Raw genomic sequence first — 56,463 nt, 5'->3', positions numbered from 1 at the left:
ACGGCCCGGGGACCGATAGCGCGGGCGCGCGCACCTTTGCGGGGCACGGGCCGCGCAAGGCGCGCTTTTCGGCGCAAAATCAAGTATACGTTGTGTTGCGGATGGTGCCGGGTATCGGGCGGCTCGCGGCCGACTGCCGGGTGCATGCGTTTGCCGTGGTTCGATCGCGACGGATGAGGCCGTCGGTCGCGAAGGAGCCATGACCGGCCTGTCGACGGGATCGCATCGGTCCGACGGGCCGGGACACCCTGGCCGGGCTCCGGTCTTGGTCACAGCCGGTGCATCGGCCGTCAGGAGGCCTCGCCATGATTCTCGGTCTGTCGCTCTCGGCATTCACGACCCTTCACGTCGCCCTCAGCCTGGTCGGGATCGCGGCGGGACTGCTCGTCCTGGCCGATCTGGTCGCCGGACGGTTTCGTGCCGGCTGGACGCTGCTGTTTCTGGCCGCCACGGACGCGACCAGCATCACCGGCTTCCTGTTTCCCTTCGACGTCTTCCTGCCCTCCCATTGGGTCGGGGTGCTGTCGCTGCTGGCGCTGACCGCCGCCATCGTGGCGCTCTACGTCAAAGCCCTGTCGGGCCCCTGGCGGGCCGTCTATGTCGTGACGGCGGTGCTGTCGCTCTATCTCAACGTCTTCGTCGGCGTCGTGCAGGCCTTCCAGAAGATCGGGCCGCTGCGGGCGCTCGCCCCGACGCAGTCCGAGCCGCCCTTCGCGATCGCCCAGGGGCTGGTCCTCGTCCTCTTCGTCGCCCTCGGCTTCCTTGCGGTCCGCCGGTTCCGGCCACCGGGCTTCGGGGGTCGATAGGGCTTCGGGGGGCGATAGGGCTTCGGGGTGAGAGGGCTTCGGGCGGCGGCTCGGACGCCGCGTGCGGATCGACGCCGGCGTCCGAATCGGGGCCGGCGCCGGGAGCCCCCTGCCTGATCCGCATGGGGGCAGCCTGCCGGAATTCAAGATCTTGAACCGACCGTCCGCGGGGACCACGTCGATGACGGTGCCGGCACTCCAGCCCTCGAGGATGGCGGGCCGGCGCGACGCCGAGCAGGATTCTGCAAGCCGGACGGGGCGGTCCGGGCCTTGCCGAATCCTGCCGGCCAGCAAGGAGTCGACATGATGCACTGCAATACGACCTATGACGCCGCACAGACGGGCCGCCCCGGCTTCACGCCGTTGACGGTCGGTCTAACGATCCTGGGCTTCCTGATCGCCTGGCCGCTCGGCGTGGCCGCGCTCGCCTATGCGTTCTTCGGCCACCGCATCCGCGGCTTCGCCGAGGGCCTGCGCGCGGGCTTCCGCGACAAGACCGGCTTCGGCGGCTGGCGTGACGCCGCCGAGACCGTCCGCCGCTCGGGCGCCTTCTCGGAGCGCACCGGCAACGCGGCCTTCGACGAATACCGCCGCCGCGAGATGGAACGCCTCGACGCCGAACGCCGCCGCCTCGACCAGGAGCGGCGCGAATTCGAGACCTATGTCCGCGACCTGCAGCGCGCCCGCGACCAGCAGGAGTTCGACCGCTTCATGGAAGAACGCCGCCGCCGCCAGGACGGCCCGACCACGGCCTGACCGCGGCCGCCACACTACCGAGCCGCCGGCGCCTCACGGGGCGCCGGCGGTCCTGCCGCGCACCCGGACCGATCCTCTCATCAGAGAATCAGTCGACCGTCGACAGAGCGAAATCGAACTGCGGTGGCGATTGTTCGGCGGTGACCGTCAGTCTCTTGCCGGCCTTCAATCTTTCAAGCGCTTCCGCGCCAAGCCACCAGCCTTGAATCCGGGAAAAGCCCTCCCGCCTCAGGGCGGATTGGAACCGCTTCATCAACTGCTGGGCGGTTGGATTTGCGTGAAGCGTTGAAATGTTTCCTGGCAGTAAAGTGCCCGTTTTCCAAAGCCCCGCAATTGTCAAGATCACCGTATCTTCGTTGTCGGAATTTTGCAGACTCCAACGCTTCTCACCGTTTCTGTCAATAAACGTATTTATTGAATTCTTTGTATCTCTGAGTGAAACCAAGTAAGCACGCGACATGAATCCGGTTTCATGTGTTGCAATCCCTGGATTGGGAATCTCAGATGAAGTCAGGTAGATCGGTCGATTGGGTGTTGTCGTAACGCCCATTTCCACGAATTTCAGCGGCGCGGCGGCTTCGAACCGCGCCAGCACCGGGACGATGTCGATCGGGGTTGCAAAGAAGAATATCCGCTTCATGGATGAAATGTCCGCATCGAGTGAATTGTTGTTCATGAAAGCGAAGCGCATCGGTCCTATGACGCGGTTTGAATCGCGGTTTCCCCTTTTGAAATGGCACCGGATCGGACTTCTGCGACGACGTGGCGAGGCTGGGTCGGACGTCTCCTGGGAGTGCCGAGATTGCCGGGCGGACGAGCCTTGGGCTGGAAGCATTCCGGCATTGGATCCACGCTGATTTCGGAGATGCAATCGGCGCATGATTTGACCGTCCCATCAATATCGAAGGTCGTTCTCGACCACTATCCGCATTGTGTGCGCCGACACACGAACCGCTATGGCTCTCCCCGCCCTTCCCAGCGCCGTCCCGGTCCCGCATCATGGGACGGGGCATCGCACGACTTGCCGAAACGACGTTCTTGTTCGCCTTCACCCGCTCGCCGCCGGTCGCGCGACATGGGCTGCCGGTGCGGCCGACTTGTGCGGTCACTTGCCGAGGCGTGGGCACGGCGGCGGGCGGTCTGTCCTTTCTTGGGGCGCGGTCATTCTGGCGCGGTGCGGCGTGAGCGGCTATTGGGGGTCCCGCGGCCGCGCCTCGGCGCGAAGGGCGCCTGCCGTCCGCTCCCGGCGCTGCGGTCCGTGGTCCGCGAGGGCTTTGCGGTTGTCGCCGGCCCATCCGGTCCGCCCCACCCGCTCCCGGCGCTTCCGGGATGGCGGCCGTGCCTCGTGGCACCGTATCGGAGGGACAAGGCAAGCGATGATCGACCATGCCGCGCGCGCCATCTATGTTCACATCCAGAAGACGGGTGGCACTTCAACGCGGGCTGCCTTCAATTGGGGGGTGTCTGACCCCCACAAGCATTTCCGCGCGGACCAGCTCAAACCGATCTATGGCGATCAGTGCTGGAACGAATATTTCAAATTTGCCTTCGTCAGGAACCCGTGGGACCGTCTGGTGTCATGGTGGTCGCAGTTCGAATTTCTGCGGTCGCGCCTCCAATCCGGCGCGCCCGTCAGCCAGTTCGCCGTCTATGTTCTGCAGCGCGCCACGACGTTCGATGAATTCCTGCGCAACGCGACCGATGAGATCGCCGACATCGACGGCGAGAAGTGGATATTCCGCAATCAGATCGACTACCTGAGCGACCGGAATGGCAATGTCATGGTCGATTTCATCGGCCGCTTCGAGAGCCTTTCGGAGGATATTTCCAAGGTATCGCAGAGAGTGTTGGGGAGATCGGTGGAGTTTCCGCACCTGAATGCATCGGGTCGATCCGATTATCGTTCCTATTACACGGATGAGCTCGCCGACCTCGTCGCGCGCCGCTATGCAAGAGATATCCAGACCTTCGGCTACAGCTTCGATTGAACGGCTGTTCGATGGCGCCTCCCGCCCTTCCCCGCGCCGTTCCGGTCCCGCATCATGGGGCGGGGCTCTGCACGATTCGCCGAAACGATGTCCTTGTTCGCCTTCACCCGTTCGCCGCCGGCGCCGCGCGCCGTGCCGAGCCATGTCGATCTCGACCTGCCCGACGGGCCGGTCCGGGTCGCCGTGAAGGTGGAGCCGCGCGCGCGGCGCTATTCGCTGCGGCTGCCGACCGGGTCGGACGAGCCGGTGCTGACCCTGCCGAAATCCGGGCGGATCGGCGAAGCGGTCGCGTTCCTGGAGCGGCATCGCGGCTGGCTGGCCGAGCGGCTGGCGCGGCGGCCCGGCAAGGTCGCCTTCGCGCATGGCGCCGTCGTGCCGCTGCGCGGGCTCGATCATCGCATCTTCCACCGGCCCGACCGGCGCGGCACCGTCTGGATCGACGAGATCGGCGGCAGCCCGCATCTCTGCGTCGCCGGCGCGGAGGAGCATCTCGCCCGCCGGCTGACGGATTTCCTCCGGCGCGAGGCGCGGCGCGACATCGAGCCGGCGGTGGCGCTGCATGCCGGCCGCCTCGGCGTGCGCGCCAGCGCGGTCAGGCTGAAGGATACGGTCAGCCGCTGGGGTTCGTGCACGGCGGCGGGCGAACTGTCCTTCTCCTGGCGGGTGATCCTGGCACCGCCCTTCGTGCTCGACTATCTGGTCGCCCACGAGGTCGCACATCTGCGCGAGATGAACCATTCCGCCCGCTTCTGGCGCTGCGTCGCGGAGACCTGCCCGGACATGGAGCGCGGCCGCCTCTGGCTGAAGCGCCACGGCGCCGGCCTGCACGCCTACGGCTGATCGCCCGGCGGCCCGACCGTCCGACCCGGCCGCTTCTTTTCGACGAGACGATTTCGCCGGGGCGGAACATGCGGTAGAACCGCCTCGCATTCGAAGCCTGAGGACCCCATGCGCAAGGCGACCGTCGCGCGGAAAACCCGCGAGACCGACATCACCGTTTCGGTCGATCTGGACGGCTCCGGCCGGTCCGACATCCGGACCGGCGTCGGCTTCTTCGACCACATGCTGGATCAGGTCGCCCGCCACGGGCTGATCGATCTCGACATCCGCGCCGAGGGCGACCTGCATATCGACTTCCACCATACCGTCGAGGATGTCGGCATCGCGCTCGGCCAGGCGATCCGGCAGGCGCTCGGCGACATGCGCGGCATCACCCGCTATGCCGACGTGCATCTGCCGATGGACGAGGCGCTGACGCGCTGCGCGATCGACATTTCCGGCCGGCCCTTCCTGGTCTTCCAGGCGGAGTTCCCGCGCCCGAAGATCGGCGAGTTCGACACCGAGCTGGTCGAGGAATGGTTCCGCGCCTTCGCGATGAATGCCGGCATCACGCTTCATGTCGCCAATCTCTACGGGTCGAACAGCCACCATATCGCGGAGAGCTGTTTCAAGGCTCTGGCGCGCGCCTTGAGAACCGCCGTCGCGATCGATCCGCGCCGCGCGGACGCGATCCCCTCCACCAAGGGAAGCCTCGGGGGCTGACATGGCAATCTGGACGGTGCATGCCCCCCCCGACGGCGACAGCCGGCTCGACGATGCCGAGCGCGCGGTGTTCATTCGCGAGCGCATCAGCTGGATGGCGCTCCTGTTCGGCCCGCTCTGGATCCTGCGCCATCGGCTGTGGCGCGTGCTCATCGGCTGGTTGCTGGCGGTCGCCGCGATCGTGACGCTCGGCGTGCAGGTCAACGCCATCGCCGGGTCGGTGCTGTTCTGGCTGTTCTGGCTGTGGTTCGCGATCGTCGCCAACGATGCCCGCCGGCGCACGCTGGAGCGGCGCGGCTGGGACCTAGTCGGGCTGATCCATGCCGGCGGCCATGACGAGGCCGAGCGGCTCTATTTCAACAAGGTGCACGAGAAGGCCGCGCCGGCCTGGGCGCGCGTGCCGGAAGCCCGCGCCGCCGGAAACGTGCCGGCCGGCCCCGCACCCGCTGGAGCGGCCGATCCGGCCGCGGCGCGGCCGGTCGTGCCCGGCGGCGGCGCGCTGCCGCCGATCGTCGGCTTCACGGAGACGCGGCCGTGACGGTGGCGCTGATCGACTACGGCGCCGGCAACCTGCGCTCGGCCGAGAAGGGCCTGGAGCGGGTCGCGCGCGAGATCGGCTATGGCCACGACATCGTGCTGACACGCGACGCCGAAGTGGTGCGCAAGGCCGAGCGGGTCGTGCTGCCCGGCGACGGCGCCTTCCCGTTCTGCCGGCGCGGCCTCGCCGCATTGCCCGGCATGGACGAGGCGCTGCGCGAATTCGTCGAGCATCGCGGCCGCCCGTTCCTCGGCATCTGCGTCGGCATGCAGCTGCTCGCGACGCGCGGCGTGGAGCACGAGGAGATCGACGGTTTCGGCTGGATCGAGGGCGTCGTCGAGCCGATCGAGCCGTCGGATGCGTCCTTCAAGGTGCCGCATATGGGCTGGAACACCATGGACGCGGTCAATCCGCACCCGGTCATGGACGGCATCCGGCTCGGCCCCGACGGGCTGCATGCCTATTTCCTGCATTCCTACGCCTTCTCGACGAAGCACCACCGCGACCTGGTCGCGACCGCCGACTATGACGGCCCGCGCACCGCGATCGTGGCGCGCGACAACATCTTCGGCACCCAGTTCCACCCCGAGAAGAGCCAGACCCTCGGCCTGCGCCTGCTCGCCAACTTCCTGAAATGGTCGCCCTGACGGGCGGCCCGGATCCCGCGCGATGATTCTCTTTCCCGCCATCGACCTGAAGGACGGCGTCTGCGTCCGCCTGAAGCTCGGCGACATGGATGCAGCCACCGTCTACAACGACGATCCGGCCGCCCAGGCGCGCGCCTTCGCGGCGATGGGCTTCCCCTGGCTGCATGTGGTCGACCTCAACGGCGCCTTCGCGGGCCGCGCGGTCAACCGCGCCGCCGTCGAGGCGATCCGCGCCGCCGTCTCGATGCGGATGCAGCTCGGCGGCGGCATCCGCGACATGGCCGGCATCGAGACCTGGCTGGAGGCCGGCATCGACCGCGTCATCCTCGGCACCGTGGCGGTGCGCGACCCGGCGCTGGTCAAGGCCGCCTCGGCGCGCTTCCCGGGCCGGATCGTGGTCGGCATCGACGCGCGCGGCGGCCGGGTCGCGGTCGAGGGCTGGGCCGAGGCGTCCGAACTGGAGGCCGTCGATCTCGCCCGCCGCTTCGAGGATGCCGGCGTGGCGGCGATCGTCTATACCGACATCGACCGCGACGGCGTGCTCAAGGGCATCAATTTCGAGGCCACGCTGGCGCTGGCCGCCGCCGTCTCGATCCCGGTGATCGCCTCCGGCGGCCTCGCCTCGATGGCCGATATCGAACGGCTCTGCGCCCCCGATTGCCGCCTCCTCGAAGGTGCCATCTCCGGCCGCGCCCTCTATGACGGCCGCATCGACCCGGTCGCCGCCCTGGCCCGGCTCGCCGCGGCGGCGTGACGGTGGCCGGGCGGGCCTATCGCCTCTCGGCCTTCGCGGACGAAATCGTGGCCGTCCGACCGGTCCGTGGTGTTCTTGCTGTTCGCCCGCTGAAGGCTGCGAGCCATCCGGCAATCGGACCATCGGAGAACCGTCCCTGGAGACGGGATGTGCAATTGTGCGGCAAGACGACTATTCGAATTGAAATAAAATCCGAGAATTGGCTTCGTAATCCTCTCCGGAATCTCTGAAGGGACTAAAATAATTGTGTCCGTGATATTCCCTTAACTGAAGAAACGTTGCGGCGATCAGAAATCGAATCCCGCTGCTTTCAATCGTCCAGACTTTACAGGTTTCGTGCAGAGTTCTGTCGATCAGCTTCGCGACAGTCTCGACTTCGGATTGTGAAGCTCGTGCAATGGAAATGTCCCCGAAATGGCGGGGAATTGACACGTACTCAACCGCATAGGCAACAATGTCGAGCGTATTGTTCGTCTCTGCCGTCGCGGGGCTTCGGATCAGGAGGGACCCGTGACTGACGGTGTACTCCCAGAACTGGAACATGCGGCCGCGAAATATATCGTGCATATCAAGTTCTCCCACAAAACTGGGGCGTGACGGCAGAGCAACGGCCGCCGGAAACATAGTCTCAAATGCAGCCTGCGCCTAATGTCTCCCCGGTCCTCAAGCCCATGACGAGACTTGAGTGGTGGCTCAGATAGCGTCGTCGAATGACCGGGCCTGTCGTCCAAAGGCCAAATATTGAAATCCAGTCTGTGAGGTCAAATCGATCAGACATCCGCCGGGCGCCGATGCCTGATTGTTTCGCCCCTACGAAGCCGCCTTGACGTCGCGCTTGCCGTCGAAGGAGCGCATCAGGCGTTCGCGGATGGCCTTCTCCCGCACCCGGGTCTCGACCTTCTGGCCGAACAGGTCGGTGACGTAGAACACGTCGACCGCCCGCTCGCCGAAGGTGGCGATATGGGCCGAGGCGATGTTGAGGCTGAGGTCCGAGATGGCGCGGGTCAGGTCGTAGAGCAGGCCCGGCCGGTCGAGGCCGGAGACCTCGATCACGGTGAAGCGGTCCGACCAGGAATTGTTGACGATCACGTCGGTCGGCAGCTGGAAGGCCTTCACGCGCGGCTTGGCCAGCGCCTTGCGCTCGATCTGTTCGGGCAGGCGCTCGCCGCCGGCCAGCGCCTTTTCGATCAGGCCGGAGACGCGCGAGCCGCGCCGCTGCTCGTCGCCGTCGTCGGCGAATTCGCGGCTGACGAAGATGGTGTCGAGGGCGAGACCGTCGGTGGTCGTGTAGATCTGCGCGTCGACGATGTTGGCGCCGGCCACCGCGCAGGCCCCGGCGATGGTCGAGAGCAGGCGCGGATGGTCGCTGGCCAGCACGGTGATCTCGGTGACGCCCTCGAAGGCGCGCGGGGTCACGTTGGTGGCGAGCTTGCGCCCGCTGCGCACGGCGGCGCGGATGAACTGGGCATGCTCGATCTTGCGCGGCAGGTCGACGCGCAGCCAGTAGGGCGCATAGTGGCGCTCGACATAGTCCTCGCGCTCTTCGGGATCCCAGCCGTCCAGCTTCTCGACCAGTTCGCGCTTGGCCGCCGCGACGCGCTGGTCGCGGGTGATCTGGCTGTGGCCGCCGGCCAGATAGGGTTCGGTCTCGTAGTAGAGCGTGCGCAAGAGCTGGCCCTTCCAGCCGTTGAACACGCCCGGACCGACCGCGCGGATGTCGGCGACGGTCAGGATCAGGAGCAGCTTCAGCCGCTCCGGGCTCTGCGCCACGGCGGCGAAATCGCGGATCGTCTTGCGGTCGTTGAGATCGCGGCTGGTCGCCACCATGCTCATGACCAGGTGCTTCTCGATCAGCCAGACCAGCGTGTCGGTCTCCGCCGGCGTCAGCCCGAAGCGCGGCCCGAGCTTGGCGGCGATGCGCGCGCCGACGACGGAATGGTCCTCCGGCCGGCCCTTGCCGATATCGTGCAGGAACAGCGCGACATAGAGCAGGCGCCGGTTCTGCACGCCCGGCAGGATCGCCGAGGCGAGCGGCAGTTCGGTCTTGCGCGTGCCCTTCTCGATCTCCGACAGCTCGCCGATCGAGCGCAGCAGATGCTCGTCGACCGTGTAGTGGTGATACATGTTGAACTGCATCATCGCGACCACGCGGCCGAATTCCGGAACGAAACGGCCGAGGACGCCGGTCTCGTTCATCCGGCGCAGCACCGTCTCCGGATCGTTCTTCGACGTCAGGACATCGAGGAAGAGGGAATTGGCCTCCGGATTGTTCCTGAGATCGTCGTCGATCAAGCTGAGCGAGCGCGTGATCAGCTTCATGGCATCCGGATGGAACGCCAGGTTTTCCTTGTCGGCGAGCTGGAAGATGCGGATCAGGCGGATCGGGTCCTGCTTGAACACGTCCGGGCCGGTGACGTTGATCCGGTCGTTCTCGACCATGAAGGCGCCGCTGCCGAGCGTCTTGGGATGGCGCTTGGTCAGCCGCTTGATGAAGCGGTTGAGCACCGGCGCGATCTTGACGTGCTGCTCCTCGAGCGCGGCGCAGAAGATCAGGGTCAGGTCGCCGACATCCTTGGCGACCAGGAAATAGTGCTTCATGAAGCGCTCGACGGCACGCATGCCGGCGCGCTCGACATAGCCGAGCCGCTGGGCGATCTCGCGCTGCAGGTCGAAGGACAGGCGCTCCTCCGACCGGTTGGTCGCGAAATGCATGTTGCAGCGCACCGCCCAGAGAAAATCCTCGCAGCGCTTGAAGCGGACATACTCGGCCCGCGACAGCACGCCGGCCGCAATCAGCTCCTCCGGCCTGCGGACGCGATAGAAGTATTTGGCGATCCAAAACAGGGTCTGCAGGTCGCGCAGGCCGCCCTTGCCTTCCTTGATGTTCGGCTCGACCAGGTAGCGCGACGTGCCCTGGCGCTTCAGCCGGTCGTCGCGCTCGGCGAGCTTGGCGGCGATATATTCCGGGCCGGTATTGCGGACGACCTCCTCGTCGAAACGGCGCGCCAGATCGCGGAACAGCGGCTCGTCGCCCCACAGGAAGCGGGCTTCGAGCAGCGCCGTCCGGATGGTCATGTCGGACCGGGACAGCCGCAGGCATTCGTCGACATTGCGCGTGGCGTGGCCGACCTTCAGCCCCAGGTCCCACAGCATGTAGAGGATATATTCGATGACGCTCTCGCCCCAGGGCGTCTGCTTGTAGGGCAGCAGGAACAGGAGATCGATGTCGGATCCCGGCGCCAGCGTCGAACGCCCGTAGCCGCCGACCGCCGTGACGGCGATGCGCTCGGCCGCGGACGGGTTCTTGACGCGATAGACGTGGTGGATCGCGAAATCGTAGATGACGCGGATGATCTCGTCCTGGACGTGGCTCAGGCGTTCGGCGCAGAGCGAGCCGCGCCGGTCCTTGAGCATCATGGCCTCGATCTCGGCCCGGGTCTGCGACCGGATCTCCTTGAGGATCGCCAGGACCTGGGCGCGGATCGCCGGATTGCCACCATCCGCCCCACCGTCGACCAGAGCGGTCAGCCGCCGCCGCAGGGCTGCGGCGTCGATCAGGGTTTCGAACCCTTTCTTCATCGGCATGTCGTGCGAAATCCTTGTCCCGCCCCGGCACCTGTCCCGCCGGGACGCCATTGTCCCGGCGATGCGAACCTTGTGCTGATCTCGTCGGGCCGGATCCCGTGTGAACCATCCATCGGGAACGCACCGGACACCGAACCTGAAGTCCGACGTTAAAGCGGGCGCGATCCGATTTCCATCATCGCGCGGCCGGCGACCGAAAAAGTCACGCTCAGGCCGGCGGGTCCTCCGGCGCCAGTGCCGGCGCCGGTTTCGGACTGAAGGACCGGATCAGGGCGGCGAGATCGGGTTCGTCGACCAGCATCGCGGCGGCATTCGGGGCCAGCCAGTTCATGCTGCGTTGCCCCTGTTCGGGGAACTCGGTGCGCATCTCCCGGGCTTCGAGCGCGAAGACGTCGACGGTCAGGAAGATGAACCGCGTGTCGAGCCGCTTCCAATAGCGGTACTGCCCGATCGGCTTCTTCGCCACCTTGCCGAGAATGCCGGCCTCCTCATAGGCCTCGATGGCGGCCGACTTGTGGTCGGCATGCTCGCGCATCGGCCAGCCCTTCGGGATCACGGCGCGGCCGGTCTCGCGGGAGGTCATCAGAAGGATGCTGATCGAGCCGTCGAGCTCGCGGCGCCAGACGAGGGCGGCGACCTGCCGGCGGCCGTCCTTGCCCTTGTCCTTCGCGCCTGCCTGCTTGCCCACCATGAGGTCTCCCGCCTCCCGCCGTCTCGTCGGTTCAGGCCGCGAGCCTGGTCAGCCAGTAGGTTCCGGCCGCGATCGCGGCCGCGGCCGGCAGGGTCAACACCCAGGCGATGACGATGTCGCCCGCGATGCTCCAGCGGACAGCGGAAACGCGCCGCGCCGCGCCGACGCCGATGATCGCGCCCGTGATGGTATGGGTGGTCGAGACCGGAATGCCCAGATAGGTCGCCATGAACAGCGTGATCGCGCCGCCGGTCTCCGCGCAGAAGCCCTGCATCGGGTTGAGCCTCGTGATCTTGCTGCCCATCGTGCGCACGATGCGCCAGCCGCCGAACAGCGTGCCCAGCCCCATCGCCGCCTGACAGGAGATGACCACCCAGAAGGGCACATGGAACTGGCCGCCCAGATGGCCTTGCGAATAAAGCAGCACGGCGATGATGCCCATGGTCTTCTGCGCATCGTTGCCGCCATGGCCGAGGGAATAGAGCGAGGCGGAGACGAATTGCAGGCTGCGGAAGACGCGATCGACCGCGAAGGGCGTCTGGCGGACGAAAAGCCAGGTGACCAGAAGCACCAGCACGAGCGCCAGGAGGAAGCCGACCATCGGCGACAGCACGATCGCGGCGGCCGTCTTGCCGAGGCCGGTCCAGACGATCGCCCCCGTGCCGACCTTGGCGAGGCCGGCGCCGACCATGCCGCCGACCAGCGCATGCGAGCTGCTCGACGGAATGCCGAGGATCCAGGTCACCACGTTCCACACGATGGCGCCGGATAGCGCCGCAAAGATGACCGCGGGATCGACGATCGCCGGATCGATGATGCCCTTGCCGAGCGTCTCGGCGACATGCAGCCCGAAGAACAGAAAGGCGATGAAATTGAAGAAGGCGGCCCAGGCGACCGCATAGTGCGGGCGGAGGACCCGGGTCGACACGATGGTGGCGATCGAGTTCGCGGCATCGTGGAGCCCGTTCAGGAAATCGAACAGCAGCGCGATGGCGATCAGGGCGGCCAAGAGCGGGAAGGCGAGACTGGCATCCATCCCGGTCGACCTAGACGTTCTCGATCAGAATGCCGCTGATCTCGTTGGCGACATCCTCGAAGCTGTCGACCACGCGCTCGAGCTCGCCGTAGATCTCGCTGCCGATGACGAAGGCCATGGCGTTGCCGTCGCGATGGCGCCGGTAGAGCTCGCGCAGGCCCTGGTCGTGCATCTCGTCGGACCGGCCCTCCACCCGCAGCACCTCCTCGATGATCTCCGACAGACGCGCGGCATTGGGGCCAGGACGCTCCAGCAGGCGCACCGCCTCGGCGACCAGGCCGGCCGCCTCGACGATGGCGCCGCCCATCTGGCGCATCAGCGGGTCGAACTCGCGCTGCTCGAACAGGGTGACGGTCTTGACCGTCTTGTGCATGCGGTCGATGGCATCGTCCAGGGACTGGATCAGATCCTTGATGTCGCCGCGGTCGAAGGGGGTGACGAAGCTCTTGCGGACGGCCTGCATGACCTCGGCCGTAATGGCGTCGGCCTCGGTCTCGAGCCGCACGATCTCACGGCAATGCTGCTCGACCTCGCTGCCGCCGGCGAGCATGCGGTCCAGTGCCGCCGCGCCGGCCACGACCGTCGCCGCATGGCGCGAGAACAGGTCGAAGAAGCGATCCTCGCGCGGCAGCAGTTTCCGGAACCAACCGAGCATCGCGTCACCTGTCTCCCATCCGAGGCGCCAGGGGCCCCGGCGGGGCACACCGGTATGCCGATTTCCCCGCCGGACGCAAGGATTTCCGCATCATCCATAAGCCGGCTATTGGTCTCGTGTGCCGCGCCCTGGGACATTGCGCCGGCGTCGCATCGCATCGCCCGGCCGTTCGGACCGAAGCGGCGCGGCGGATCAGTCGACAAAGGCGGTTTCGGTCGCGTCGCCCGGGCGTCCGTACCAGGCGATGTCGCGCAGGGGGTCGAGATCGACCCCATAGGCGCGCACGCAGTTGCGCCCCGCCTCCTTGGCCGCATAGAGCGCCCGGTCGGCCTCCAGGCGCGCCTTCTCCAGGCTCCCGGCGAGCGCGATCTCCTGCACGCCGAAGCTGGCGGTGACGACGATCGTGACGCTCTCGTACTGGATCGGCGTGGTGGCGACGATCATGCGCAGGCGTTCCGCCGTCTCCCAGGCGCGTTCGAGCGGGGTGCCGCGCAGCAGGATCATGAACTCCTCGCCGCCCATGCGGCCGAGCACGTCGCCCGCGCGGATGTTCTGCGCCAGCACGCCGCCGATGGTGCGCAACACCACGTCGCCGCCGGCATGGCCGAACTGGTCGTTGACATATTTGAACCGGTCGATGTCGACCACCACCACCGTGGCGGCCTCCCGCCGCTCCAGGATCTCCTTGACCTTCAGCCCGACCACCTCGTCGAAGCCGCGCCGGTTGAGGACGCCGGTCAGTTCGTCCGTCGACGAGATTCGGCGGAGATTGGATTCGAGCAGTTCCCGCTGCGCGATCTCGTTCTTCAGCTCGGACAGCAGACGCTGGGCGTTCAGCTTTTCCCGTTCGACCTCGATCAGCGCATTCTGCAATGTCGACACGTCGGTCAGCACCATGATGAAGCCGTCGCCGAGCGGTGCGATCTTGACGTTGAGCCAGCGGCCGGCCGGCGTGGCATAGTAGGAGAAGTCGTCGGAGACCCGTTCGATCATCGTCTTCCGGTACCGCTCCCAGGCGCCGGATTGGATGATGCCGGGAAACAGGACGAGCAGCCGCTTGTTGACCATGTCCTGCGCGTCGCGGCCGAGGAAGCTCTCGCAGGCCCGATTGACCGTGGTGATGGTGGCGTCGACGATCTCGCCGTCGTCGGCGTGGATCGCCTGGAAGGCGGCGATGCCGACCGGACTTGCGTCCATCACGGCATTGAGCAGGTCGCGCACCATGGCCCGCGGGCGGGCGACGACCAGCAGGCGCAGGCCGCCGTCCGCGCTCAGCACGGGCAGGACCAGCCGTTCCCAGAGATGGACCTCGAGCGCATAGCTGGCGCGATGGATGGCGAGCGCCGGCTGCCGGGAGCGGACGACCGAGGCATAGAGGCTGTTCAACACGCCGCGGACATCGGGTTCCAGGTCGCGCGTGGTCTTGCCGAGCATGTCGACCTTGAAGGCGTCGGCGACGCCGTGGCCGAAGAATTCGTAGGCGAACTCTTCCTCGCCCACGGGCCGCAGCAGGATCCAGTAGGCCGCCTGATCTTCGGTCACCGACGCCCAGACGTCGGACGCCTTCGGCAACTGGTCGCCGACCTTCCATTCAGCCCAGCGGCTGAAGGCCGTGCGTGCATCGCCACTCATATCCTTGGCGAGGAGGTCGCTTGTGAAGGTCTCGCAATACATGGTGCGCAACTGCCTGGAACTGAGGCATGATCGGCGAAGAAGCTTAAATCCCGGTAAGCGGGCGGCCGATTGCCGGCACAATTGTAAAGCCGTTCCGGGACGTTCGCCGGGGCCTGCATTGGAAATGCGTTCGAACCCGGATGCGGTGCCGCGAATTCTGCGACTTGCGGCCCATTTGCCGGCCACCTATATACCCGTCGAACGGCACGGATCGGGTCTGATCCGGTCGCCGCACCGCATCAAATCCGATCGTCAAAGGTCTGTCGGGGACCGTTCGGGGCTTAGAGCCCCCGCGAGGACGCCTTCGGGGTCCGGACGGTCTGCCGGAAGGAGAGGGACCCATGGGTAAAGTCATCGGCATCGATCTCGGCACGACGAACTCTTGCGTCGCTGTCATGGACGGCAAGAACACCAAGGTCATCGAGAATTCCGAGGGCGCGCGCACGACGCCCTCCATCGTCGCCATCGCGGATGACGGCGAGCGTCTGGTCGGCGTGGCCGCCAAGCGTCAGGCCGTGACCAATCCGGAGCGCACCTTCTTCGCGGTCAAGCGCCTGATCGGCCGGCGCTACGAAGACCCGATGGTGGAGAAGGACAAGAAGCTCGTCCCCTACAAGATCTCGCGCGCCGGCAATGGCGACGCCTGGGTCGAGGCGGACGGCAAGCCCTATTCGCCGTCCCAGATCTCGGCCTTCGTGCTCGGCAAGATGAAGGAGACCGCCGAGGCCTTCCTCGGCCAGCCGGTGACCCAGGCGGTCATCACGGTGCCGGCCTACTTCAACGACGCCCAGCGCCAGGCGACCAAGGATGCCGGCAAGATCGCCGGCCTCGAGGTGCTGCGCATCATCAACGAGCCGACCGCGGCCGCGCTCGCCTACGGTCTCGACAAGAAGGCGACCGGCACGATCGCGGTCTACGACCTCGGCGGCGGCACCTTCGACGTGTCCGTGCTGGAGATCGGCGACGGCGTCTTTGAGGTGAAGTCGACCAACGGCGACACCTTCCTGGGCGGCGAGGACTTCGACATGCGGCTCGTGGGCTATCTGGCCGACGAGTTCAAGAAGGAGCAGGGCATCGACCTGCGCAACGACAAGCTCGCCCTGCAGCGCCTCAAGGAGGCCGCCGAGAAGGCCAAGATCGAGCTGTCGAGCGCGACGCAGACCGAGATCAACCTGCCCTTCATCACCATGGACCAGACCGGTCCGAAGCACCTGACCATGAAGCTGACCCGCGCCAAGTTCGAGGCGCTGGTCGACGACCTGGTCCAGAAGACGATCGAGCCGTGCCGCGCCGCCCTCAAGGATGCGGGCCTGACGGCGGGCCAGATCGACGAGGTGGTTCTGGTCGGCGGCATGACCCGCATGCCGAAGATCCAGGAGGTGGTGAAGTCCTTCTTCGGGCGCGAGCCCCACAAGGGCGTCAACCCGGACGAGGTCGTGGCGATCGGCGCCGCCATCCAGGCCGGCGTGCTGCAGGGCGACGTGAAGGACGTTCTGCTGCTCGACGTGACCCCGCTGTCGCTCGGCATCGAGACGCTCGGCGGCGTGTTCACGCGCCTGATCGACCGCAACACCACCATCCCGACCAAGAAGTCGCAGACCTTCTCGACCGCCGAGGACGGGCAGACCGCGGTTACCATCCGGGTCTTCCAGGGCGAGCGCGAGATGGCGGCCGACAACAAGCTGCTCGGCCAGTTCGATCTGGTCGGCATCCCGCCGGCGCCGCGCGGCGTGCCGCAGGTCGAGGTGACCTTCGACATCGACGCCAACGGCCTCGTCAACGTCTCGGCGAAGGACAAGGGCACCGGCAAGGAGCAGCAGATCCGCATCCAGGCTTCGGGCGGTCTGTCCGATGCCGACATCGAGAAGATGGTCAAGGACGCCGAGGCCAACGCCGCCTCCGACAAGAAGCGGCGCGAACTGGTCGAGGCGCGCAACCAGGCCGAAGGTCTGGTGCATTCGGCCGAGAAGGCGCTCAAGGACTACGGCGACAAGGTCTCGACGGCCGACAAGTCGGTGATCGAGGCGGCCATCGCCGAAACCCGCGAGAAGCTCGCCGGCGAGGATGTCGAGGCCATCACGGCGGCCGCCAACAAGCTGGCGGAAGCGCAGATGAAGCTTGGCGAAGCGATGTATCGCGACACCCAGGCGACGGGCGGCGCCGCCCCCGGTGCCGGCGCGGCCGGTCCGAAGGACGACGTGGTCGACGCCGACTTCGAGGAAGTCAAGGACGACAAGAAGAAATCGGCTTGATCCGGGCCCGAAGTCCGTTCAAAGACTGAAGACTGCCCGGCGTGGTGAAATCCGCGTCGGGCAGTCTCGCATGAGACGAGCCGCCGAAATCTTTCGGCCGCCTTCATTTCGTCTTCCGTTGCCAGGACTGGCTTGTGCCCGTCCGATGGTCCGGCCGGCCGCGCAAGACGGCTTGGGGACTGGCGCTGCGGCGGGAGCGGGATGGCCGGTCGGATGGGGCGGCTTTGCGTGACGACGTCCCGCTGGGGAAGTGATGCCGACCATGTCCAAGCGTGACTATTACGAGGTCCTCGGGGTCTCGAAGACGGCCGACGAGAAGGACCTGAAGAGCGCCTTCCGCAAGCTCGCCATGCAGTTTCACCCGGACCGCAATCCGGGGAATGCCGAGGCGGAGGCCAAGTTCAAGGAAATCAACGAAGCCTACGACGTGCTCAAGGACGGCCAGAAGCGGGCCGCCTACGACCGCTTCGGCCATGCCGCCTTCGAGAATGGCGGCGGCGGACCCGGCGGGCCGGGCTTCAACGGCGATTTCGCCCAGACCATGTCGGACATCTTCGAGAGCTTCTTCGGCGGCGAGTTCGGCGGCGCCGAGCGGCGCGGCCGCGGCGGCCGGGAGCGTGGCGCCGATCTGCGCTACAACATGGAGATCACGCTCGAGGAGGCCTACGAGGGCAAGCAGGTCGAGATCAGCGTGCCGACCTCGATCGTCTGCGAGACCTGTTCGGGCACCGGCGCCAAGCCGGGCACGTCGCCGCAGACCTGCAAAACCTGCGGCGGCCAGGGCCGCGTGCGGGCCGCGCAGGGCTTCTTCACCATCGAGCGCACCTGCCCGACCTGCCAGGGCCGCGGCCAGGTGATCGCGGAAGCCTGCGCGAAGTGCGGCGGTACGGGCCGGACCACCACCGAAAAGACCCTGACGGTCAGCATCCCGGCCGGCATCGAGGACGGCACCCGCATCCGCCTCTCCGGCGAGGGCGAGGCGGGCGCGCGCGGCGGCCCGGCGGGCGATCTCTACATCTTCATCGGCATCAAGCCGCATGCCTTCTTCCAGCGCGACGGCGCCGACATCTTCTGCCGGGTGCCGGTCTCCATGACCACGGCGGCCCTCGGCGGCCAGTTCGACGTGCCGACGCTCAGCGGCGAGAAGACCAAGGTCAAGGTTCCGGACGGAACCCAGACCGGCAAGCAGTTCCGGCTGCGCGGCAAGGGCATGCCGGTGATGCGCTCGGCCCAGCAGGGCGACATGTATATCCAGGTGATCGTCGAAACCCCGCGTAACCTCAACCGCCGCCAGCGCGAACTGCTGGAGGAGTTCGAGCGCGCCTCCTCGGGCGACACCCATCCCGAATCGGCCGGCTTCTTCGCAAAAGTGAAGGATTTTTTCGACAATCTCGGCGGCTGAAGCAGGGCAGGTCATTTCGCATTGCGGCATTCCGCATCTGGCCGTTCTGGAATTTCGCCTATAGTGTCGGACGGTAACGTCATCACGGTTCCCGCCCCGGGAGACCGATCAGGAGTCCTCATGGGACAGCCGAACAAGCGAGCCCTCCCGGACGGGATCCGGCACAAGGTGTTGGATGAGGTTCGCTTCCTGAAGAGTTGGCTCGACAAGCCGCTTCAGGTCGGTGCCGTCGCCCCGTCGGGTCCCGCGCTGGCGAAGGCGATGGCCCGTTTCGTCGATCCCGCCCTGGCCGGATCCGTGGTCGAACTCGGGCCTGGGACCGGGGTGGTCACCAAGGCCCTGGTCGAACGCGGCGTGACCCCGGATCGCATCGTCTCGATCGAGTATGACGGCGAATTCTGCAAGCTGCTGCGCAACCGCTTCCCCGGCATCCAGTTCATCCACGGCGACGCCTATCAGATGCGCCAGGCCGTGGAGGGACTGGCCGAGACGCCGCTCTCGGCGGTCGTCTCGAGCCTGCCGCTGTTCACCCGGCCCTTGCCGCAGCGTCTGAAACTGCTCGACGACTGCCTGTCGCTGCTCGCGCCCGGCGCTCCCTTCATCCAGTTCTCCTACGCCCTGGTGCCGCCGGTGCCGCCGGGCGCGGGGAATTTCGTCATCGAGCGGACCAACTGGGTGGTCATGAACCTGCCCCCCGCGCGCGTCTGGGTCTACCGCCGGCCGGCCTGAGCGGCCTTGCGGTCTCGTGACCGGGCCTGACCAGCTGCATCCACCGCCGCGTCGCCCGTCCCGCCAGCCTGACGGCCGGCCGGGCCCGGCGCGGCAGCGCTGCGGCCCTGCGATGCGGCTTCCCGGCCCGGCCGCTTGCCCCATATGGTGAGGGCATACAGGAGGTTCGGATGGCCAATCCCCGCATTCTCGTTTTCGCCGGCTCGCATCGTGCCGGCTCGATCAACACCCGGCTGGCCGGCATCGTGGTCAAGGAACTGGCCATGATGGATGTGCCGGTGACCCAGATCTCGCTCGCCGACTATCCGATGCCGCTCTATGACGGCGATCTCGAAGCCGCCTCCGGTCAGCCGGAGACCGCCAAGGCGCTGCATCGGCTGATCACCGAGCATCAGGGCGTGTTCATCGCCTCGCCAGAATACAATGCCGGCATGACCGGGCTCCTCAAGAACACGATCGACTGGGTCAGCCGGATCAAGACCCAGCCGTCGCCCTGGAAGGGACGCGCCTACGCGATCGGTGCGGCGTCGGGCGGCAATCTCGGCGGCTATCGCGGCCTGCTCCAACTGCGCCAGACGCTGGGTCTCGGCCTCGGCGCCACGGTGATCCCCGAAATGACCGTGGTGATGCGCGCCGGCGATGCCTTCGCGGAGCATGGCGGCTTCAAGGACGAGGCCATGACCAACACCATGCGCACCATGCTGACCCGCCTGGTCGACGAGGCCGCCCGCTACGTCCGTTGACCGCGCGGCGGCGGCAGGGGCTCACGGCGCCCAGCGGATCGTCCCGGTGACGGCGGTGTCGTAGCCGCTCATCTCGGCGGCGCGGGCGCGGAAGCGGTCGCCCGCCAGGACGCCGAGCAGGGCCTGGACCGGCGGCCGGAAATAGTCGCGCTGGCGGACGACGAGGTCGAAATCCTCGAAGGTCAGCGGCACGAAGTCGAGCCCGGCCAGGACCGCCACCGCGCGGGTGGCGATGCCGCAATCGGCCCGGCCGGATCGGACGGCGGCGGCCAGATCCGGACCGGTCGGGCAGGGCGGTCCGGCCACCGTCAGATCGTCGAAACCGTGGCCGGCCGCGGCGAGCAGCTTCAGGAGCAGGAGCGTCGCACCCGCGCCGGGCTGGCGCAGCGCCATGCCGGCCTTCCGCGCCACGACGCCGGACAGGTCGGCGAGGCCGAGCGGATTGCCGGGGGCGACCAGCAGGCCCTGTTCGCGCCGGACCAGCCCGACCAGCACCGAATCGGCATGGGCCGGGTCCGCCGCCATGGTGGCCGCGTTGGCGTCCGTGGTGCCGGCGGCATGGAGATGGATCGCGGCGGCCAGCACCTCGCCGCGGGCGAAGCGTGCCAGGCCGGCCTCGCTGCCCTCGGCCAGGCCGGCGAGACCGGCGCCGGACTCGCGCACCGCCCATTCGATCAGCGGATCGTGGCTGCCGCCGAGGATCGGCGGCGGCTCGGCGCGCGCCATGCCGGCGGGGCGATGCAGCCCAGCGGCGACCCAGCGGTCGAGCTCGGCGCGCGGAAACAGCCACTTGCCCGTGACCTTGGTGCACGGCACGGCGCCCTCGGCGACCAGTTCGTAGATCTTGCGTTCCTTGAGCCGGAGATAGTCGGCCGCCTCGGCGGTGGTCAGCAGTTCCGGCTGGCGAGAACCGTCCATGTCGTTCCGTCGGTTGACTTTGCGGGTTGCGAGGCGAGATCCTGGCATGGATCGAAGGGACGAGGAAAGGGCATCATGCGGACCGACCGTCGCCGATTCACGGCCGGGTTCCTCGCGGCGGTCGCCGGTCCGTTCGGGCCGATGCCGGGGCTTTCCCTCTCGTCGCCGGCCTTGGCCGGCGAGACCTTCCGGGATTCGGCCGGCCGGTCGGTGCGACAGCCTGCGACCGCGACGCGGATCTTTCCCGCCGGCCCGCCGGCCGCGATCCTGACCTATGCGTTGGCGCCCGAGGCGCTCATCGGCTGGCCGCGGGCGAACCGGCCGGAGGAGCGCGAATTCCTGCTCCCCGGCATCGGCGACCGGCCGGAACTCGGGCGCCTGACCGGACGCGGCAACACCACCAATCTGGAGCGCCTCATCGAACTGAAGCCCGACCTGATCGTCGACATGGGCGCCGTGACGCCGACCTATGTCGCGCTGGCCGACCGGGTGCAGGAGCAGACCGGCATCCCCTATGCGCTGATCGACGGCCGCTTCGAGGCCCTGCCGGCCGCCTTCCGTCTGCTCGGCGGCGTGATGGGGGCCGCCGCGCGCGGCGAGACGCTCGCCCGCTACGCCGAGGCGACCATGGCGGAAATGCTCGGCCGGATCGCCCCGATCCCGCGCGAGCGTCGGCCGCGGGTCTATTATGCGCGCGGCCCGGCCGGGCTCGAGACCGGGCTCGGCGGCTCGATCAATGTGGAGACGATCGAATTTCTCGGTGCCGTCAACGTCGCCGGCGGCACGCGCGGCGGGCTCGCCACCGTCTCGATCGAGCAGGTCCTGGCCTGGGACCCGGAGGTGATCGTCACCATCGACCGGGATTTCGCCGCCACGGTCGCCACCGACCCGGCCTGGCGCGGCATCCAGGCGGTGCGCGACCGGCGCATCCATCTGTCGCCGAAGCTGCCCTTCGGCTGGGTCGACTTTCCGCCCTCGGTCAACCGGCTGATCGGCCTGCCCTGGCTCGCCGGCATCCTCTATCCGCAGCAGTTTCCCGAGCCGATCCGGGACCGGGCGCGGGACTTCCACGCGCTCTTCTACGGCGTCACGCCGAGCGAGGCGCAGCTCGACCGGATCCTGGCGGGCCGGACGTGACGGGTTCGGGCCTTTCCGCGCGGGCGGGCTTCTGGATCGCGCTCCTGCTGCTCGTCGCCGCGCTGGTCGCGGCCTTCGGCATCGGGCGCCTGCCGGTCGGGCTCGGCGAGGCGCTGCGCGTGATCGTCGCGCGCCTGACCGGCGGCACGGCGGATGTCGCCCCGACGGTCGAGACGGTCGTGCTCGCCATCCGCGGCCCGCGCATCCTGGCGGCGGTGCTGATCGGGGCGGCGCTCTCGGTCGCCGGCACCGCCTTTCAGGGCCTGTTCCGCAATCCGCTGGTCTCGCCGGACCTGCTCGGCGCCTCCTCGGGCGCGGCGCTCGGGGCGGTCGTCGGCATCTATGCCAATCTCGGCGTGATCGGCATCCAGGCGGCGGCCTTCACGGGCGGCCTGGCGGCGGTCGCGGCGGTCTATGCCATCGGCAGCCGGCTCGGCCGGCACGATCCGATGCTGGTGCTGATCCTGACCGGGGTGGTGATCGGCTCGCTGCTCGGTGCCGGCGTCGGGCTGATGAAATATCTCGCCGATCCCTACGACCAGCTTCCGGCCATGACCTTCTGGCTGCTCGGCAGCCTCGCCGCCGCGCACCGGCTCGATCTCGCCGCGCTCGGCATCCCGGTCGGTGCCGGCACGCTTGCGCTCGTGCTGCTGCGCCACCGCATGAACGTGCTGTCGCTGCCCGACGAGGAGGCGCGCGCCCTCGGCCTGCCGACCGGGCCGCTGCGGCTCGCCGTCATCGTGGCGGCGACGCTGGTGACCAGCGCGGCCGTGGCGGCGGCCGGCGTGATCGGCTGGGTCGGCCTCGTCGTGCCGCATGTCGCGCGGTTTCTAGTCGGCCCGGATTTCGGCCGTCTGGTTCCGGTCGCCGCCCTGCTCGGCGCCGGCTACCTGCTCCTGGTCGACACCGTCGCGCGGTCGGCGGCGAGCGTGGAGATCCCGCTCGGCATCCTGACGGCGGTGATCGGCACGCCGGTCTTCATCTGGCTGCTCGCCGGCGCGCACCGGAGCTGGTCGTGATGCTGGCGGCCGAGGAGCTCAGCTTCGGCTATCGCGGCCGGCCGGTCGGCACCGGCCTGTCGCTGGCGCTGCGGCCCGGCGAGGTGGTCGCGCTGCTCGGGCCCAATGGCGGCGGCAAGACCACGCTCCTGAAGACGCTGATCGGTCTCCTGCCGCCGATCGCCGGCGGCATCACCCTCGACGGCACGGCCATCGAGCGCCTGGCGCCGCGCGAGCGCGCCCGGGCGATCGGCTATGTCCCGCAGGCCCACGGCGGCAGCTTCGCCTTCTCGGTGCTGGACGCCGTCCTGATGGGGCGCACTGCCCATCAGGGCCTGTTCGCGGCCCCCTCGCGGCGCGACCGGGCGGCCGCCGGCGCGGCGCTCGACCGGCTCGGCCTCGGTGCCCTGGCGGCGCGGCCGGTCACCGAGATTTCCGGCGGCGAGCGGCAACTCGCCATGATCGCCCGCGCGCTCGCCCAGGAGCCGCGCCTCGTCGTGCTCGACGAGCCGACCGCGAGCCTCGATTTCGGCAATCAGGGCCGGGTCATGGCCGAGATCCGCGCGCTGGGCGCCGCCGGCCTCGGCGTCCTGTTCACCACCCACGATCCGAACCAGGCCCGCCGCTTCGCCGACCGGGCCGTGCTGATCCGCGCCGGGCGCGAGGTCGGGGCCGGGCCGGTCGATCGCGTGCTGACCCGCGCGAGCCTCGAAGCGCTCTATGGCGCGCCGGTCGAGATCGTCGGCGGCGGGGCGAGCGAACCGACCGCCTTTCTGCCCGGCACGCCGGCGCCGTCACGTTCGTGACATCCGCCGGCCCGCCGCCATGCTCTCCTGCGGTCGGACGCGGCTGGGGACGCACGAGATGGCGGAGATCGGATCGAACCGGGGCATACCGATCGGGGACCTGATCGCGGGTTTCCCATCCGTTTCGCCGTCGCCGCCGCAGGTCGCGCCGACCCCGCCCGAGGGGACCGAGATGCCGGATCTGGCCGTGGAACGGCCGAGCCCGCTGCAGCCCGGCGATCTCGACGGCGGCCCGGTCTCCGGCTACGGCCCGGCGTCCGGCCGTCTGAACCGGCTGCTGGCCCAGCTCGACGAGACCTGCGGTCCCTCGGCCGAGGGCGAACCCGTCACGCCCTTCGAGCAGGGCCTCGCCCTCAAGCGGCGCATCGACAGCCTCGAGGCGCGCACCGCGGAACTGCTGCAGACCATCGGCCGGCACGAGGCCGCGCTCGTCGAATGCCGCGCCCGGATCGATCGCCTGACCGCCGAGCGCGAGATGCTCGGCGGCGATCTCGTCGCGGCCCGGCGCAATCTCGCCGCCGTGCTGACGACCATCGAACGGGGCGGCCCGGAGGCCGAGCGCCGGCTCGCCGACGAACGCCAGGCCCTGACCGGGCAGATCGCCCGGCTCGAAGGCGAGATCGGGCATCTCGACCTCGACATCAGCGCCCATATCGCGACCGCCGCGATCATCGAGGCCGATCTCTTCGACAGCCAGGAGGAGCTGCGCAAGAGCCGGGCGGCCCTGCTCCGGCAGCGCGACCGGCTCGACGAGGCGGTCGAGTCCCTGAACAACATCCTCGACATGATCCGCGCGGCCCTGGCGGAGATGAAACGCGAGGGTCACGAATTCCGCTTGGCTCTGATCGAGGCATTGCGTCTGCTGCGCGCCGAGGCCCATGACGACAAGACGGCCGCCTGGCTCAAGAAGCAGTTCGACGAGGGCATGCTCGATGCCGAGACGGCAGCGGCCCTCCTGCTCGCCCTGCCGCAGGCGCTGGCCGACGCCCTGCGCCAGATCGGCGCCACGGGGCCGACGGATCGGTCCAACGGACCGACGGATAGTTCCGGCGGCATTGCAGGCCGGTCCGGCCCGCCGTCCGAACCGCCGCCGCCCGAGGAGGCGCCGCGCGTTCAGACGTCGTCGCGCCTGCGCCTCGGCCTCTGAACCGGCCCCGGGGTCAGGAGCGCAAGGCCTCGACCACCGGCTGGCGGGTCGCCGCCAGGGCGGGCAGGATCGCGAACAGGCTGCCGAGCCCGGCCATGGCGGCCGCGAAGCCGATTTCGCCGGCGCCGATCGTCGCCGACAGGGCGAGCCCGGTGCGCGCGGCGATCGCCCAGGAGAGCGCCGTCGCGGCGAACCAGCCGAGCCCCAGGCCGAGCAGCGAGCCGGCCGTGGTCAGCGCCGCCGCGCCGAGCCAGACCACCGCGGCCACATAGACCCGCCCGGCGCCCAGCGCGCGCAGCACCGCATAGCGCCGCCGGCGCGCCCCGACCAGGGTGACGGTCAGGAGCAGGATGGCGAGAAACACGACCGCATCGTCGAGCGCGGCGACCAGGACCAGGATGTCGCGTAGGTCTCCGACCGTGCCGTAGAGCGAGACCAGCACCTCGGCCGGGAACACCGCCATGGTGCCGCCCTGCCGATATTCGCTGCGCAGCCGGTAGGCATCGAACACCGCCTTCGGCTTGACCACCACGATCGGCACGCCCGGCACCGCAGCGGCATCCCAGGGCGGGCCGATCCGTGCCGCCTTCGTGCCGTCCGCGGCGGCGGCATGGCCGTCGCCGAGGCCGTGGGTCGCCCAGACCGTCTCGACCGGCACCAGGATGGCGCGATCCCAGGGCGAGCCAAGGCGGGGCAGCCGTCCGACCACGGTCAGCCGGACCGCCTCGTGGCGATGGCTGGCCTCCTCGGCGTCGCTCTCGCCGGGAACGTGATTGTGGCCCGCCGTGGCATGGGCCGGCGTCAGGCTGCTGCCGAGGCCGAAGCGCACGTCGGCGCCGACGACCGCCTCGCCGGCGGCGGCGAAGACGCGGCCTTCCGTCGGCGCGATCCGGCCGAACCGGGTGGCGAAGGCGGCGCTGGTGCCGACCACCGGATAGCCGGAGACGATGTCCCCATAGGCGAGCGGGGCCGCGCCGGCGACACGGGGATCGGCCGCGAGCCGGGCCATCACGGCGCCGTCGATCAGCGGCAGGGCCTCGGCCTGCAGGTAGACGCCGGTCAGAACCATCTGCGTTGGGCTGCCGGGGGCGCCGACGAGCAGGGGAAAGTCGTCCGCCGCGCGTGCCGAGGCCTTGCGCAGGGCGCGTTCCTGGGCGCCGACCGCGATCCCGATGGCGACCGCCAGCCCGACCAGCAGCACCGCCACGACGCCGCCGAACCGCAGGGCGCGCAGGTCGGCGAGCACCATCGGCAGCGGGTTCACGCGGCGGCTCCCGGAGCCGGGACGGCGGCGGCCTCGGCGCGGTTCACGACGGCCGGATCGACCAGATGCCCGGCCTCCAGACGCAGGATCCGGTCGGCGCGGGCGGTCAGGAGCGGGTCGTGGCTGGCCATCAGCAGCGTTGCGCCGCGCGCGCGGGCCGCCGCGAGGATCAGATCCGCGATCGCCGCGCCGGTGGCCGGGTCGAGGCTGGCGGTCGGCTCGTCGGCGATCAGCAGCGGCGGGTCGGCGAGCAGGGCGCGCGCCACCGCGACGCGCTGCTGCTCGCCGCGCGACAGGAGGCCGGCGCGCCGGCGCGGGTCCGGCAGGCCGGCGGCGGCGATCAGGTCCGCGGCCCGGCAGCGGACCGCGGCGGGCACGCGAAATCCGGCAAAGCTCTGCGGCAGCAGGACATTGTCGAGAATGGAAAGCTCGCCGACCAGGTGGAAGTCCTGGAACACGAAGCCGACGGTCAGCCGCCGCCAGGCCTCCCGCGCCGCCTCGCCGAAGGCCGAGACCTCGCTCTCGCCCCACAGGACCCGCCCGGCATCGGGGCGCCGCAGGCCGGAGACCAGCTCCAGGAACGTCGACTTGCCGGCGCCGGACGGCCCGGTCAGCGCCACCGCCTCGCCGGGCGCCACGACCAGCCTGTCGACGGCCAGGCCGAGCGAGCGCGCGCCGCCGGCATCGCGATGTTCGACGCGAATGCCTTCGAGCCGCAGGAAGGCCGGTCCCATGGCCGAACCCGTGGCCGGTCCCGGGGGCGGCGCCGGAGACGGCCGGTCAGGCGCGCCGGTAGCGGGCATCGCGTATCCTCAACTGACTGACGAAGCCGGAGTCCGGGTCGGTCCAGGATCCGAGCTCCAGGCGGCCGGTCACCAGGACGCGCGCGCCTGCGGTGACCAGCGGCGAGGCCTCGGCCAGATAGACGACCACGATATCGACCGGCCAGTCGGCATCCGACTGGCAGAAGGGGCAGATGGCCAGCGGCTCGCGGGTCAGGACGAAGAAGTCGCTTTCCGCCTTCAGCGGCGGCGCCATGTAGCCGGCGATCTGCACCGGCCGGCCGGTCAGCGCGACGATCGGATCGGCGAACTGGTAGCCGAGCACGCCGAAGCTCTTGTAGAGCCCCTCGAAGGTGATGGCGACGGGATCGCCCGCCGCCGCCAGGGCCGCCGGCGACGCAACGGCCCAGGCGAGTGCCGGCCCGATCCCGAACGCGAGGCCGCCCGCCCGACCGAGGCGGGCGAGACAGGCGCGGCGGTCGATGCGGGCAACGGTCACCATCGCGCACTCCGGACGGATGCGCCGTTTCGCGGCCGCGTCCTCACTCCCGGCCGAGGCCGAGGGCGGTGACGATGGTACGGAACACCCGGGTATTGTCGAGACGGCCGCGGAAGGCTTCGGCGCCCGGCCCGAGGGCGGTCAGCAGCACGTCGTCGGCGGCATGGACGCCGCTATTGGCGGTCGCCGGCAGGTTGCCGGTGACCCGCACCGCGCCCGGCTGGCAATATTTGTCGTTGGCGACGAAGGTGCCCTTCTCGGCCCCGGCCACGGCGGGCACGAATTCGGCGTCGAGATGCGGCTTGGCGTCGAAGCAATGGTCCGGATAGGACCCGAAGCTGTAGCCGAGGCGCAGCGGCAGGTCGACCGTTTCCGGATAGCCGTCGGCATCGGGCTTGTACTGCGGGAACTTCGACTTCTCGTAGACGCCGAGCTTCTCGCGCGGGGTCTGGCCCGGCAGGCTGTCGTCGTAGGTGCCGATGATGCCGACCATGTGGGCATGGTCGGGAACGACGATGATCAGCGTGTCGTTGTTGCGGGCGGCGAAATCCTTGGCCACCTTGACGGCGTTGTCGAGCATGATGGTGTCGTACACGCCGCGCTCCCAGTCGAGCGAATGCTTGTACTTGTCGATGCGGGCCGATTCGACCATCAGGAAGAAGCCCTTGTCGCTCTTGGCGAGTGCATCGATGGCGAGCCGGGTCTGCTCGGCGAGGTCGGGCTGGTCGGGGAACCGGGCCGTCGTGCCCTTCTTGAACTTGCGGTCGTAGGCGCCGTCGACATTGCTGGTGTTGAAGAGGCCGAGCACCTTGCTGCGTCCCTCCGCGAAGGCGGCGCGCATCTCGGTCGCGGTCGACACGAAGGCATAGCCGTCGGCCTTGAACTTCTCGACGAAGTTCTCCTCGTCGGTCCGCTTGGAGCCCGGCACCGCCTTCGGCAGGAAGTTCGGCGAGCCGCCGCCCATCACGATGTCCGGCTTCACGTCGTAGAACATCTTGACGATGTCGTTGTAGTCGGAGCGGCGCCGGGTGTGGGAGACCACGCCGGCCGGCGTCGCGTCTTCGATCTCCGAATTGGTGACCACGCCGAGCGCCATGCCGGCCTTGCGCTTGACCAGTTCGCCGATGGTCTCGACCTTGGGGTGATCGAGCGTGCCCTTGGCGAGCGAGCAATAGACGCCCATGGCGTTGACGCAGGTCTTGTGACCGGTCGTATAGGCGCTCATCGAGTTGGCGCTGTCGGTGACCACCGAATCCGTGCCCGAGGTCGAGATCAGCGCCATGGCGGGCATGTCGTCCATGGCCAGTTCGCCGCCGTAGCGACCCTCGACCAGGCCCTTGGACAGGATGCGGGCGGCGGTGCGGTCGGTGACCGACATGCCGTCGCCGACGAACAGGATGACGTTGCGGGCCGTGCGCGCCGGCGTGCCGAACACCTCCCAGGCGACCGTCCGGGTCTTGTCGCCGGCCTTGGCGACCACCTCGTAGCGGCCCGGCTTGGCCACCGTGGCGCCCCGGATGATCAGCGCGGAATGGTCGAGGCCGTCCTCCTTCTGGACGAAGCTCGCGGCCGCTCCGAGCACCTTGGCCGGGTCCTCGCCGTTGACGGTGACCGAGACCGCATCGGAGGCCGGGGCGCCGGGGAATTCGACCTTGAAGTCGAACAGGCTGCCGGCGAGGATCTCCGCCCGGTCGAGCGGATAGATGGTCTGCGCGCCGGCGGGAAGGGCGGAACTGAGAGCCGCGAGGACGGCGATCGGGAGGGTGCGGCGCATCGGATGCTCCTGCGGTGAGGAAGGTCGGCTCATCCATGAGCGCATGTTGTGACAGGTCTGTGAAGCCTGTCGGCTTATGCCACGGGCCATGCCCGGGCCCGGCTTTTCCGGAAGGTTCGTTTCAGTGGCTGGTCCCGCCGCGGGCGATGCGCGGCGCGGCGGCAAGCTGTGCCGGCATGTCCAACTGGGCCAGCGCCGCCAGGATCGGTTTCGGCTTGCCGAGCAGATAGCCCTGGCCCTCGGTGCAGCCGAGGCGGCGGACCAGATCGAGCTGTTCCTTGGTCTCGATGCCTTCCGCCGTGGTTGCCATGCCGAGACGCTGGGCGAGTTCGACCACGGAGGTCACGATGGCGGCGCAGTCCGAGCGGGTCGTGGCCTCGCGGACGAACAGCTTGTCGATCTTGATCTTGTGGAACGGGAAGCGGCGCAGGTAGCTCAGCGACGAATAGCCGGTGCCGAAATCGTCGAGCACGATGCGCACGCCCAGATCCCGCAGCCTGTGCAGGTGGGCGATGATCCGCGGATCATCGCCGAGCAGGGCGGATTCGGTGATCTCCAGTTCGAGCCGCGACGGCGCCAGGCCGGCTTCGCCGAGCGCGTCGATGATGATCGAGACGGTCGAATCGTTCTTCAGCTGGACCGGCGACAGATTGACGGCGACCATCACGTCGGCCGGCAGGCCGACGATGTCGGTCGATGCGCGATTGATCGCCCAGGCGCCGATTTCGTTGATCAGTCCGGTCTCCTCGGCGATCGGCACGAAGTCGGCCGGTGAGATGACCCCGCGCTCAGGGTGGTTCCAGCGCAGCAGCGCCTCGAAGCCGAGCACCCGGCCGGTCGCCAGTTCGAACAGCGGCTGGTAGGCGAGCGAGAACTGCTCCTCGCGCAGGGCCCGGCCCATTTCCTCCTCGATGGCCATCCGCTGCAGCAGGCGGGCTTCCATCCGGGGTTCGAACTGCGCGTAGGTGCCTCGCCCGCTGCCTTTGGCCTCGTAGAGGGCCAGGTCGGCATTCTTGAGCAGGCCGTCGACATCGGCGGCCCGCTCCTTGGCCAGGGCGGCGCCGATGCTGACCCCGATCGTCACCATGCGGTCGCCGAGCGTGAAGGGTGCGCCGATGGCGGCAATGATCCGGTCGGCGACGGCGCGCGCCTTGACGCCGGCATTGCGGCTGCGCAGCGCCACCGCGAACTCGTCGCCGCCCAGCCGGGCGACCAGATCGGAACGGCGCAGGCTGGCGCGCAGGCGGGCGGCCACGCCGGCCAGGAGCAGGTCGCCGGCCGGATGGCCGAGCGTGTCGTTCACGTCCTTGAACTTGTCGAGGTCGAGACAGAGCAGGGCGACCTGTTCGCCGCGTTCCTCGGTCTCCGCCAGCATGGCTTCGAGCCGGGTGCGGAACAGGATCCGGTTCGGCAGGCCGGTGACCGGATCGTGGTGGGCCAGGAAGCGGATGCGCTGCTCGGCGCGCTCCTTCTCGGTCACGTCCTCGTAGATGGCGACGAAGCCGCCTTCCGACATCGGCCGCTGGGTGACCGACAGGGCGAAGCCGTTCTTGCCGGAGGCGACGAAAGTTCCCGACTGACGTTGGGCCGCCATGTCCAACTGACGCCGGCTCATCTCGCCGAGGACGCTCGGGTCGATCATGCCGCCGCTGCTGCCCGTGACGAACAGCGCCTCGATCTTCATGCCCTGGCGGATCGGACTGTCGTGACCCAGCATGGTTCTGAAGCGTTCGTTGCAGACGATGACGGCACCGTCGGAATCGGCCATCAGCAGGCCGTGGGGCATGTTGTTCAAGGCGGCGTCGAACAGGATGTTCTGGGTGCGCAGGGCCCGGTCGCGCTCCAGCAGGACCTTGTTCTGGGCCTGCACCACCGCCATGGTCTCGTTGATGCGGTCATGGGCGGTGCCGAGTTCCTCCTGCGCCTGCTTGATCGCGGTGATCTCGGTCCGGATGCCGACCACGCCGCCGCTGGCGGTGCGCCGCTCGGTCACCAGAATCCAGCGACCGTCGGGCAGAAGCCGCTCGATGGTTTCGTTCGCCTCGCGGTGCGAGGCGACGGCCCGGCGGACGAACTTCTCCAGATCGTCGCCGGCCTGGGGATACTGGCCGGCCAGCGCGCCGCCGCGGATGATGTCCTCGAACAGGGCGCCGGGCTTGATGAAGGGCTTGCTCGCCGCGTAGAGGTCGCGAAACCGTTCGTTGCAGACGATCAGGCGGTCGTCGGCATCCCACATCACGAAGCCGTCCGACATCGACTGGATCGCGTCTTCGAGCTGCAGCTGGGCGCGCTGGCGTTCGCCCTCCAGCCGGGCCTGCCGCTTCAGGGCGGTCGAGAGGCTGGCCCCGAAGGCGACGATCAGTAGGCCCGCCAGCGTGGTGATCGCGATGATGCGGTTGCGGTCGCGCAGCCAGTCGGCAAGGGCGACGTCGGTTTGGAGCGACGCCTCGATCTGGATGCCGTCATAGAGCGTGACGCGCGAACTCGACAGCGTGGCGCGGCGATCCTCGGAGGCCGCCGCCTTCGGTGGAGCCCCGGGCGCCGTGGCGGGGGAGGGCTCGGCGACGGATGCCGCCATGGCCAGTTCGTCCTGCGGCACCATGGCCAGCAGGCGGCCGTCCTGGCGCTCCAGCCGCAGGCGGATGCCCGGGACGGTGATGAGGGACGACAACGATGTCGTGATCCCGTCGATCGCGATCTCTGCGATCGCGATCATCCGGCCCTGGCCGGGAACGATCACCGAGCGCGCCAGATAGGCGACCCAGTCGCCGAACATCGGATCCTTCTCGGGGCCGAGCAGGATGCTCGATCCGATCTGCAGCCGGCTCGCCTGCATCCACAACGGCGTCGAGGGCAGACGCGGGCGCTGTTGCGCGGAGGCCCATGCGGTGCCGTCGGGCGACAGCAGGATCAGGTCGCGAAAGGCAAAATTCTGGTCGTTCAGGCTGCGCAGGATCGCCTCGGTGGCCTTCTTGCGCACGGCACCGTCTTCGCCGGCCACCACCTCTCCCAGCATGACCGGCAGACTGACCAGCGCGCTGTCGACCTGCAGCATGTGCCGATTGAACAGGCTCTGAGCGACCTTCGTCGAGCGGTCCAGTTCCAGCTCGGCGGCATTCAGGGCCGTCCGGCGGGTATGTTCGAGCACGATGGCGACGCCGCCGATCAGAAACGCGAGAACCAGCAGCACGCCGGCGGCCAGGGCCGCATGGAACGGGCGGCGGGCGCCGTGAAGGCGGGTCCATTCCGCGCCGGTCTCCGGTCTGTCGAGGTCGCTCGTCATGGCGGGCTCACCGTATCGGCGCCGGTACGGGGACAGCCCGTACGGGGCCGCCGTCCTGAGGCTCGACCACGGCGATTCCGGTCGGTTCGGCCAGGATCTCGTTCCAGGTTCGGGCACAATTCGCGCCGCAGCGTGCGATCCAGCGCGGCAGGACCGTGTCGACCAGCAACCGCCGGCGCAGGGCCTCGTCCTCGGGCGCGGCCGGGACCAGCCTCATCTGTCCGCGCCGACCCGTGGTGCAGGTCGGCTGGCCGAGATTGCATGCCATGCCGGCGCGGGTTTCGGCTTCGGCGGAGTCCCAGATCCGGTGTTCCAAATCCGCGATGCCCGCGCGCAGCACCGCCTGAAGGTCGTCCGGGATCGCATGCCAAAAGGCCGCGTGGGCGGCGAAGACGGAGACGCCCCAGGTGATCGCCATGCCGTGAATGTGGCTCGTCACGTCGTGCAGTCCGATCTGGTTGCCGCTCAGGGTGCCGGTCACGGCGCAATCGGCCAGTCCCTTGACGATCACCGGCACGGTTTCGCTGAAGGCGGTCTGGACCGGGATCGCCCCGATGGCGCTGAACAGTTCAGACTGCCCGATGGCAGAGGTACGGATGCGGCGTCCGGATAGATCGCTCAACTGGTGGAACGGTTTCTTGCAGAAGACCACCTGTGCCGGGTAAATGTAGATGGAGAGCAGCTCAAGGCCGTACTTTTCGGCCAGAAGGGTCGCGATCCGCGGCCGAAGGGCGTTGGCGGTCCGGCGCAGGCTCGCAAAGTCGGGATTCAAGCCGGCCAGATCGAGCGCGTTCAACTCGGGCTCTTCGCCGGCCAGCGAGACCAGGATCGTCCCCAGGGGAACCACGCCGGTCTGCATCAGATGCAGCATTTCCTGCGCGCGCAATCCGGCCTGATCGAACGCGTGGATCCGCGCCGTCAGTCGCCCCCGGCTCAGGGTGGCGATTTCCCGCGTCCAGAAAGGCTCCTCGAAACGGGTGTACTGGCTGACATTGCCGAGGCCACCGATCACGTTCAGTTGTACCGGCTCGGCGTTCGCCGCGCCCGCCCAAGCGATCGTCGCCGCCATGATTGCGCGGCGGAGCCCGTTCAGCCAGCCCATTCCTCGGCACCTCGACATGCCCGCTCCAGAGCGCGCGCCAGCACCGGCAAGGAATACGCGCCAATCCTTAAAGCTTCGGAACGTTTATGGAGCGGTGTGGAGCGTTCCGGTTGTTGCACGGTGTATCGCCCGACAACGCGAAAGGCCCCGGCCGCCTTGCGGCGGCCGGGGCCCCTATCCCAGCCTTCGGGGATATCAGTGGCTGGTGGCGGCGCGGCCGACCACGTAGCCGGTGCCGGCGCCGACGGCGATCGCCTGCACGGCGGTCGGGTGCCAGCCGAAGATGTGCAGGTGCTTCTGGCCGATCCAGCCCGGATGGGCATGCAGGGCGCCGCCGGCAATGCCGCCGACGATGATGCTGCCGGCGACGATGGCGTAGCGCACGTCGGAGATCGGCGCGCCGTTGGCCTTGTAGTAGCCGCAGTTGACGAAGTCCTGCGGCACGGTGCTGGCGCAGGTCTGGGCGACCAGCTTGGCGCGGGCGGCCGGGGTGTTCAGCGTCGCATTGTAGTCGTCGATCCAGCCGGCCGAAGCGGAAGCGGTCATGGCGATCGAGACGACGGCAGCGGCGGCGACACTCGCAAGCTTCATGGAAATACTCCGGACTCTGTACAGTGGAGATGCAGGAGCGGATGCTCCGGCACCTTTGCGTCTATGGGAAACCGGCGCCGAAATCAACGATTGCCTGGGCCGTGCGGGGGGGCGATTGCTGGTGTGGTGAAATCGATCTGCGCCGCGAGGCTAAATTTGAATCGAATGCATTAAGCTCCGTCGCCGCACGGACGGCCGTTTTGGTGCCCGATGGCCGCGAGGGCCTCCTCGGCGGCCCGCCGGCCCGACAGGTAGGCGCCGTGCGCGGTCGAATAGGCGCTGGTATGGGTCGCTTCGCCGGCGAAGAACAGGCGGCCGTCGACCGGGGCGGCCAGGCGTGACCGGTCGCCGGCATGGCCCGGCAGCGCGATCGAATAGGAACCGCCGGAGAACGGATCCTGCGCCCAGGCGGTGACGGCGACCGGCTTCAAGACCTTGCGGATGTCCGCGCCGAACAGGCCGGCCAACTCGTCGAGCGCGAAGGCCGCCGCGGCGTCCGGACCCGCGCGCTCCAGGTCGCGCGCGAAGGGGCCGCCGAAATAGGCCTCGACCATCGGCCAGTCGAAGCGGCGCAGGTGATAGCTGCCGGTTCCGGCGCGATCCTTGGCGCCGAAGACATGGCCGGCCGGCAGGGCGTCGGGCTCGAGGATGGACAGGAAGACCTTGTCGGCGACGCCGAGCGGCAGGCCGGCCGCGGCATCCCGGTGGTCGGCCAAGGCCGGGAAGAAGGCGAGATGCCCGGAGGCCAGCACGGGCGTCGGCACGGTGACGATCGCGGTCCGGCAGCGCACGATGCCCCGCGGCGTCTCCAGCCGGATGCGCGGGCCGGAATGGTCGACGCGCGCGACCGGGCAGCCGGTGACGATCGGCAGGCCTTCCGCATGCGCGGCGACCAGCGTGCCGTAGCCGGCCGGCAGGCGCCAGTTCTCCTCGGTATCCTCGTAGGCGTCGAAGTCGCGGATCGAGGTGTCGGCGAGCGAGGTCCCGTTGATGTAGCTGTTGATGGCCTCGATCAGCGGCGTCCAGCGGGCGGCCGGATCGACCAGATCGCTCGCCGGACGGTCGGGCCCGGGCGCGGCCGCGGCCTCCGCCAGCCGGGCGAAGAAGCCGTCGAGATCGGCCCGATAGGCCTCGATCTCGCCGGGCGCGAACAGGGTGCCGCCGGCCTGCGTGCCCCAGGCCGGATCGGACCGGTCGATGGCGAAGCCGGCGGCCTCGGCGATCGCCGTCCAGGGATTGCGACCGGCCGAATGCAGCCAGGCGCAGCCCATGTCGAGCGGGTGCGGCGCGCGATCGACGACCGTCCAGGCCCGCCCGCCGACCCGGTCGCGGGCTTCGAGAACGACCGTCGCAACACCGGCCTCGGCGAGCCGCCGCCCGGCCGCGATGCCGGCGGCACCGGCGCCGATCACCGCAACATCGATCTCGTCGGGCAGGGAACGGCTCATGGAAACCTCGCGATGGCCGCCGGCGACAGCCCTGTGGTCGAAGAGTGCGGGGTTCGGATCGACGAGACGGAGGAGCACCGTCCGTCTCGATCGAACCACGAGGGACCGGCCTCATCTAGGCCGTGCGGCCGGAGGGGTAAAGGGACGGCGCTTGCGTCCGCCGGGGCGATCCCGCATAGCTCCGGTCCATCGCATGAGGAGAGACCATGGCCGATCGTCCCGAAGTCGCCGTCATCGGCGGCGGCCCCGCCGGGCTGATGGCGGCCGAAACCATCGCTGAGGCCGGCGCGCGGGTGACCGTCTACGACCGGATGCCCTCGGTCGGGCGCAAGTTCCTGATGGCCGGCCGGGGCGGGCTCAACCTGACCCATTCGGAGCCTTTCGATCGCGTCGTGACGCGCTATCGCGAGGCGGCCGAGCGGTTGCGGCCGGCGTTGGAGGCCTTTCCGCCCGAGGCCCTGCGCGCCTGGGCCGAGGCGCTCGGCGAGCCCACTTTCATCGGCACCAGCGGCCGCGTCTTTCCGAAGAGCTTCAAGGCCTCGCCGCTGCTGCGCGCCTGGCTCGGCCGGCTCGCCCGCCTCGGCGTGACGTTTCGCCCGCGCTGCCGCTTCGTCGCCTTCGCGGCCGATGGCGGGCTTGAATTCGAGACGCCGTCCGGCCTTGAGACCGTGCGTCCGGCGGCCGCGGTCTTCGCGCTGGGCGGGGCCAGCTGGCCGCGGCTCGGCACGGATGGGACCTGGGTCGAGCCGTTCCGGGCGGCCGGGCTCGCGGTGGCGCCGCTGCTGCCGGCCAATGCCGGCGTCGAGATCGCCTGGTCGGATATCTTCCGCGAGCGCGCGGCCGGCGAGCCGCTGAAGCGGGTCGCCCTGACGGCGGCCGGCGAGACCGTGCGCGGCGAGGCGCTGGTGACCGCCGAAGGGCTGGAGGGCGGCGCCGTCTATGCGCTCACGGCAGCGATCCGGGCCGCGCTCGCGGCCGGACCGGTCACGCTGACGGTCGATCTGAAGCCGGACCTTTCGGCCGGCGCGCTCGCCCGCGCGCTGGAGCGGACCCGGTCGCGCGACAGCCTGACGAACCGCCTGCGCAAGGGCGCCGGCCTGGCGCCGGCCGCCATCGGCGTGCTGCGCGAGGGCCACGGCCGCGACCTGCCGTCCGATCCGGCCGCCCTCGCGGCGCTGATCAAGGCCGTCCCGCTCGCCGTCACCGGCGCCCGCCCGCTCGACCGGGCGATCTCGTCGGCCGGCGGCCTCGCCTTCGAGGCGCTCGACGACCGCTATGCCATCGTCGGCCGGCCGAGCTGCTTCGCGGCCGGCGAGATGCTCGATTGGGAGGCGCCGACCGGCGGCTACCTGTTGCAGGCGGCCTTCGCGACCGGTGCGGCCGCCGGTCGCGGCGTGATCGCCCATCTCGGCCTCGCGCCGGACGGTCCGGCCGAAACCTGACTGTGCCGGCATTCGGCCCCGACGGCTTGGAGTGCGGGGCAAGGCCCTAAAATCTCTGGGCCTTCGCTCGCCATGCCTTGACCGCATCCCGGCCGCGGCCGATGGTCCGGGCGTCCCGCCAACCGCCTGCGACCCGAACCGATCCCGTGCAGACCGTTCTCGCCTGTGACCTCGGCGGCACCAGCTTTCGCGCCGCATTGATCGATGCCGGCGGGGTGACGATCGCCGAGGCGGCGCGCCCGACCGGCATCCCGGTCGCGCCCGACGGCCGCTCCGAAGTCGATCCCGAGATCTGGTGGCAGGCGCTGATCGCCTGCGCGGGCGATCTGGCGGAATTCGCGCCGGAAGCCTTCGCGGCGGTGGCGGGGATCGGCATCTGCGGCATCACCCGCAGCCAGGTCTGCCTTGATGCCAGCGGCGCGCCGCTCGGCCCGGCCATCACGTTCCGCGACAGCCGCGCCGCCGCCGGGCTTTCGGGCCTGCGCGAGCGCCTGCCGCCCGATCATCCCGAGACCGGCCAGGTCAATGCCGCCCATCCGGTCGCCCGGCTCGCCGTCCTGCCGGAGGCCTTGCGCGGCCGGCTGGCCGCGGTCGTCGACCCGAAGGACGATCTCAACCGCCGCCTGACCGGCCGGGTCGCCAGCGATCCGGTCTCGCTCGCCCGTCTCGCCGCCGCCGCACGGCCCGGGCCGGACGGACGCAGCCTGCTGCAGGCGATCGGCCTCTCGGACGGCATCGTGCCGGACCTGCGCGATCCGACCGCCGCGGTCGGCCCGGTGCTTCGCGGCCTGCCGGCGCCGCTCGACCGGCTCGGCGGCCGGCCGGTCTTCTGCCTCTGCAACGACACCTGGGCCGGCGTCCTCGGCCTCGGCGCGCTGCGGCCGGGCTATGCCTACGATCTGTCCGGGACCACCGAGGTGCTCGGCCTGGTCGACGACCGGCCGCTCGCCGCACCGGGGCTGATGACGGTCGACTGGGGCGTCGGGCTGCACCAGCTCGGCGGTCCGAGCGACAACGGCGCCGATACGCTGGCCTGGCTGGTCGATCTCCTCGGCCAGGGCGGCGGCGACATCGGCGGCGCGCTCGACCGCCTGCTGGCAACTCCGCGCGATCCCCGGCCGCTCCTGTTCCTGCCCTATCTGCAGGGCGAGCGGGTGCCGCTCTGGCAGCCGCAGCTGCGCGGCGCCTTCCTGGGGCTCGACCGCCGGCACGGGCCCGCCGATCTGGCCTGGGCGCTGCTCGAGGGGGTCGCCTTCACCAACCGCATGGTGCTGGAGCGCGCCGAGGCGGCGGCCGGGCGTCCGGTCGTCGAGGTCCGCTTCGGCGGCGGCGGCGCGGGCAGCCGGGTCTGGGCGGCGATCAAGGCCGACATCCTCGGCCGACCCGTGGTGACCGCAGGAACGCGCGAACCCGGCCTGCTCGGTGCCGCGATCGCGGTCTGGACGGGGCTCGGCCGGCATGCTTCGCTCGGCGCCGCGCAAGCCGCCCTGACCGGGACCGGCCTGCGCTTCGATCCCGATCCGGCCCGCCGCACCGTCTACGAGCCCATGTTCGAGCTGTTCCGCCGTTCCGTCGATGCCGTCCTGCCCGTCTCGGAGGCGCTCGGCCGCCTCCGGGCGCCGAGCCGAGAGAGTGCCCCCTGACATGCGCGCCGTATTCGAAACCTGGGGCACCGCGCTGGCCGGCCTCGCCGTGGTCCTGTTCTTCGTCGTGGCCGCGCCGAACTTTGCCTCGCCGACCAACCTGCTCAACATCGTCAAGGAGACCAGCTTCCTGGCGATCCTGGCGCTCGGCTTCACGCTGGCGCTGATCACGGCCGAACTCGATCTCTCGATCGCCGACGTGGCCAGCCTCGCCGCGGTCGTGACCGGCTTCCTGATCCATGGCGGCCATCCGCCGGCGCTTGCGGTCGCGGCCGGGCTCGGCGTCGGCCTCCTGTGCGGCCTCGTCAACGGCGTCTCGGTGACGCGCCTGCGCGTGCCCGCCCTGATCGCCACGCTCGGCATGGCCGCGATGGCGCGCGGCCTCGGCTTCATGCTGACCGAGGGCGTCTCCTTCGTCGGCCGCTGGCCGACCGGGTTCACCGGGCTGGCGCGGGCGAGCGTCTGGGGCATCCCGGCGCTGGTGCTGTGGATGGCCGGCGCGGCCGCGATCGCGCTCGTCCTCGTCAAGGCGACCCGCACCGGTGCGCGCATGACCGCGACCGGGGAAGCCGAGGAGGCGGCGCGGCTCTCCGGCATCGCGACGGCGCGCATGAAGCGGATCGGGCTGGCGCTGTCCGGCCTCGCCGCCGGCCTGACCGCCGTGCTCCTGACCGCCAGCCTGTCCTCGGCCGCCCCCAACATGGCGGGCGACTACTTCCTCTATGCCATCGCGGCGGTGCTGCTCGGCATGACCATGGTCGAGCCCGGCCGCGCCAACATTCCCGGCACGCTGATCGCCGCGCTGACGCTGAAAGTGCTCGGCAACGGCCTCGTGCTGATGGGAGCGGCCTATTACGTGCAGGACATCGTGCTCGGTTTCATTATCATCGCCTCGGTCGCGGTGTCGGCCTCCGTCATGCGCAAGGCGCCCCTTCGCCTCTGACCCCACCCAAGCTCCGGACAGAACGGGAGATCCACCATGCTGAAGCCCCTCGTCGCCGCCGCGGCCGGTCTTGCCGCCCTTCTCGGGGCGAGCGTCGCCGCACCCGCCTTCGAAGTCGGCATCGTCGCCTTCCAGATGTCGTCGGAGACCCATGCCCGGGTCGCCAATGCGGCCGCCGACGAGGCCAAGAAGAACGGCTGGTCGGTCACGCTGCTCAATTCCGAGGGCTCGCTGCCCAAGCATACCGAGCAGCTCGACACGCTGATCCAGAAGAAGGTCGACGCCATCGTGGTGGCGATGGGCAAGCCGGTCGAGGCCGAGGCGCAGCTGAAGGCGATCAAGGACGCCAAGATCCCGCTGGTCACCGTGATGGCCGGGGCGAGCCCGCATGCGCTGTTCGACGTGCAGGTCAACGAATACAAGGTCGGTGCGGAAGCGGCGCTCTACCTGCTCGGCCAGCTCGGCTACCAGGGCAACATCATGACCGTCCGCTTCGACGGCAATGTCGGCACCCGCATCCGCGGCAAGGTGCTGGATGCGGTCCTGTCCGAGAATACCGGCGTCAAGGAACTCGGCAAATTCTCCATGGCCCGCACCCAGAGCTGGCGCGACGACGTGCGCAACGGCATGCAGGCGCTGGTCCTGAAGAACCAGGGCCAGTTCAAGGGCATCTGGGCCTCCTTCGACGGCCAGGCCTATATCGTCGACGACATGCTCAAGGCGCAGGGGCTGAAGCGCGGCGACGTGGTGTTGGTCTCCATCGACGGCGGCGCCGAAACCTATCGCCGCATCGCCGATCCGGAGAGCCTGATCAGCGCCACCGTGGCGATCCCCTTCGAGGCCATGGGCCGCAAGGCCTTCGAGGCCGTCGACGGCCTGGTGCGCAAGAAGCTGACCAAGGAGACCTTCACGGCCGGCCCCTACCTGTTCATGGATGCCGAACTGGTCGATGCCTCCAACGTGAAGTCCTATCTGAAGTGACGCCGATCCTCTCCCTGGCCGGCATCACCAAGCGCTATGGCGGCGTCGAGGCGCTGAAGGGCGTCGATCTCGACGTCCACCAGGGCGAGATCCTGGCGGTGTGCGGCGACAACGGTGCCGGCAAGTCGACCCTGATCCGCATCGTCTCCGGCGCCCACGAGGCGTCCGGCGGCGAGATGCGGCTCCATGGCGCGCCGGTCGTGTTCCGCTCGCCGCACGATGCGCTGACGCGCGGGATCGCGACCATCTACCAGGATCTCGCGCTCGCCCCGCGGCTGTCGATCGCCGAGAACGTGTTCATGGGCGCCGAACTGGTGCGCCCGCTGCTGCTGCCCTTCGTCAAGATGCTCGACCGGAAGGGCATGCGGACCGCCGCGCGCGGCTATCTGGAGCGGCTGCAGGTGCCGGTCACCGACATGCGCCGGCCGGTCGAGCGGCTGTCGGGCGGCCAGCGCCAGGCGGTCGCGATCGCCCGCGCGCTGCACTGGAACGCGCGTCTGGTGATCATGGACGAGCCGACCGCCGCGCTCGGCGTCAAGGAGACCGGGCTGGTGCTCGATCTGATCCGCCGGCTGAAGGCGGAGGGGCGCACCGTCGTCCTGATCAGCCACAACATGGCCGACGTGGTCGCGCTCGCCGACCGCGTCGCCATCTTGAAGGGCGGCCGCAAGGTGATCGACCGCCCGCTGAAGGGGCTCGACGCCGACACGCTCGCCCACATGGTGATGACCGGCGTCGACCGGACCTGACGGCGGCGGCGGCTCGGCTCCGGGCCGCCCGGCGTCAGGCCGGCACGAGGCCGTTCGGCATCGCCTCGTAGGGCGCGCGCCAGCCCGGCAGTTCGGACAGCCGATCGGCCCAGGCCGCGACGGCCGGGAACTCGCGGTCGAGATCGAAGCCGGTCTCTTCGACGGGGTAGAACATGTATCCGGCCATCGAGATGTCGGCGATGGTCGGCCGGTCGCCGACGATGAACGGACGGGCCGACAGGCGCTTCTCGGCCGTGGCGAGCGCACCGCGGGCGCGGGCGGCCAGGAAGGCGATCACCTCCGGATGGCCCTTCGGCTCGGCCAGATGCCGGAGCCAGCGATGCGTCGCGAAATAGCTGGTGAATTTGTGGTTGTCGAACAGGATCCAGCGCCAGATCTCGCGGCGCTCGGCCTCCGTCTCGGCCCCGAAGCGGCCGAGCTGCCCGGCGAGATAGTCGAGAATGACGCCCGACTGGCTCAGCCGCTGACCGTCATGTTCGAGCACCGGCACCTCGCCGAGTTCGCTGATGCCCTCGCGGAATTCGGTGCCGCGGGTGGCGCCGCCGAAATAGTCGACGAAGACGGGCTCCCAGTCGGCGCCGCAGAGGTCGAGCATCATGGCGACCTTGTAGGCATTGCCGGATTGGGCGAAGCAGTGGAGCTTGAAGTCGGCCATGGCTGTGTCGTTCCGGTCCGCTGCGGTGGGGGACCCGGCGCCGGCGGCAGCCGAACGCGCAAGGTCTCCAGCGTCAAACATGGATTTGCCCTGCCGGCGCCGGTCGGACGCAGGCAGGGCCACCGGAACCATGATGCCGGGCGGAGGGGCGGACAAGCGCATTTCGTTGATGCCAAGCATCAACCGGACGCATGAACCGGACAGGGGGCGGGTGCCGCCGGCGAGGCGCGGCCGAGCCGCCGAGGGCGGCGCGCCTCATACCAACGGCCCAGGATGCTGACGCATCGGGCCGACGCATCGGGCCATTGAAGCAACGCGAATTTCTCATAGGCGTCAGCGGCATGAGAAATCCGCGTGTCGAAGACCGACGATCCTTTCATGACCGTCGGTATCACGCCTCGCTGGCGCGATCGGACGCCTGTCCTCCCTTTCGGCCGGCCGCGGCGGCCAGTTCGCGGCTGCGCGAGAAGCTGCGCTTCTCGTCCGGGACGCTCTGCCCGCCCTTGCGGCCGGCGGCCGCCGCCAGCTCCGGGTTCATGGAAAAGCTGCGCTTCTCCTGCGGGACGCTTTCGCCGCCCTTGCGGGCGATCTCGCGCTGCCGGGCCGGATCCATGGCCGCAAAGCCGCGATTCGATTTCGTCTTCTTGCCTGCCATCGGTGTCTCCTCAAGCCGCGTTGGCGCCCGGGAGATCAACGAACCGGCGGGTGGTTGGTTCCTGCCGCTGACCGCCGCGTCCGGCGGTCAGGGATGGGTCATGTCGATCGGCACGATGAACCGGTCGAAATCCTCCGCCGTGACCTTGCCGGAGGCGAGCGCGGCCGCGCGCAGGGTGGTGCCGCCCTTGTGGGCCGCCTTGGCGATGGCCGCGGCGGCGTCGTAGCCGATATGGCGGTTGAGGGCGGTCACCAGCATCAGGTTCTTGTCGAGGTTCTCGGCGATCCGGGCGCGGTTCGGCTCGATGCCGCGGGCGCAGTGCTGCTCGAAGGCGAGTGCGGCGTCGGACAGGAGCGCGATGCTCTCCAGCACGTTGTGGACCATCACGGGCTTGTAGACGTTGAGCTGGAAATTGCCCTGGCTGCCCGCGAAGGCGACCGCCGCGTCGTTGCCGAAGACCTGGACGCAGACCATGGTCAAGGCCTCCGACTGGGTCGGATTGACCTTGCCGGGCATGATCGACGAGCCGGGCTCGTTCTCCGGGATGATCAGTTCGCCGATGCCGGTGCGCGGTCCGCTCGCCAGCCAGCGCACGTCGTTGGCGAGCTTCATCAGCGATCCGGCCAGCGTCCGCAGCGCCGCCGACATGTCGACCAGGGCGTCATGGGCGGCGAGCGCGAAGAACTTGTCGGGCGCCGAGCGGAACGGCTGGCCGGTCAGGTCCGCGATCTTCTCGGCGGCGAGCGCGCCGAAGCGCGGATGGGCGTTGAGGCCGGTGCCGACCGCGGTGCCGCCGATGGCAAGATCGAGGAGCCCCGGCAGGGCGCGCTGCACGGCCGCCAGCCCGAAATCGAGCCCGGAGACCCAGGCGCCGATCTCCTGGCCGAGCGTGATCGGGGTGGCATCCTGCAGGTGGGTGCGGCCGGTCTTGACCACGTCCGCATAGGCGACCGCCTTGGCGGCCAGCGTGTCGCGCAGCGCGGTGATCGCCGGGACCAGCCGCGTCTCCAGTTCGGCGACCACGGCGATGTGCATCGCGGTCGGGAAGGTGTCGTTGGAGGATTGGCCGCGATTGACGTGATCGTTGGGATGGACCGGCGTCTTGGTGCCGAGCGTGCCGCCCGCCATCTCGATCGCCCGGTTCGAGATCACCTCGTTGGCGTTCATGTTCGACTGGGTGCCGGAGCCGGTCTGGAACACGACCAGCGGGAAATGCCCGTCGAGACGGCCGTCGATGACCTCGTCGGCCGCGGCGACGATCAGGCGCGCGGTCGGTTCGGGCAGCTCGCCGAGCTCGGCATTGGCGAGCGCGGCGGCCTTCTTGAGGATGCCGAGGGCGCGGATGATCGCGCGGCCCCAGCGGAACCGGTCGGTGCCGATCGGGAAATTGCCGATCGAGCGCTGCGTCTGCGCGCCCCAGTAGCGGTCGGACGGCACCGCGACGGCGCCCATCGTGTCGGTTTCGGTGCGGATCTGATCGGCCATGGCGGGGGTCCCGGTCTCGCGGCAAGACCCGGCATATGGCGTCGATCCGGCGCCGGCGGAAGGGTCGCTTTGCGCCGGGCAGGTCTGCCGGAGGCCGGGAGTAGCGCCGGAGCGCGCCTCAGCGCGAGGACATCCGGCTCGAACTGCGCTTCTGATGGAATTTCAGCGCCCGGTCGGCCGTGCCGGGGGTCATGTCGCGGTACTCGCGCAGCATCTGGTCCGCCTGGGTGGCGCCGAGGCACAGCCGTTCGCAGCGCAGGCCGGTCAGTTCGCCGTAGACGGCGGCCGAGATCTCCAGATGCCGGCAGATCACCGCGATGGCCGTCGAGTTGACCTTGTGGAGCGCGTTGGAGACATGCGCTTCCGGCACTTCGGCCAGTTCCGCCAGGACGTAGATCACGTCCATCACCCGCTTCTGGCGGATCAGGCCGGACAGCACCTCGTCGGTCGGCTTGCGCCCGTTCTGCACGTCGACCACCATTGCGCGGACCTCCGCCCGCTGGCGGTGCATGTCGAGCCGCGCGACCTCCATCGTATCCGTTGCCGCTTCGACCACCTCGTCGAGCTTCACCCGGTCGGTCCGGGCCATGTCGCCGAGCGCGCGCCGGGCGGCCGGACTGATGATGCGGATGACGTTGTCGATGACGGCGGGCGGAAAGTCAGAACGGTCGATCATGGCGTGGGCGAGCCTGTGATTGGTCGCGGCGACATCGGCGAGACGGGTGGTGGCGCGGCCGGAGAAGCGGGCGCCGCGGTTGCGCGTGACGGTCTCCAGGACGGCATCGCCGCCATGGTCGACCAGGGCGTCGGTCACCTTCTCGGGCAAGGTCTCGCGCTGGGCGATGGCGATGCGATGCTGATCTGACTTGCGGCCCGTGATGGCCACCAGGTCGTCTTCGGTCAGGACGCTGGAATAGCGCAGGACCGGCGCGGCGACGGGCGCCTCGTCCTCCGCGAAGGCGAGGGCAAGCGCGCGCGGCGTGCGCCCGACATGGGCGACGCGCTCGGACACCGCGGCCCGGTCGGTCACCTGGGTCTGGTGCAGGATGGCCCCGAGCACCTCGCCGAACAGAACGATCTCGCGATCATTGTAGCGTTCGGCACCCTCCACGAAGAGGTCGGAAACGGCGAGGAAGAGCTCCCGCCTTTCCTCACCGAGCCCGGCTCTGGCCAGCTCGACGAGCCTGTTCAACATGATCGGTCCTCCCTGCGGCTTCCCGTCCCGGTCCCGGGACGCGCGGCCCCGGGGCTGGGCAAGCCCAGGCCGGCGCGAAAGCCATCTCCGACAAATGCCCGATCGCCGCGCGCCGGACATTCGGCGGCCACGGCAGGCAGGGCATCTCGACGAGCAGGATGAGCGACAAAGATTGCCGATCGGTAGACCGGCGTGGTGACTCTGTTCGAAGACAAACCGGTAAAATTCGATCCGAACGGTATTGGTCGACCGCGCAAAGGTTGTAAGACGTTGTTCCGGCTGCGCTTGACGATCGGATCGACGGCCGAAATGCCTCATAAACCATTCGATGGATTTGGAGAGAATGGAGGATGCTACGGAAGCGTCGCAGATCCTCTGATTTTTCGGAAAAATGTATCGAACGGGCCGAACGCGCTCTGTCCCGGTCGTCGGCGCGGGCTTGGGTCGCAGGCGCGGCGCGGGATGGCCGAGCCGGGACTGTCGACGGCGGGGTCCGGTCCGTGCCGATGCCGGCGGCGGATGCCAGGGGCGCAGGCCGATCGCGAGTGGGCCTTCATAGCAACGGCCCAGGCCGCCGACGCATCCGGCCGTTGAAGCAGCGCGAATTTCTCATAGGCGTCAGAGGCATGAGAAATTCGCGCATCGAATGCCGACGATCATTCCGTGACCGTCGGTATCAGGCGGTCGCTTCGGCGGGGTCCGCGATGCGGTCCAGGCGTCCGGCCCAGGCCGCCAGAAAGCCGTCCGGGTCGAGCCGGATGTCGGCGTCGCCGACGCGGTAGTGGCGGCCGGGCTCGAGGCAGAGATAGGCCACGCGGCGGCGCTCGAGCGTCATCTCCGGAACCGCCAGCACGAGCGTGTCGATCTCCTGGGTGCGGCCGGTCTTCCAGGTCTGGCGCTTGAGCGTGGCGATCAGGCCGAGCGGCGTCGCGCCCAGGTCGACATCGAGCAGGCCGGCGAATTCCTTGCGCTTGGCGCCGGCGCCGTCGGTCCACTCGCCGAAACCGTCATGACGCAGCGCCAGGGTGGGGCCGCCGAGCAGCGTAAGGTGGATGCTGCGCAGCGCGGCCCAGTCGGCATCCGCCGTCACTCGGTAGCGCAGGCCGTAGCCCTGCTCGCCGCGGCCGCCGATCACGACGCCCTCGGCCGTGATGCCGGTATCGGCGATCTTGAGGACGCAGTGTTCCAGCCCGCCGTCTGCGGGAGACTGCCAGCGGATCGCGAGCGAACGGTCGGTCATGCCGGGAACGGGGCCTCGGTCGCGCCGATCCTGTCGATCAGGAGCCCGTGTGGCAAACCGGTCCTCCCGTTCATGGTCCGGCATGGCAGCAGAAACGGCGAAGGTGCGGCATGGCTCCGTCGCCGACGGCTCGATCGAGACGACCCGAGCGGTCCGTCCCGCCTATCGCAAACTCGGCCCCGTCCGGTCCCGGGCCATGGCCGGGAGCGGCGCCGGACCGACGATCCTCACCGGGGGGTGAGGATCATGATCATCTGCTTGCCTTCGAAACGCGGTTCCGATTCGACCTTGGCCATGTCGCCGAGATCATGCCGCACGCGCTCCAGAAGCTGATAGCCGAGATCCTGGTGAGCCATTTCGCGGCCGCGGAAGCGCAGGGTGATCTTGACCTTGTCGCCTTCCTCGAAGAACGAACGCGACTGACGCATCTTCACGTCATAGTCGTGATCGTCGATATTCGGCCGGAGTTTGATCTCCTTGATCTCGACGACCTTCTGGTTCTTGCGAGTCTCGGCCGCCTTCTTCTGCGACTGATACTTGAAGCGACCGAAATCGAGAATCTTGCAGACGGGCGGTTCGGACTGGGGTGCGATCTCGACGAGATCCAGCCCGGCCTCCTCGGCCATGCTCAAGGCATCGAAGAAGGAGATCACGCCGAGGTTCTTGCCCTCGTCGTCGATCAACTGAACCTGGGGTACCCCGCGGATCTCCCGGTTGATACGGGGCCCCTCCTTAAGGGGCACAGGCGCACGGAAAGGACGGCGAATGGTCGTTGTCTCCTCTGACGTTGCGGTCGTTGTCACCGGCTCGGCGGTTGGCATCGGGACGCAGGAAGCCCGGTGCGCCCTTGCGCACCAGGGTCCGATCCGACGATGAGCAGCGAACGGTCGGTGAACCTGGAAAATCCGCCCTTTTCGGCTGCGAGTCAACGGCAGAACGGCGGATCCCGAAACCAATATGGGGGCACGGTCGGCCTGGGTGAAGCCCGGATGCCCGACTTGCCACGCCGCGGAGGCGATCCTATCGATGTCGGCAAGGCCACACGAGGAGCCGCCATGACCCTGCCGTCCGATCCGCCGACCGCCTGCCGCATCACCGTCGGGACCGGTGCGGCGGCGCGCGACATCGCGATTCTGCGCCGTTCCGGGCGGGCGCCCGGCCTCGTCTGGCTCGGCGGCTTCCGCTCCGACATGACCGGCACCAAGGCGGTCGCCCTCGACCAATGGGCCGCGCAGACCGGCCGCGCGGCGACCCGCTTCGACTATTCCGGCCACGGCGCCTCGGGCGGCGATTTCGCCGACGGCACCATCTCGCGCTGGCTCGAAGAGGCCGTCGCGGTGTTCGAGCGCGAGACCGAAGGCGATCAGATCCTGGTCGGCTCGTCCATGGGCGGCTGGATCGCCCTGCTGCTCGCCCTCGACCAGCGCCGCAAGCAGACGGCGCGCATCCGGGGGCTGGTGCTGATCGCGCCGGCGCCGGACTTCACCGAGGCGCTGATGTGGGCGACCTTTCCGGAGGCCGTGAAGGCGCAGATCCTGGAGCGCGGCCGCTACGAGGAGCCGTCGGCCTATGCGGACGAGCCCTATCTGATCACCCGCGCGCTGATCGAGGACGGGCGCAACCATCTGATCCTCGGCGGGCCGATCGAGACCGGATGCCCGGTCCATATCCTGCAGGGCGTCAAGGACCCGGACGTCCCCTGGCGCCATGCGGTCGACCTGGTCACCGCGCTCAGCGGCGACGACGTGGTGCTCACGCTGATCAAGGACGGCGACCACCGCCTGTCGCGTCCGGAGGATATCCGGCGGCTGCTGGCGACGGTCGCGAGCCTGGCGGCCGAGATCGAGACTGCCGGCATCGAGACCGCCGAGATCGAGACCGTCGGTACGGCGGCCCCGCCGCCGGCCTGACGTGCGGCGGCAGCGTGGCGCGGAGGCTGGCGTCGCCGCGCGCGGCGGGTCAAGATCGGGCTAGTGGTCAATTCAATCCGACATTTGCGGGACGCAAATGTCGGATTGAATTGACCACAAAATCAAAAAGTTAGTGGTTCGGATTCACGAGACGGATGGGGACCATCCGTCTCGATCGAACCACTAGGGAGGATACCGTCCATGTCGATTTGCCGTATTGCCGCCCGCCCGCTCGCCCTTGCTGTGGCGCTTCTGACCGCGTCGCCGGCCCTGTCGCAGGGGGCGCCTCCGGGCTGGCCGGCGCCCGGGCAGCCGATCCAGTCGGCGGCCAACCGCCTGCTGCCGGTGATCGGCGCGCACGGCATGGTCGCCAGCCAGGAGGCGCGGGCGACGCGGATCGGCGTCGACATCCTGAAGCGCGGCGGCAATGCGGTCGACGCGGCCGTGGCGGTCGGCTTCGCGCTCGCCGTGACGCTGCCGCGGGCCGGCAATCTCGGCGGCGGCGGCTTCATGATGGTGCATCGCGCCCGCACCAACGAGACCGTGGCGATCGACTACCGCGAGACCGCCCCGGCGGCGGCGACCCGCGACATGTTCCTGAACGAAAAGGGCGAGCCCGATCCGGCGCGCTCGCGCGATTCCGGTCTTGCGGTCGGCGTGCCCGGCACCGTGGCCGGCCTCGCCGAGGCGCATCGCCGCTTCGGCTCCGACCGCTTCACGCTCGCCGAGTTGATCGCGCCGGCGATCGCGCTCGCCCGCGACGGCATCGCGGTGGAGGACGATCTCGCCGACAGCCTGCCGACGGCCACCCGGCTGAAGCGATATCCGTCGACCCGGGCCGTGTTCATGCCGACCGGGGAAAGCCTGACCCGCGGCAGCCTCCTGGTGCAGCGCGACCTGGCCTGGAGCCTGGAGACGATCGCCCGCCAGGGACCGGACGGCTTCTATCGCGGGCCGCTCGCCGAGAAGCTGGTCGCGGCGGTGCGCGGCGCCGGCGGCGTGATGACCGCCGAGGATCTGGCCGGCTACAAGCCGGTGCTGCGCAAGCCGGTGACCGGCACCTATCGCGGCTACGAGATCGTCTCGATGCCGCCGCCGTCGTCGGGCGGCGTGCATCTGATCCAGATCCTCAACATCCTGGAGGGCTTCGATCTCGCCGGCGCGGGTGCCGGCAGCGCCCGGCAGATCCACCTGCTCGCCGAGGCCATGAAGCCCGCCTATGCCGACCGCGCCCAGTTCCTGGGCGATCCGGACCGGGTCAAGATCCCGGTCGCCGGGCTCCTGTCCAAGCGCTACGCCGAGACGCTGCGGGCGCAGATCGATCCCGAGAGGGCCCGCCCCGCCGACGCGATCCGGGCCGGCGATCCGCTGCCCTACGAGAGCGACCAGACCACCCATTTCTCGGTCGTCGACGAGGACGGCAATGCCGTCGCCAACACCTACACGCTGAATTTCAGCTATGGGCTCGGCCTCGTCGCCGAGGGCACCGGCATCCTGCTCAACAACGAGATGGACGATTTTTCGGCAAAGGCCGGCGCGCAGAATGCCTACGGGCTGGTCGGCGGCGACACCAACAGCGTCGCCCCGGGCGCACGCCCGCTGTCCTCGATGACGCCGACCTTCCTGTTCAAGGACGGCAAGCTGGTCATGGTCACCGGCAGCCCGGGCGGCAGCCGGATCATCACCACCGTGCTGCAGGTGATCGTCAACGTGGTCGACAACGGCCTGTCGCTGGCCGAGGCGGTCGCCGCGCCGCGCGTGCATCACCAGTGGCGGCCGGATGCGCTGCTGACCGAGCAGGGCCTGTCGCCCGATACCATCGCGTTGCTGACCGCCCGCGGCCACAAGGTCATGGTCGGCACCACGTCCGGCTCGGCCAATTCGATCGTGGTCGCCCCGGAGGGCTTCCTGGGCGCCGGCGATCCGCGCCAGCGCGGCACGCTGGCGGCCGGCCCCTGACAGGTTCGCGCTGTCGGGGAAGCCATTCTCAGAGCCGTCATCGTTCGGCCCGTACCTTGCTTGGCCGTGCGGACCATCGCGCGCAGTCCGGCCGGCCGGGCAGGATGCGCATGATCGCGGCGCTTTCCTCCCGGCTCACCCGTCGTACCGAGGTTCATCCATGACGTCTCGCCTTGCCATCGTGACCGGCTCCACCAGCGGCATCGGGCTCGGGATCGCCCGACGCCTGGCGCGCGAGGGGCACGCCATCCTGCTGAACGGTCTGGCCGAACCGGACGAGGTCGAGCGCATCCGCGCCGAGATCGCCGCCGAATCGGGCGTGCCGGTCGCGTTCGACGGTGCCGACATGACCGATCCGGCCGCGATCGCCGCCATGATCGCCCGGGCCGAGGCGCAGTTCGGCGCCGTCGACGTGCTGGTCAACAATGCCGGCATCCAGTTCGTCTCGCCGGTCGAGGACTTCCCGGTCGAGCGCTGGGACCGGATCATCGCCATCAATCTCAATGCCGCCTTCCACGCCATCCGGGCCGCGCTGCCCGGCATGAAGGCGCGCCGCTTCGGGCGCATCGTCAACATCGCCTCGGCCCATGCCCTGATCGCCTCGCCCTACAAGTCCGCCTATGTGGCGGCCAAGCACGGCATCGCCGGCCTGACCAAGACGGTCGCGCTGGAGGCGGCCGAATTCGGCGTCACCGTCAACGCCATCGCGCCCGGCTACGTGCTCACCCCGCTGGTCGAGAAGCAGATCCCCGATACCGCCAAGGCGCGCGGCATCACCGAGGAGGAGGTGGTGCGCACCGTGCTGCTGGCCGCCCAGCCGACCAAGCGTTTCGTGGCGATCGAGGAGGTCGCCGCGCTGGCCGCCTTCCTGACCGGCGACGAGGCCGGTTCGATCACGGGCGCAATCATACCGATCGACGGCGGCTGGACGGCACAGTAGAGCCCTGGGGTCGAAACGTTCGTGGTTCGATCGAAACGGATGGCCAGCATCGGTTCCGGTCGGACGCGACGGCAGCGCCAACGGATCGGGAACGCGCCTCATGGACCATCTGCTCGTCGTCAATGCCGGATCGTCCAGCATCAAGTTCCGCATCTACGCGGTGCTGCCGGGCGACCGCCTCGATCTCGACCTGAAGGGCGCCTTCGACGGCATCGGCGCGCATCCGCACCTCTTCGCCGACGACGATCACGGCCGGCGCGTCGAGGACGACGCGTTCACGGCCGGCCAGGTCCCGACCGTGGCGGCGGCGCTCGACCGGCTCGACGACTGGCTTCTGGAACGGCTCGGCGGCGAGCGCCCGGTCGCGGTCGGCCATCGGGTCGTCCATGGCGGGCCGGATTTCGCCAATCCGGTCCCGGTCGACGACGCGGTGATCGCGAAGCTCGAAGCGCTCGTCCCGCTCGCGCCGCTGCACCAGCCGAACAACCTGCTGCCGATCCGGATCATCCGCGACCGGCTGCCCGGCGTGCCGCAGGTCGCCTGCTTCGACACCGCCTTTCATCGCGGCCATCCCGACGTTGCCGACCGGTTCGCCCTGCCCGAGGCGCTCTACCGGGAGGGCGTGCGCCGCTACGGCTTCCACGGCCTCTCCTACGAGTTCATCGCCCACCGCCTCGCCGAAATCGCGCCGGATCTCGCGAAGGGGCGCGTCGTCGCCTGCCATCTCGGCGCCGGGGCCTCGGCCTGCGCGATGGTCGATGGGCGCAGCGTCGAAAGCACGATGGGCTTCACGGCGCTCGACGGGCTGCCGATGGCGACGCGCACCGGCCAGCTCGATCCGGGCGTCGTGCTCTATCTCGTGCAGGCCAAGGGGCTCGGCGCCGCGGCGATCGAGCGGCTGCTCTACCGGGAGAGCGGGCTCCTGGGGCTGTCCGGGGTCTCGGCCGACATGCGCGATCTCGAGGCGAGCCGGGAGCCGGGCGCGGTGCTGGCGATCGACTATTTCGTCCATCGCATCGTGCGCGAGATCGGCGCCCTGGCGGCCGCGATGCAGGGGCTCGACGGGATCGTGTTCACGGCCGGGATCGGCGAGAACAGCGCCGCGCTGCGCGCCCGCGTCATGGAACGGCTCGCCTGGCTCGGCCTCGTCGCCGACCCGGCCGCCAATGCCCGCCGCGACACGGTCGTCTCGGCGGCGGGGAGCCGGGTCCAGGCCCTGGTCGTCCCGACCGACGAGGAATTCATGATCGCGCGCCACACCCTGGCGACGCTGCGCGCGATGGCCCCGGCGGGCTGACCGCGCGAGCCGCCTACCGCGCGACCCGCCCCGATCGGACCGTGCCCTATCGGGCGACCCGCCGCTTGCGGCGTCCGCCGAGCCGGCCGGCCAGATCCTCGGCCAGATCCGCGCATTGCTGGCGGATGTCCGGGATCGCGATGATCTCCCAGAAGGCGGCGCGACCGAGCGGGCCGACCGCGAAGAGGCGATCGGAGACCTGTCCGTCGCGCGCGATCAGGGCGGCGTCGTCGGCGAGATCGAGCCCGAAGCCGAGCGGCGCCGGGCGGGCGTGGCCGTCCGCGACCAGATGGGCGATGACCGGATTGGGCGACGCGAACGGGCCGCAGGGCAGGCCGGTGGCGTCGATGACGCGCCGGGCGACAAGACGGGTGTCGGCTTGCGTGCCGCGCAGCCGCACGCGGAGTTCGGTGCCGTCCGGCCCCGGGGCGGCGCCCAGCACCCGGCCGGTGACGATCTCCAGCCGGCCGGTCTCGCGCAGGGCCTCGATGCGCCGCGCGATGGCGGGCGCCATCCGGTGCCGGTGCACGTCCCACCACGCCCGGGCATGGCGCAGGAAGCGGCGGCGCTGGTCGGTCGACATCGCCTGCCAGAGCCGGCGCGTATGCGGGCGCAGCGCGTCGACGGTGGAGCGCCAGTCGGCGCCGCTCGCGGCGGCATCGGCGGCGTGGCGGCGCAGACAATGGAGCAGCTGCGACAGCGGGGCGCCGAACGGGATCGCCGAGGCCGGGATCGGGCGCGGCTCGACCGCGGCATGCACGGCCGACAGGAGCCCGCGTCGGGAGATCGCCCGGATCGGGCCGCGATGGCCGCGCGAATCGAGCGACAGCACGGTGTCGATCATGGTCAGCCCGGTGCCGATCACGATCACCTCGTCGTCGCGGCCGATGCCGTCGAGGGCGCCGGGCGTCCAGGCATCGGCGACGCCGTCCTGGCGCGGCGGTTTCGGGTCGTGGCCGGTCGCCAGCACGACGGCGTCGGCGACGATGCTGGTGCCGTCGTCGAGCTGCACCTCGACGCCGTCGCGCCAGGGTTCGATTCGGACCGCGCCGGCATCGATCAGCTGGACGCCATCCATCGTCGCGCCCTCGAACAGGTCGCCCAGATAGGCGCCGTAGACGCGCCGCTCGACGAAGCAGAACGGGGTGACGCCGCCGGCGCCGAAATCCGGCCCGCGCTTCTGCAGCCAGCGGACGAAGTGGTCGGGGTCGTTCGGGAAGGCGCTCATGTTGGCGGCGCGCACGTTGAGCAGGTGGTTCGGGTCGCGCGTCGCATAGGCGAGGCCGAGGCCGGGGGCGCCGCCGCGCTCGACCACCAGCACGTCGCCGGCCTGTCCGAGCGCACGGGCCAGATTGGCCGCCGCGATCACGCCGCTGGCGCCACATCCGACAACCACGATTCGGGTTCGTTCGATCGACATCGGCATCTCCCCTTTAATCCGATCTAGTTTATCGGAATTGGAAGAAAGATCCAGCGCGATTGAGGGGCGCGTCCGCCGCCGACGCATTCCGGTTGCTCAAAAATGCATGAGAATGGCCGTTTTTTCCCGTATGGCCGCCAACAGGGGAAATTTGATTGTGTATTAAATTAGTGATCTATTCCATGCTCTGAAGAACGGTCCGCAGCGGACCCCGATGCCAGCGAGGAAGTGAAATGACGCGAGCCCATCTCGTCGGCCTGTCCGGCAACACGCAGCGCCCGTCGCGCACGCTCGGCCTGACCACGACGATCGTCGAGGAGATCGCGCTGCGCACCAGCGTCGAGAGCACGGTGTTCGATCTGGTCGATCTGGGCCCCGAGCTGGGGGCGACGCTCGATGCCCGTCGGGCGCCGCCGCGGCTCGCCGGGCTGATCGATGCGATCGCGGGCGCCGATGCGCTGGTGGTGGCCTCGCCGGTCTACAAGGGCGCCTATTCGGGCCTCTTCAAGCATCTCTTCGACCTGATCGACCCCGCCGCCCTGGCCGGCAAGCCGCTGGTCATCGCCGCGACCGGCGGCGGCGAGCGCCACGCCCTGGTGGTCGAGCATGCGCTCCGGCCGCTCTTCGCCTTCTTCGGAGCCGCCGTCGCGCCGACGGCCGTCTATGCGGCCGAGAAGGAGTTCCTCGACTACCGCCCGAGCCAGCCGCCCCTGCTCGCCCGCATCGGCCAGGCCGCCGACGAGGCCGCCGCGCTGGTCGCCGCGCGCCGTCAGCCACTCGCCCGAACCGCCTGACCCACCTGCATCCCCGACCTCGGAGGTGACTTCCATGCTGACCCGACGACAGACCCTCTCGCTCGCCGCCGGTGCCGCCCTCGGCGCGGCGCTCGGTCAGGCCCGCGCCGCCGCGACCGACCAGGCCCGAGAGTTCCGCATCGGCTACCAGAAGAGCGGCGCGCTGGTCATCGCGCGCCGGCAGGGCGCGCTGGAGCGCCGGCTCGCCGCGCGCGGCATCAAGGTTTCTTATGTCGAGTTTCCGTCCGGCCCGCCGCTCCTGGAGGCGCTGGGGCTCGGCGCGATCGATTTCGGCACCACCGGCGACACCCCGCCGATCTTCGCCCAGGCGGCCCGCGCCAACATCGTCTACGCGGCGACGCTGCCGGCGCCGGGCTCCGGCTCGGCGATCCTGGTCCGGCGCGACAGCCCGATCCGCAGCCTCGCCGATCTGAAGGGCCGCTCGATCGCCTTCACCAAGGGCTCCAGCGCCCACAACTTCACCGTCAATGTGGTGCGCAAGGCCGGGCTCGCCTGGGGCGACATCAAGCCGGTGCATCTGAGCCCGGCCGATGCCGGCGCGGCCTTCGCCAGCGGTGCGATCGACGCCTGGGCGATCTGGGATCCCTTCTACGCCATCGCCGAGCGGACCCAGGAGGCGCGCGTCCTGACGACCGCCGAGGGGATCGTCGAGACCAACTCCTTCTATCTCGCCAACGGGACCTTCGCGAAGGCCAACCCGGCCATTCTCGGCGAGGTCATCGACGAACTGGCGCGGGTCTCGGACTGGGCGAGCGCCCATACCGGCGAGGTCGCGGCCGCGCTCGCGGAGGTCACCGGCGTGTCGCTGGAGGACCAGACCCGGGCGGTCGCCCGGACCCGCTACGCGGTCAAGCCGGTCAGCGACGAGATCGTCCTCAGCCAGCAGGCGATCGCCGACGAATTCCACAAGCTCGGTCTGATCCCGAAGCCGATCGTCGTGCGCGACGCCGTCTGGACCGCGCCGACCACCTGACGCTTCGCCCTTTCAGATCAAGGACCTCTCCCATGTCGAACCCCGGCAAGCCCCTCGACTTCTTCTGGTTCATCCCGACCTCCGGCGACGGCCCCTATCTCGGTACCGACGACGGCCATCGCGCGCCCGATCCGCGCTATCTGCGCGAGATCGCCACGGCGGTCGACCGGCTCGGCTTCGGCGGCGTGCTGATCCCGACCGGCGCCAATTGCGAGGACAGCTGGATCACCGCGACCGCGCTGGCGACCGCGACCGAGAAGCTCAAGTTCCTGGTCGCGATCCGCCCCGGCACGGCCTCGCCGGCCTTCTATGCCCGCATCGCCGCCGCGCTGGATCGGGTGTCGAACGGCCGCCTGCTGATCAACATCGTGGTCGGCGGCGCGCCGCGCGAACTGGCCGGCGACGGCATCTTCCTGGAGCACGACCGGCGCTACGACCATGCCGGCGAGTTCTTCGACATCTTCGAGACGCTGGCCCGGGGCGAGACCGCGACGCTCCACGGCGAGCACATCCGGGCGGAGGGCGCCAAACTGCACTTCCCCTTCGTCCAGGCGCCGCGACCGCCGCTCTATTTCGGCGGCTCGTCGGATGCG

General features: G+C 69.4%; 51 protein-coding genes (1 of these 51 cut by a window edge). 28 read left to right on the top strand and 23 right to left on the bottom strand.

Translation table 11 applies throughout. The features are described 5' to 3' along the window. The first annotated feature begins 305 nt into the window (after window positions 1-305). Together ABB55_RS11430 and ABB55_RS11425 are read left to right on the top strand one after the other, a co-directional pair. Window positions 306-806 carry a hypothetical protein gene (locus tag ABB55_RS11430; RefSeq protein ID WP_054358912.1) on the top strand — a complete coding sequence of 167 codons (501 nt, stop codon included), beginning with the start codon at window positions 306-308 and terminating at the stop codon, window positions 804-806. 303 nt (window positions 807-1,109) lie between these two features. Next, on the top strand, window positions 1,110-1,562 hold the full coding sequence (locus ABB55_RS11425) for a DUF2852 domain-containing protein (RefSeq protein WP_244472021.1): 453 nt from the start codon (window positions 1,110-1,112) through the stop codon (window positions 1,560-1,562). An 88-nt stretch (window positions 1,563-1,650) separates the two neighbouring features. Here ABB55_RS11425 and ABB55_RS29675 read toward each other — a convergent pair whose 3' ends face one another. After that, window positions 1,651-2,238 carry an acyl-CoA synthetase gene (locus ABB55_RS29675; RefSeq protein ID WP_160321215.1) on the bottom strand — a complete coding sequence of 196 codons (588 nt, stop codon included), beginning with the start codon at window positions 2,236-2,238 and terminating at the stop codon, window positions 1,651-1,653. A gap of 700 nt (window positions 2,239-2,938) precedes the next feature. Between ABB55_RS29675 and ABB55_RS28885 the strand changes: the two genes are divergently transcribed. The 6 genes from ABB55_RS28885 to hisA all read left to right on the top strand — a co-directional run bounded on the left by ABB55_RS28885 (window position 2,939) and on the right by hisA (window position 7,031). After that, window positions 2,939-3,550: a sulfotransferase family 2 domain-containing protein gene (locus ABB55_RS28885; RefSeq protein ID WP_083463549.1), complete on the top strand. Its 612-nt coding sequence runs from the start codon at window positions 2,939-2,941 to the stop codon at window positions 3,548-3,550. Window positions 3,551-3,637: 87 nt separating this feature from the next. Next, window positions 3,638-4,390 carry a M48 family metallopeptidase gene (locus ABB55_RS11415; RefSeq protein WP_054358911.1) on the top strand — a complete coding sequence of 251 codons (753 nt, stop codon included), beginning with the start codon at window positions 3,638-3,640 and terminating at the stop codon, window positions 4,388-4,390. 108 nt (window positions 4,391-4,498) lie between these two features. Next, window positions 4,499-5,092: an imidazoleglycerol-phosphate dehydratase HisB gene (gene hisB, locus ABB55_RS11410; RefSeq protein ID WP_054358910.1), complete on the top strand. Its 594-nt coding sequence runs from the start codon at window positions 4,499-4,501 to the stop codon at window positions 5,090-5,092. 1 nt (window position 5,093) lies between these two features. Next, on the top strand, window positions 5,094-5,630 hold the full coding sequence (locus ABB55_RS11405) for a DUF2628 domain-containing protein (protein WP_054358909.1): 537 nt from the start codon (window positions 5,094-5,096) through the stop codon (window positions 5,628-5,630). After that, window positions 5,627-6,277 carry an imidazole glycerol phosphate synthase subunit HisH gene (gene hisH, locus ABB55_RS11400; protein ID WP_054358908.1) on the top strand — a complete coding sequence of 217 codons (651 nt, stop codon included), beginning with the start codon at window positions 5,627-5,629 and terminating at the stop codon, window positions 6,275-6,277. Before ABB55_RS11405 ends, hisH begins: the two co-directional genes overlap by 4 nt. A gap of 22 nt (window positions 6,278-6,299) precedes the next feature. Further along, window positions 6,300-7,031, top strand: a complete 732-nt coding sequence (gene hisA / locus ABB55_RS11395; protein ID WP_054358907.1) for a 1-(5-phosphoribosyl)-5-[(5-phosphoribosylamino)methylideneamino]imidazole-4-carboxamide isomerase — start codon at window positions 6,300-6,302, stop codon at window positions 7,029-7,031. 171 nt (window positions 7,032-7,202) lie between these two features. Here hisA and ABB55_RS29670 read toward each other — a convergent pair whose 3' ends face one another. The 6 genes from ABB55_RS29670 to ABB55_RS11370 all read right to left on the bottom strand — a co-directional run bounded on the left by ABB55_RS29670 (window position 7,203) and on the right by ABB55_RS11370 (window position 14,672). Next, window positions 7,203-7,598 (bottom strand): hypothetical protein, encoded by a 396-nt coding sequence (locus ABB55_RS29670; protein WP_152982010.1) that lies wholly within the window; start codon window positions 7,596-7,598, stop codon window positions 7,203-7,205. Window positions 7,599-7,841: 243 nt separating this feature from the next. Next, complete coding sequence (locus tag ABB55_RS11390) at window positions 7,842-10,610, bottom strand: [protein-PII] uridylyltransferase (protein ID WP_054361998.1); 2,769 nt, start codon at window positions 10,608-10,610, stop codon at window positions 7,842-7,844. A gap of 214 nt (window positions 10,611-10,824) precedes the next feature. Then, on the bottom strand, window positions 10,825-11,307 hold the full coding sequence (locus tag ABB55_RS11385) for an NUDIX hydrolase (RefSeq protein WP_054358906.1): 483 nt from the start codon (window positions 11,305-11,307) through the stop codon (window positions 10,825-10,827). Between the two features lie 31 nt (window positions 11,308-11,338). Beyond that, a complete protein-coding gene (locus tag ABB55_RS11380; protein ID WP_054358905.1) occupies window positions 11,339-12,343 on the bottom strand; it encodes an inorganic phosphate transporter in 1,005 nt (334 codons plus the stop codon). A gap of 10 nt (window positions 12,344-12,353) precedes the next feature. Beyond that, window positions 12,354-12,998 (bottom strand): DUF47 domain-containing protein, encoded by a 645-nt coding sequence (locus ABB55_RS11375; RefSeq protein WP_054358904.1) that lies wholly within the window; start codon window positions 12,996-12,998, stop codon window positions 12,354-12,356. Between the two features lie 192 nt (window positions 12,999-13,190). After that, the gene (locus ABB55_RS11370) at window positions 13,191-14,672 is read right to left on the bottom strand and encodes a sensor domain-containing diguanylate cyclase (RefSeq protein WP_054358903.1); all 1,482 of its coding nucleotides are present in this window, start codon (window positions 14,670-14,672) and stop codon (window positions 13,191-13,193) included. Window positions 14,673-15,013: 341 nt separating this feature from the next. Here ABB55_RS11370 and dnaK point away from each other — a divergent pair, with 341 nt between their 5' ends. The 4 genes from dnaK (at window position 15,014) to ABB55_RS11350 (ending at window position 19,798) form a co-directional block, all read left to right on the top strand. Next, window positions 15,014-16,924: a molecular chaperone DnaK gene (gene dnaK, locus ABB55_RS11365; protein ID WP_054358902.1), complete on the top strand. Its 1,911-nt coding sequence runs from the start codon at window positions 15,014-15,016 to the stop codon at window positions 16,922-16,924. Window positions 16,925-17,186: 262 nt separating this feature from the next. Then, window positions 17,187-18,326: a molecular chaperone DnaJ gene (dnaJ, locus tag ABB55_RS11360; RefSeq protein WP_054361997.1), complete on the top strand. Its 1,140-nt coding sequence runs from the start codon at window positions 17,187-17,189 to the stop codon at window positions 18,324-18,326. Window positions 18,327-18,494: 168 nt separating this feature from the next. Then, the gene (locus tag ABB55_RS11355; protein ID WP_244472020.1) at window positions 18,495-19,055 is read left to right on the top strand and encodes a class I SAM-dependent methyltransferase; all 561 of its coding nucleotides are present in this window, start codon (window positions 18,495-18,497) and stop codon (window positions 19,053-19,055) included. A 170-nt stretch (window positions 19,056-19,225) separates the two neighbouring features. Beyond that, window positions 19,226-19,798, top strand: a complete 573-nt coding sequence (locus ABB55_RS11350; protein WP_054358900.1) for an NADPH-dependent FMN reductase — start codon at window positions 19,226-19,228, stop codon at window positions 19,796-19,798. A 21-nt stretch (window positions 19,799-19,819) separates the two neighbouring features. Here ABB55_RS11350 and ABB55_RS11345 read toward each other — a convergent pair whose 3' ends face one another. Next, a complete protein-coding gene (locus ABB55_RS11345) occupies window positions 19,820-20,716 on the bottom strand; it encodes a helix-turn-helix transcriptional regulator (protein ID WP_054358899.1) in 897 nt (298 codons plus the stop codon). 75 nt (window positions 20,717-20,791) lie between these two features. On the opposite strand from ABB55_RS11345, the gene ABB55_RS11340 reads away from it, so the two are divergent. The 4 genes from ABB55_RS11340 to ABB55_RS11325 all read left to right on the top strand — a co-directional run bounded on the left by ABB55_RS11340 (window position 20,792) and on the right by ABB55_RS11325 (window position 24,804). After that, window positions 20,792-21,853, top strand: coding sequence for an iron ABC transporter substrate-binding protein (locus tag ABB55_RS11340; protein WP_083463548.1), 1,062 nt, complete (start codon window positions 20,792-20,794; stop codon window positions 21,851-21,853). Further along, on the top strand, window positions 21,850-22,872 hold the full coding sequence (locus ABB55_RS11335; RefSeq protein WP_054358898.1) for a FecCD family ABC transporter permease: 1,023 nt from the start codon (window positions 21,850-21,852) through the stop codon (window positions 22,870-22,872). The genes ABB55_RS11340 and ABB55_RS11335 overlap by 4 nt, the downstream gene beginning before the upstream one ends. Then, window positions 22,869-23,657 carry an ABC transporter ATP-binding protein gene (locus tag ABB55_RS11330; protein ID WP_054358897.1) on the top strand — a complete coding sequence of 263 codons (789 nt, stop codon included), beginning with the start codon at window positions 22,869-22,871 and terminating at the stop codon, window positions 23,655-23,657. Before ABB55_RS11335 ends, ABB55_RS11330 begins: the two co-directional genes overlap by 4 nt. A 172-nt stretch (window positions 23,658-23,829) precedes the next feature. After that, a complete protein-coding gene (locus ABB55_RS11325; protein WP_152982009.1) occupies window positions 23,830-24,804 on the top strand; it encodes a hypothetical protein in 975 nt (324 codons plus the stop codon). 13 nt (window positions 24,805-24,817) lie between these two features. On the opposite strand, the gene ABB55_RS11320 is transcribed toward ABB55_RS11325, so the two are convergent. From ABB55_RS11320 to ABB55_RS11285, 8 genes are all read right to left on the bottom strand, one after another. Further along, the gene (locus ABB55_RS11320; RefSeq protein WP_200912020.1) at window positions 24,818-26,068 is read right to left on the bottom strand and encodes an FtsX-like permease family protein; all 1,251 of its coding nucleotides are present in this window, start codon (window positions 26,066-26,068) and stop codon (window positions 24,818-24,820) included. Further along, window positions 26,065-26,802: an ABC transporter ATP-binding protein gene (locus ABB55_RS11315; RefSeq protein ID WP_083463547.1), complete on the bottom strand. Its 738-nt coding sequence runs from the start codon at window positions 26,800-26,802 to the stop codon at window positions 26,065-26,067. The genes ABB55_RS11320 and ABB55_RS11315 overlap by 4 nt, the downstream gene beginning before the upstream one ends. A gap of 46 nt (window positions 26,803-26,848) precedes the next feature. Then, window positions 26,849-27,352, bottom strand: coding sequence for a single stranded DNA-binding domain-containing protein (locus ABB55_RS11310; protein ID WP_244472019.1), 504 nt, complete (start codon window positions 27,350-27,352; stop codon window positions 26,849-26,851). A gap of 40 nt (window positions 27,353-27,392) precedes the next feature. After that, complete coding sequence (locus tag ABB55_RS11305) at window positions 27,393-29,123, bottom strand: alkaline phosphatase (RefSeq protein ID WP_054358895.1); 1,731 nt, start codon at window positions 29,121-29,123, stop codon at window positions 27,393-27,395. Between the two features lie 121 nt (window positions 29,124-29,244). Beyond that, the gene (locus ABB55_RS11300) at window positions 29,245-32,406 is read right to left on the bottom strand and encodes a putative bifunctional diguanylate cyclase/phosphodiesterase (protein ID WP_054358894.1); all 3,162 of its coding nucleotides are present in this window, start codon (window positions 32,404-32,406) and stop codon (window positions 29,245-29,247) included. 7 nt (window positions 32,407-32,413) lie between these two features. Then, window positions 32,414-33,508: a TRAP transporter substrate-binding protein gene (locus ABB55_RS11295; protein ID WP_054358893.1), complete on the bottom strand. Its 1,095-nt coding sequence runs from the start codon at window positions 33,506-33,508 to the stop codon at window positions 32,414-32,416. Between the two features lie 195 nt (window positions 33,509-33,703). Next, on the bottom strand, window positions 33,704-34,099 hold the full coding sequence (locus tag ABB55_RS11290) for a hypothetical protein (protein ID WP_054358892.1): 396 nt from the start codon (window positions 34,097-34,099) through the stop codon (window positions 33,704-33,706). 170 nt (window positions 34,100-34,269) lie between these two features. Further along, on the bottom strand, window positions 34,270-35,547 hold the full coding sequence (locus ABB55_RS11285; RefSeq protein ID WP_054361992.1) for a flavin monoamine oxidase family protein: 1,278 nt from the start codon (window positions 35,545-35,547) through the stop codon (window positions 34,270-34,272). Window positions 35,548-35,753: 206 nt separating this feature from the next. On the opposite strand from ABB55_RS11285, the gene ABB55_RS11280 reads away from it, so the two are divergent. The 5 genes from ABB55_RS11280 to ABB55_RS11260 all read left to right on the top strand — a co-directional run bounded on the left by ABB55_RS11280 (window position 35,754) and on the right by ABB55_RS11260 (window position 41,305). Continuing rightward, window positions 35,754-36,989, top strand: a complete 1,236-nt coding sequence (locus ABB55_RS11280; RefSeq protein WP_054358891.1) for a BaiN/RdsA family NAD(P)/FAD-dependent oxidoreductase — start codon at window positions 35,754-35,756, stop codon at window positions 36,987-36,989. A 146-nt stretch (window positions 36,990-37,135) separates the two neighbouring features. Next, entirely contained in the window at window positions 37,136-38,632 is a 1,497-nt protein-coding gene (locus ABB55_RS11275) for a xylulokinase (RefSeq protein WP_152982008.1), read from the top strand. Window position 38,633: 1 nt separating this feature from the next. Further along, complete coding sequence (locus ABB55_RS11270; protein WP_054358889.1) at window positions 38,634-39,575, top strand: ABC transporter permease; 942 nt, start codon at window positions 38,634-38,636, stop codon at window positions 39,573-39,575. 36 nt (window positions 39,576-39,611) lie between these two features. Next, window positions 39,612-40,556 carry a sugar ABC transporter substrate-binding protein gene (locus ABB55_RS11265; RefSeq protein WP_054358888.1) on the top strand — a complete coding sequence of 315 codons (945 nt, stop codon included), beginning with the start codon at window positions 39,612-39,614 and terminating at the stop codon, window positions 40,554-40,556. Continuing rightward, window positions 40,553-41,305, top strand: a complete 753-nt coding sequence (locus tag ABB55_RS11260) for an ATP-binding cassette domain-containing protein (protein ID WP_054358887.1) — start codon at window positions 40,553-40,555, stop codon at window positions 41,303-41,305. Before ABB55_RS11265 ends, ABB55_RS11260 begins: the two co-directional genes overlap by 4 nt. A 34-nt stretch (window positions 41,306-41,339) precedes the next feature. Here ABB55_RS11260 and ABB55_RS11255 read toward each other — a convergent pair whose 3' ends face one another. From ABB55_RS11255 to infC, 6 genes are all read right to left on the bottom strand, one after another. Then, window positions 41,340-41,981, bottom strand: a complete 642-nt coding sequence (locus ABB55_RS11255; RefSeq protein WP_054358886.1) for a glutathione S-transferase family protein — start codon at window positions 41,979-41,981, stop codon at window positions 41,340-41,342. Between the two features lie 391 nt (window positions 41,982-42,372). Then, complete coding sequence (locus ABB55_RS11250) at window positions 42,373-42,636, bottom strand: con-10 family general stress protein (RefSeq protein ID WP_054358885.1); 264 nt, start codon at window positions 42,634-42,636, stop codon at window positions 42,373-42,375. Window positions 42,637-42,723: 87 nt separating this feature from the next. Continuing rightward, window positions 42,724-44,121, bottom strand: coding sequence for a class II fumarate hydratase (gene fumC, locus ABB55_RS11245; RefSeq protein ID WP_054358884.1), 1,398 nt, complete (start codon window positions 44,119-44,121; stop codon window positions 42,724-42,726). A gap of 118 nt (window positions 44,122-44,239) precedes the next feature. Beyond that, a complete protein-coding gene (locus tag ABB55_RS11240) occupies window positions 44,240-45,316 on the bottom strand; it encodes a DUF2336 domain-containing protein (protein WP_054358883.1) in 1,077 nt (358 codons plus the stop codon). Between the two features lie 676 nt (window positions 45,317-45,992). Next, window positions 45,993-46,556, bottom strand: a complete 564-nt coding sequence (locus tag ABB55_RS11235) for a putative glycolipid-binding domain-containing protein (RefSeq protein WP_054358882.1) — start codon at window positions 46,554-46,556, stop codon at window positions 45,993-45,995. Between the two features lie 227 nt (window positions 46,557-46,783). Next, complete coding sequence (gene infC, locus ABB55_RS11230; RefSeq protein WP_054361991.1) at window positions 46,784-47,323, bottom strand: translation initiation factor IF-3; 540 nt, start codon at window positions 47,321-47,323, stop codon at window positions 46,784-46,786. Window positions 47,324-47,611: 288 nt separating this feature from the next. Between infC and ABB55_RS11225 the strand changes: the two genes are divergently transcribed. From ABB55_RS11225 to ABB55_RS11210, 4 genes are all read left to right on the top strand, one after another. Beyond that, a complete protein-coding gene (locus ABB55_RS11225) occupies window positions 47,612-48,466 on the top strand; it encodes an alpha/beta hydrolase (RefSeq protein ID WP_083463542.1) in 855 nt (284 codons plus the stop codon). A gap of 201 nt (window positions 48,467-48,667) precedes the next feature. Then, on the top strand, window positions 48,668-50,425 hold the full coding sequence (ggt, locus tag ABB55_RS11220) for a gamma-glutamyltransferase (RefSeq protein ID WP_054358881.1): 1,758 nt from the start codon (window positions 48,668-48,670) through the stop codon (window positions 50,423-50,425). A 160-nt stretch (window positions 50,426-50,585) separates the two neighbouring features. Beyond that, entirely contained in the window at window positions 50,586-51,365 is a 780-nt protein-coding gene (locus tag ABB55_RS11215; protein WP_054358880.1) for a 3-hydroxybutyrate dehydrogenase, read from the top strand. A 100-nt stretch (window positions 51,366-51,465) separates the two neighbouring features. Continuing rightward, on the top strand, window positions 51,466-52,662 hold the full coding sequence (locus ABB55_RS11210; RefSeq protein ID WP_054358879.1) for an acetate/propionate family kinase: 1,197 nt from the start codon (window positions 51,466-51,468) through the stop codon (window positions 52,660-52,662). 46 nt (window positions 52,663-52,708) lie between these two features. Here the strand turns inward: ABB55_RS11210 and ABB55_RS11205 are convergent, their stop codons facing one another. Beyond that, window positions 52,709-54,082, bottom strand: a complete 1,374-nt coding sequence (locus ABB55_RS11205; protein ID WP_160321214.1) for an FAD/NAD(P)-binding protein — start codon at window positions 54,080-54,082, stop codon at window positions 52,709-52,711. Between the two features lie 233 nt (window positions 54,083-54,315). Between ABB55_RS11205 and msuE the strand changes: the two genes are divergently transcribed. The 3 genes in view from msuE to ssuD are tightly spaced (at most 34 nt apart) and all read left to right on the top strand, a layout consistent with a single transcriptional unit that may run on beyond the window. Then, the gene (gene msuE / locus ABB55_RS11200) at window positions 54,316-54,876 is read left to right on the top strand and encodes an FMN reductase (RefSeq protein WP_054358877.1); all 561 of its coding nucleotides are present in this window, start codon (window positions 54,316-54,318) and stop codon (window positions 54,874-54,876) included. Window positions 54,877-54,910: 34 nt separating this feature from the next. Next, entirely contained in the window at window positions 54,911-55,870 is a 960-nt protein-coding gene (locus ABB55_RS11195; RefSeq protein ID WP_152982007.1) for a sulfonate ABC transporter substrate-binding protein, read from the top strand. Window positions 55,871-55,902: 32 nt separating this feature from the next. After that, on the top strand, window positions 55,903-56,463 hold the 5' end (the start) of the coding sequence (gene ssuD / locus ABB55_RS11190) for an FMNH2-dependent alkanesulfonate monooxygenase (RefSeq protein WP_054358876.1). 597 nt of this gene lie beyond the right edge of the window; only the first 561 of its 1,158 coding nucleotides appear in the window; the start codon lies at window positions 55,903-55,905; the stop codon falls past the right edge of the window.

Origin of the sequence: Prosthecodimorpha hirschii (assembly GCF_001305515.1) — a bacterium.
In the GTDB taxonomy this organism is placed as follows: domain Bacteria; phylum Pseudomonadota; class Alphaproteobacteria; order Rhizobiales; family Ancalomicrobiaceae; genus Prosthecodimorpha; species Prosthecodimorpha hirschii.
Note: the sequence above shows the minus strand (reverse complement) of the source record. Positions and strands in the feature narration are given on the sequence as shown.

Excerpts from the sequence above, each read along its gene's own strand:
- ABB55_RS11430 (WP_054358912.1), top strand. The coding sequence starts at position 306 with ATGATTCTCGGTCTGTCGCTCTCGGCATTCACGACCCTTCACGTCGCC.
- ABB55_RS11425 (WP_244472021.1), top strand. The coding sequence starts at position 1,110 with ATGATGCACTGCAATACGACCTATGACGCCGCACAGACGGGCCGCCCC.
- ABB55_RS29675 (WP_160321215.1), bottom strand. The coding sequence starts at position 2,238 with ATGAACAACAATTCACTCGATGCGGACATTTCATCCATGAAGCGGATA.
- ABB55_RS28885 (WP_083463549.1), top strand. The coding sequence starts at position 2,939 with ATGATCGACCATGCCGCGCGCGCCATCTATGTTCACATCCAGAAGACG.
- ABB55_RS11415 (WP_054358911.1), top strand. The coding sequence starts at position 3,638 with ATGTCCTTGTTCGCCTTCACCCGTTCGCCGCCGGCGCCGCGCGCCGTG.
- hisB (WP_054358910.1), top strand. The coding sequence starts at position 4,499 with ATGCGCAAGGCGACCGTCGCGCGGAAAACCCGCGAGACCGACATCACC.
- ABB55_RS11405 (WP_054358909.1), top strand. The coding sequence starts at position 5,094 with ATGGCAATCTGGACGGTGCATGCCCCCCCCGACGGCGACAGCCGGCTC.
- hisA (WP_054358907.1), top strand. The coding sequence starts at position 6,300 with ATGATTCTCTTTCCCGCCATCGACCTGAAGGACGGCGTCTGCGTCCGC.
- ABB55_RS29670 (WP_152982010.1), bottom strand. The coding sequence starts at position 7,598 with ATGCACGATATATTTCGCGGCCGCATGTTCCAGTTCTGGGAGTACACC.
- ABB55_RS11390 (WP_054361998.1), bottom strand. The coding sequence starts at position 10,610 with ATGAAGAAAGGGTTCGAAACCCTGATCGACGCCGCAGCCCTGCGGCGG.
- ABB55_RS11385 (WP_054358906.1), bottom strand. The coding sequence starts at position 11,307 with ATGGTGGGCAAGCAGGCAGGCGCGAAGGACAAGGGCAAGGACGGCCGC.
- ABB55_RS11380 (WP_054358905.1), bottom strand. The coding sequence starts at position 12,343 with ATGGATGCCAGTCTCGCCTTCCCGCTCTTGGCCGCCCTGATCGCCATC.
- ABB55_RS11375 (WP_054358904.1), bottom strand. The coding sequence starts at position 12,998 with ATGCTCGGTTGGTTCCGGAAACTGCTGCCGCGCGAGGATCGCTTCTTC.
- ABB55_RS11370 (WP_054358903.1), bottom strand. The coding sequence starts at position 14,672 with ATGTATTGCGAGACCTTCACAAGCGACCTCCTCGCCAAGGATATGAGT.
- dnaK (WP_054358902.1), top strand. The coding sequence starts at position 15,014 with ATGGGTAAAGTCATCGGCATCGATCTCGGCACGACGAACTCTTGCGTC.
- dnaJ (WP_054361997.1), top strand. The coding sequence starts at position 17,187 with ATGTCCAAGCGTGACTATTACGAGGTCCTCGGGGTCTCGAAGACGGCC.
- ABB55_RS11350 (WP_054358900.1), top strand. The coding sequence starts at position 19,226 with ATGGCCAATCCCCGCATTCTCGTTTTCGCCGGCTCGCATCGTGCCGGC.
- ABB55_RS11345 (WP_054358899.1), bottom strand. The coding sequence starts at position 20,716 with ATGGACGGTTCTCGCCAGCCGGAACTGCTGACCACCGCCGAGGCGGCC.
- ABB55_RS11340 (WP_083463548.1), top strand. The coding sequence starts at position 20,792 with ATGCGGACCGACCGTCGCCGATTCACGGCCGGGTTCCTCGCGGCGGTC.
- ABB55_RS11325 (WP_152982009.1), top strand. The coding sequence starts at position 23,830 with ATGCCGGATCTGGCCGTGGAACGGCCGAGCCCGCTGCAGCCCGGCGAT.
- ABB55_RS11315 (WP_083463547.1), bottom strand. The coding sequence starts at position 26,802 with ATGGGACCGGCCTTCCTGCGGCTCGAAGGCATTCGCGTCGAACATCGC.
- ABB55_RS11310 (WP_244472019.1), bottom strand. The coding sequence starts at position 27,352 with ATGGTGACCGTTGCCCGCATCGACCGCCGCGCCTGTCTCGCCCGCCTC.
- ABB55_RS11305 (WP_054358895.1), bottom strand. The coding sequence starts at position 29,123 with ATGCGCCGCACCCTCCCGATCGCCGTCCTCGCGGCTCTCAGTTCCGCC.
- ABB55_RS11300 (WP_054358894.1), bottom strand. The coding sequence starts at position 32,406 with ATGACGAGCGACCTCGACAGACCGGAGACCGGCGCGGAATGGACCCGC.
- ABB55_RS11295 (WP_054358893.1), bottom strand. The coding sequence starts at position 33,508 with ATGGGCTGGCTGAACGGGCTCCGCCGCGCAATCATGGCGGCGACGATC.
- ABB55_RS11290 (WP_054358892.1), bottom strand. The coding sequence starts at position 34,099 with ATGAAGCTTGCGAGTGTCGCCGCCGCTGCCGTCGTCTCGATCGCCATG.
- ABB55_RS11285 (WP_054361992.1), bottom strand. The coding sequence starts at position 35,547 with ATGAGCCGTTCCCTGCCCGACGAGATCGATGTTGCGGTGATCGGCGCC.
- ABB55_RS11280 (WP_054358891.1), top strand. The coding sequence starts at position 35,754 with ATGGCCGATCGTCCCGAAGTCGCCGTCATCGGCGGCGGCCCCGCCGGG.
- ABB55_RS11270 (WP_054358889.1), top strand. The coding sequence starts at position 38,634 with ATGCGCGCCGTATTCGAAACCTGGGGCACCGCGCTGGCCGGCCTCGCC.
- ABB55_RS11265 (WP_054358888.1), top strand. The coding sequence starts at position 39,612 with ATGCTGAAGCCCCTCGTCGCCGCCGCGGCCGGTCTTGCCGCCCTTCTC.
- ABB55_RS11255 (WP_054358886.1), bottom strand. The coding sequence starts at position 41,981 with ATGGCCGACTTCAAGCTCCACTGCTTCGCCCAATCCGGCAATGCCTAC.
- ABB55_RS11250 (WP_054358885.1), bottom strand. The coding sequence starts at position 42,636 with ATGGCAGGCAAGAAGACGAAATCGAATCGCGGCTTTGCGGCCATGGAT.
- fumC (WP_054358884.1), bottom strand. The coding sequence starts at position 44,121 with ATGGCCGATCAGATCCGCACCGAAACCGACACGATGGGCGCCGTCGCG.
- ABB55_RS11240 (WP_054358883.1), bottom strand. The coding sequence starts at position 45,316 with ATGTTGAACAGGCTCGTCGAGCTGGCCAGAGCCGGGCTCGGTGAGGAA.
- ABB55_RS11235 (WP_054358882.1), bottom strand. The coding sequence starts at position 46,556 with ATGACCGACCGTTCGCTCGCGATCCGCTGGCAGTCTCCCGCAGACGGC.
- ABB55_RS11225 (WP_083463542.1), top strand. The coding sequence starts at position 47,612 with ATGACCCTGCCGTCCGATCCGCCGACCGCCTGCCGCATCACCGTCGGG.
- ggt (WP_054358881.1), top strand. The coding sequence starts at position 48,668 with ATGTCGATTTGCCGTATTGCCGCCCGCCCGCTCGCCCTTGCTGTGGCG.
- ABB55_RS11215 (WP_054358880.1), top strand. The coding sequence starts at position 50,586 with ATGACGTCTCGCCTTGCCATCGTGACCGGCTCCACCAGCGGCATCGGG.
- ABB55_RS11210 (WP_054358879.1), top strand. The coding sequence starts at position 51,466 with ATGGACCATCTGCTCGTCGTCAATGCCGGATCGTCCAGCATCAAGTTC.
- ABB55_RS11205 (WP_160321214.1), bottom strand. The coding sequence starts at position 54,082 with ATGTCGATCGAACGAACCCGAATCGTGGTTGTCGGATGTGGCGCCAGC.
- msuE (WP_054358877.1), top strand. The coding sequence starts at position 54,316 with ATGACGCGAGCCCATCTCGTCGGCCTGTCCGGCAACACGCAGCGCCCG.
- ABB55_RS11195 (WP_152982007.1), top strand. The coding sequence starts at position 54,911 with ATGCTGACCCGACGACAGACCCTCTCGCTCGCCGCCGGTGCCGCCCTC.